The organism is Devosia sp. FJ2-5-3 (assembly GCF_029201545.1).
In the GTDB taxonomy this organism is placed as follows: domain Bacteria; phylum Pseudomonadota; class Alphaproteobacteria; order Rhizobiales; family Devosiaceae; genus Devosia.
In genome coordinates this window covers 2125302-2182815 of record NZ_CP104007.1, presented here as the reverse complement: position 1 = coordinate 2182815, position 57514 = coordinate 2125302, and the positions used below count along the sequence as shown (strand labels likewise).

Here is a 57514-nt window from a genome sequence, read left to right as displayed (position 1 = left end):
AATATCTCTCAGAAGCCCAGTTCCCGCGACACCATCAGGCGTCGATGGGTGAAAAATCATCAGCATAGATGCCAATTGAGATCTTGCCGTCGGCCGAAACCGCACCGCGATACATGCCTTCGGTATTGTGCGGCATGGCGATATTGCCCTTCGCGTCGACGGCAATGAGCCCTGCCCCGCATTTGTCGGCGCTGAGCTCGGCGATAGCCGCGGCCGTGGCCTCTTCCAGGCTTTCATTGCGGTATCGGATCCTGGCGGCGATATCATGCGATGTGCCGCGACGAATGAAATATTCGCCCAGTCCGGTACAGGACACGGCGACGACGCCATTGCGGGCATAAGTGCCAGCGCCAATGACGGGGGTGTCTCCCACACGCCCTGCCCGCTTGTAGGTATATCCGCCGGTGGAGGTGGCGGCGGCAAGGTTGCCCTTATCGTCACAGGCAACCGCGCCCACCGTCCCGTGCTTTTCCGCTTCGCTGCGCTCGCGCTTGAGAAGGCCGCGCCGTTCCTCGTCAGCGCGCGTCCAGTGCTCCCGGCGCAGCGCCGTTGTGAAGTATTCCTGCTCGACGATGTCCAACCCTTGCTCGCGTGCAAATGCATCTGCCCCGGCCCCGGACAAAAGAACGCAATCGCTCGCCTCCATGACGCGGCGCGCCGCGCGGATGGGATTGCGGATGGTGCGGGCCGAGGCGATTGCACCGGCCGCCCGATCGCGCCCGTCCATGATGGCGGCGTCGAGCTCATGGTATCCGGCGGCATTGAGGACGGCGCCATGGCCGGCATTGAAGCTCGGATGGTTTTCGAGCGCGACGACCGCCGCCTCCACGGCATCGACGGCCAAACCGCCAGCGGACAAGATGGCCCATCCTGACCTGAGGGCATCGGCGAGCCCATTTCGGGCGGCCTGGTAGCTCTCCGGCGTAAAATTGGCCCGCGGAATAGTGCCCGCGCCCCCATGGATTACCAGACTGGCCATTATGTCCCCGCCTCTCCCGACGCTTGCCAATCGCTGAAAACTGCGATCAACCTTGTTCTATTCGATTAGAACAACAGGCACCAAGGGAGCCAGATTGGCTGGGCATGTCAAGTAGGGACGGCAAGACCGACATCACGCCGCCCAACAGAGCCGGGCAGGCCATAGGAAATATAGATATCCTCGCCATGCTGGCGGCAGGACTCGATCGTGACTTGTCCGTGCCCCTTGGCGTCCAGCTCTCGGGGCTCATCCAATACGGCATCGCCCTTGGCGACCTGGCTGCCGGAACACGCCTTCCGCCGGTGCGCGAACTTGCGGAGCGGGCGGGGATAGCGCCGATGACCGTGGTCGGGGTCTACAACGAGCTCAAGCGCCAGCGGCTGATCGAAACGCGCGGCAGCGCCGGCACCTTCGTTGCCCCCAACGATCACCTTCCAGACCTGGCAGCCTTCGAAACGCTCCGGCCGGCCATAGATGTTCTGCTGCATCTGGGCAAGGACGCCGGGATGGGGCCGGCGGAACTGGCGACACTGCTCAACGCCCGCGCCAATCATCTGCGCTTCCAGAGTTCGGACGGCCTCAAAATTGTGCTCGTGGGGCATTTTCCGGACGCAAGTGCCGCTTATGCCGACCGTATCCGGCCGCATCTGCCACGGTCCGACGAGCTGAGCTCGACCACCATCGCCGCCCTCGAGGCAGGAGACCGGCCGCCACCGGCCGACATCGTCCTCACCCTGGCCAATCGCCGTGCCGAGGTGGAGGCGATATTCGGCCCCGATATTCCAGTCATGGGTATCAACTTCCTCCCGTCGGAGGAAACCCGGGTGCGGCTTGCCGGCCTCACTCGGCAGGCCAGCGTCGGCATTGTTTCGATCTTCCCCGAATTCATGGCGCTGATGAAACCCGGCGTCATGCGCTATGCCCCCCACATCGGACGCATCGAGGTCATCATGGCCGATGATGACGGGCTCGAAAGCTTCCTTACGCGAGCCGACGTCATCATCTACGCCACCGGGCTGGACTGGCTCGCCGATCGGACCCGGCCGGACCAGCAGGCGTTCGAATACCGGTATGCGCCGGATATCAATTTCATCAACCAGCATGTGCTGCCGCGGCTCGACGCCCTGCGGAAGACTGAAAATGCCAAGGAAAATCAATGAAGATTGCCCAGATGAACTGGTTCCAGGTCGAGGCCTATCTGAAAGCGGATGATCGCGCCATCGTCCCACTGGGCTCAACGGAGCAGCATGCCTATCTCAGCAATGCGGTGGACTCCATCCTCTCCGAAAGGATCGCGGAGGAGGCTTCCGGTCCCTCTGGCGTGCCGGTATTCCCTGCCCTTTCCTTCGGCATCACGCCCTATTTCGCGAACTATCCGGGCACCATCTCGCTGCGGATGGAGACCTATTCGCGAGTGATCACCGACATCCTCGACAGCCTGCACAAGACCGGGTTTCGGCGCATTCTCTTCGTCAACGGCCATGGCGGCAACAATCCCGGACAGACCGCTGCGCTGGAATGGCTCAACGCCCATGCCGACAGCCGGGTGCGCTGGCACAATTGGTGGAACGCCCCGAAAACCATGGCGAAAGTGCACGAGATCGACCCGGTCGCGTCCCACGCGTCCTGGATGGAGAACTTCCCTTGGACCCGACTGTCGAATATCGGCATGCCCGATTTCCAGAAGCCCATGGCCGACCTCGACAAGCTGAAGACCATCGGCGCTGCGGGCGTGAAGGATATGATCGGGGACGGCAATTTTGGCGGTTTCTACCAGCGGCCGGACGCGGAAATGCAGGCCATCTGGGATGTCGCCATCGCTGAAACGCGCGAGCTGATCGATGACGGTTGGGCATGAACGATACCTTCTGACCTGCTCGACCGAACTGCCACAAAAACGTGAGAAACTTCCGCTATGCAATTGAATTTTAAGGGTAAAACTGTCGTCGTCACCGGAGCTGCGCAGGGCATTGGTCGGACCATAGTTGCCGCGATGAGCCAGGCCGGGGCACGCGTTGCAGCGCTCGACATGGACGCCGATGGCCTGAAGCTGGCCGAGGCGGCGGGTGCCGAACTGACCCTTACCCTTGACCTCTCGGAGCGCCAAAGCGTCCTGGACGCCATGGAGAGTATAGCCCAACGTCTGGGGACGGTGGACATCCTCGTTACGGCTGCCGGAGGCGTTCGCGGGCAGGTTGCTCAACCCCTTGAAAATGTTTCCGAAAGCGCCTGGCACCAATTATTCGCGGCCAATGTCGACGGTGCCTTCTATTGCGCCCAGGCCGTCGCGCCGTTGATGAAGGCAAGGGGTTGGGGCCGTATCGTCACTATTGCCTCCGGGGCTGGGCTACGGCCGAGCCTCACCGGCATCCAGGCCTATAGCTCGGCCAAGCATGCGCTGGTGGGGCTTACCAAGCAATTGGCGCTCGAGCTTGGGCCACACGGGATCACGGTCAACAGCGTGGCGCCGGGCTTCGTCCTGTCCAATCCGGCGACGCAGCGACAGTGGGAAAGCTATGGTGCCGATGGCCAGAAACGACTTGTCGAGGGCATCCATATGCGCCGCTTGGGACAGCCGGAAGACATTGCAAATGCAGTGCTTTTCCTGGCCTCCGAGCAGGCAGGCTGGATCTCGGGGCAAATTCTCAGCGTCGATGGCGGCCGGGCCTAGCGATTGAGCAGCACGCGGCCGAGGATATCGATCTGCATTCCGTCAAACGCCGGCGTTACCTGCGCCGGCGTTTCGGCGTCGGTCCGGTGGTAGTCGAGATCGATATGCATATTGGTCAAAATGGCCTGCCGCGGCGAAAAACGCTCAATCAGATCGAGTGTTTCGGGAAGGCTGAGATGGCTCGGATGCGGGGTCGGGCGCAGCGCGTCGATGATCCAGAAATCGAGGTTCTGCACCGCCTCGGCGGAGTCTTCCGGCAGCTCCGAGAGATCACAGCTATAGGCTAAACCCTTGATTTTATAGCCCAAGGAATTGATGTCGCCGTGGATCTGGAGGAAGCTTGAAACCTCGATCGTCCCGCCGGGTCCTTCGACGGCAATCGTATCCCCGGCCGTAATTTCGTGCGCATTGAGAATCGGCGGGTAGCTGCTGCCCGGCGGCGTCGTGAAACAATAGCCAAATGCGCTCCGCAGCTTATCCCCGCACTCGGACGTGAAATAAACATCGACCCGGCGCCGATTGTGCAGCGCCAGGACGCGCAGATCGTCGATGCCGTGGGAGTGGTCGGCATGCTCGTGGGTGTAGAGCACCGCATCGACACGGTCGACATTGGCATCGAGCAACTGTTCGCGCAAATCTGCGCCGGTATCGATGAGGATCCGCGTTGGCTCAGCAATGCCCTCGCGCCAGCCCTCGACGAGGAGCGAGCAGCGGCGGCGGCGGTTGCGGGGCTCATGGGGATCGCAGGCACCCCAGACATTGCCGATGCGCGGCACGCCGCCGGACGAAGCACAACCCAGAATGGTGGCAACGATCCGGTTCGGCTCGACCATGGTCAACGCGCTGCCTTGGAAAAGAGACGGAAGAAGTTCTCGGTGCTTTCGCGACCGACCTGCTCGAGGCTGACCCCACGGATTTCCGCGACTTTTTCCGCCGTGTGGCGGACATAGGACGGCTCGTTGGGCTGGCCGCGATGCGGGATCGGCGCCAGATAGGGCGCGTCGGTCTCGACGAGGTACCGATCGGCCGGCACGATCTGGGCAACCTCCTGAATTTCCTTGGCATTCCGGAAGGTTATGATCCCGGAAAAGGAGATGTACCCGCCCAAGGCCAATGCCCGCTCGGCAAGGTTACGGCTGGCCGTGAAGCAGTGCAGGACGAAGGGGAACGCCCCCTGCTCGCTTTCCTCTTCGAGGATGGCGGCCATGTCGTCATCGGCCTGCCGGCTGTGGATAACCAGGGGAAGGCCGGTCAAACGGGCGGCAGCGATATGGCGGCGGAGCCCGGTTTCCTGCGCTTCACGCGGTGCGTTATCGTAGAAATAGTCCAGCCCTGCCTCGCCGATGGCAATGCAACGGGGATGGGCACTGAGCCGAACCAGATCCTCGGTCTGGATGTGCAATTCCTGGTCGGCATTGTGCGGATGGGTGCCGACCGAGCACCACACATTGGGATATTTCTCGGCCAGCGCCGCATATGTGGAAAAGTTATCCACACGTGTGGAAATCGTGACCATGCCGGTCACGCCAGCCGCCTCGGCACGGGCGAAAACCCCCTCCAGATCGGCGGAGAGGGACTCGAAATCGAGGTGGCAGTGACTATCGATCAGCATTTATTCGACCGGTTTTTCCAGACGCGCAAACACGCCTTGCGGTGCCGGCAGGTCAGAATTTGTTATCAATCCGTTAGCATTTGCGGCATCAGCAAGTGAACGCTGGTCATCCGGCACAGCCAGCTGCTCGAGCAGGCGCGCAGCCGATGCCGGAACGAAAGCCTGCATCGGAATGGCGAGGCGACGAACCGTATCAGCCGTAACGTAGAGGACGGTGGCCATGCGGACCGGATCGGTCTTCTTGAGCGCCCAGGGCTCCTGCGCGGCGAAATAGTTATTGGCCGAGCTGAGGGCCGAGATGATGGCGCCGGTGGCTTCGTGGACCAGCTGCTGGTCCATGGCCTTCTGGGCCGTCTCGAGCGCCTCGGTGACTTCGGCGATCATGGCGTTGTCGGCATCGGTCAATTCGCCAAGCGCGGGCACCCTGGCCTCGCAGTTCTTGTTGATCATCGACAGCGAACGCTGGGCGAGATTGCCAAGATTGTTGGCGAGGTCCGCATTGACGCGATTGACCAGCTTCTCGTTGGAATAGTCGCCGTCATTGCCGAAGGAGACTTCGCGCAGGAAGAAGTAGCGCACCGCGTCCTGGCCGAAGGTCTCAACCAGATGGAACGGGTCGATGACATTGCCCAGCGACTTGCTCATCTTCTGGCCGTCGACGGTGAGGAAGCCGTGGGCGAAGACGCGGTGCTGCACCTCGAGACCGGCGCTCATGAGGAATGCGGGCCAGTAGACGGTGTGGAAGCGAATGATGTCCTTGCCGATGACATGCAGATCCGCCGGCCAGAATTTCTTGAACAGCGCGCTCTGTTCGTCCGGGTAGCCGAGACCGGTGATGTAATTGGTCAGGGCATCGACCCAGACATACATTACATGGCCTTCGGCGCCCGGGACAGGAATGCCCCAATCGAAGGTGGTGCGGGAGATCGACAGGTCCTGGAGGCCGCTCTTCACGAACGAGATGATCTCGTTGCGACGCTCCTTGGGCGCGATGAAGTCCGGGTTGGCCTCGTAGAGGTCGAGCAGCTTCTGCTGATAGGCCGAGAGGCGGAAAAAGAAGGTGGGCTCTTCGACCCATTCGACTTCGGCGCCGGAAGGGGCAAAGCGCTTGCCATCCTTTTCGGTCAGCTCGCCCTCATCGAAATAGGCCTCGTCGCGCACCGAATACCAGCCGGCATAGGTGGACTGGAAAATGTCGCCATTGGAATTGGCAGCCATCTTCTTCCAGATAGCCTGCGACGCCTCGTGGTGGCGCGGCTCGGTGGTGCGGATGAAATCGTCATTGGAGAGGTTCAGCGCGGCGGCGAGACTCTTGAACGCGCCGGCATTGCGATCCGCCAGTTCCTTGACCGGAATGCCTTCCTTGGCCGCCGTCTGCACCATCTTGATGCCGTGCTCGTCGGTGCCGGTGAGGAAATAGACCTCACGGCCCTCCAGACGCTTCCAGCGGGCGATGGCGTCGGTTGCGATCATCTCATAGGCGTGCCCGATATGGGGGGCGCCATTGGGATAGGAAATCGCGGTCGTGACGTAAAAGGGCTTGGCGGTCATTCTTGCTCGATGGGAATGGCAGTGTTTGCTCGGTGCTTCCGGATGGCGTCAAACACCACGACAAGTGTCTGTTTCATGTCGAGATTGACGCTGTCGGCCTCCAAAAGAAGCGCGTGTGCCTTGTCCCATAGCTCGGTGGCTGAGGCAAGCCGCATCCGGCTTTGCCGGTCAAAGGCCGCGTTGCGGGCTTCGTCGGCGAGCCAGTCGGATAGGATTTCGCGCGCAAAGGACATGTCCGGCCCCTGCGGATCGGCGCCAAGAGCATCGGCAAGCTGCAGGGTCGCGCCATTCGGCATGTTTTCTGGGGCCTGCAGCCAGGCGATCAGCGCACCCACCGGCGAATTTTCGCCCAGCGCCAGGGTCTCGAAGGCGCGGCGCGGGCGGCCACCGGCCAGCTGCACGGCACGGTTGAGGGTCTCGGCGTCGATATCGGGCATGCCGGTGCGCACCACCTCTTCCACGAGCGCGGCCTCGAGCGGGCGGAGCGCAATGTTGTGGCAGCGCGATTTGATGGTGGGCAGCAATTGCCCCGGGCGATGGGAAACCAGCAGGAAGGTGGTATCGGCCGGGGGCTCCTCCAGCGTCTTGAGGAGCGCATTGGCGGCCGAGGGATTGCAGTCATCGATGCTGTCGAGAATGGCGATGCGATGGCCCGCGCGCCCCCGTGTGTGATGGAGGGCGTCGCGCAGCTCGCGCACATCCTCGACGCGGATGGCGGTATAATAGCCCTTGGCGTCCTTGAGGCGGCGGCGCAGCACGAAGAGATTGGGATAGGAGAGCGCCGCGACCTGCTCACGGACGCGCTCGGGGGCCTCATCGCCCGTGGCGGTGAGGATGGCGAGGGCCATCTCGAAGGCGAAGGTAGCCTTGCCGACGCCCTGGGGGCCGTGGAGCATGATCGCGCCGGGCAGGCGGCGCTGGTGCAATTGATCGAGAATGGCGGCGCGGGCAAGGTCATGGCCGATGGCCGCCTGGCGCGCCTCGGGGAGCGGCAGGCCTTCGAGCGCGTTCGGATCGCTCATGCGCCGGCTCCGGCCCCGAGTTCAGGGAAACGCTCGGTCACGACCCGCCAGATGTCCTCGGCGAGGTGTTCCTCGGGCTGCTCGGCCGAAAGGACGACGCAGCGATCGGGATTGTTGCGGGCGATATTGAGGAAGCCGTCACGCAGGCGCCTGTGCCAGTCGAGCTCTTCCTTCTCGAAGCGGTCTCCGGTGAGGGCCAGGCCATCCTCGACGGCGCGCATTTCCACGCGCTTGAAGGCGATGGCGGGATCCATGTCGAGCACGATGGTGAGATCGGGGACGTGGCCCTCGAGCGCCAGATCCTCGAGCGCATCGATGAGCTTTTCATCAACGCCACCGGTCAGCCCCTGATAGGCGCGGGTCGAATCGCAGAAGCGGTCGGAGATGACCCAGGTGCCCCGCGACAGATTGGGCGCGATGAGCTGGGTGACGTGGTCGTGGCGGGCAGAGGCGAAAAGGACTGCCTCGGCGCCCGGGCCCCAGCTCTCGGAGCGGCCCTGCAGGATATAGGAGCGGATGGCCTCCGCCTTGGGCGTGCCGCCGGGCTCGCGCGTGCGCACGGCGGTGACACCGCGCTGGCCCAGACTGGTCATGAGGCGCTTGACCTGGGTGGATTTGCCTACGCCTTCACCCCCTTCGAAGGTGATGAAGCGGGCCGGTTTGTCTTTCGGCGCGTCGAGCATGTGCCGCCTGGTTGGTTGGTTCGGTTTCTTTTAGGGCAAGCGGATGGCCGGGGGAAGGGTTTGGGGCGAGATGGGGGCTGTTGGAGGCGTGCACCAAGGCTTTGCCACTGGGGCGAGCGCTATTGGGGCTCCCTGCCCGCCATTCGAGCGTAGCTCTCATGGCCTCTGAACCTAAACTCGCTCCACTGGAGCGAATTTGCCTGCGGCATGGTTCAGAGCCAACCCAACGCGAGTTGTTTCAGGGCGTCGGTGGCACGGCGGACGAGGTCGCCCTGCCCGACCGTCTCCGCGGCGTAGAGCGGCGCGGTCTGCACCAGCTGGTCATTGCAGAACACCTGCAGCTCGGCGATTTGCGTGCCCTGCTGGATGGGCGGCATCAGCGGGCTGACGAAATTGACCGTCGCAGAGAGGCACTGGCGCGAGCCGCGCGGCAGATAAAGCGCGATCTCGCCATTGCCCACGAGCGCGACATTGCTCTTTTCACCGCCATATACATCGGCATAGGCGACGACCTTGCCCTCCGGATAGGCCGAGAAGCGCTCGAAGGCGCGCATGCCCCAGGTGAGGAGTTTGCGCCCCTCTTCGGCGCGTTCGCGCATCGAACCGAGACCGTGGACCACGGCAACGAGGCGGCGATCGCCCTGCGCCGTCGAGAGCACGACGCCATAGCCGGCAGCCTGGGTATGACCGGTCTTGAGGCCATCAACGCCAATGCCGACATCGATCAGCGAATTGCGGTTGGCCTGCTTGATGCCGTTCCACTCCATCTCCGGTTCGGAGAAATAGTGGTAATATTCGGGGAATTCGCGAATGAGGTAGCGGCCGAGATCGGCCAAATCCCGCGCGGTCGAATATTCGTCCGGGTCCGGCAGGCCGGTGGAATTGGTGAAATTGGAATCATCGAGCCCGATCTGACGGGCGAGTTCGTTCATCATCGCGGCAAAGCTGGCTTCGCTGCCGGCAATGCCTTCGGCAAGCACGATGGCCGCGTCATTGCCCGACTGGATGATGACGGAGCGGATGAGGTCTTCGACCCGGATCTGGGAATTGAGCTCGGCGAACATGGTCGAGCCGCCCGACGAGGCGCCGCCCGTCCGCCAGGCGTTTTCGGACACGAAGAATAGATCGTCCTTGGTGACGCGCCCCGCGCGCAATTCGTTGAACACCACAGCTAGCGTCATCAGCTTGGTCATGCTGGCCGGTTCGAGCCGGATGTCCGCATCCTTCTGAAAGATGACGGTGCCGGACTCGTAATCCGTCAGCACGGCGAACTTTGCCTTGGTCTCGAACTGGGCCTGGGCAAAGGCGGGTGACAGGGTGAAGGCGAGAGCGACGATGGCGAGGATCAGTCTCACAGGCAATCCCTTGCGGTCACTTCGGAACGGTCGCGAACAGCTCCGACTAATAGAGAATTATATCGCCGAGGCCAAGTTCCCGTGCCAGATCGAGCGCATCCTGACGCTCAACGCCGGGCTTCAAATGGGTGAGAGTGAGGCGGGTCGCCGGCTTGCCGCCGACAGTGACCGGCTCTTCGGCCACGGCGCCGAGGACGGCAAAACGCTCGGCGAGCGCGATGGCGTTGTCCTGATTGGCAAAGATGCCGAGCCCAAGCTTGATCGCACGGCTATCCGCATCGACGCTGGCAGCCCAGGCCTGCAGATCGGGCGACTGGCTTGCCATGGCGTTGACCGCCGCATGGGCGGTGCCGATGCCGGCGTCCACCTGCTCGGGCGTCGAATCCGCGTAACCGAACAGGCCGCTGATGAAATTGGTGGTCATGCCGACAAGGCTGCGATTGCTCTCGGCGGAGGCGACCTGGACATTGCCGCGCCCGCCGCCGAAATCGGCGGGGCCATTATAGCTGGCAACGAGCGTGCGGGTATCGTCGCCCTCGAGCGGCGCCTGGCCGACATATTCGACGGCGACACTGGCCGAGCCATTGTTCACATAGCCGAGCATGGACGCCGCTCGATGGGACAGATCGATAATGCGACCGGACACATAGGGACCGCGATCATTGACGCGGACAACGAGCGAGCGGCCATTATCCCGGTTGGTCACCCGGACATAGGACGGCAGCGGCAAGGTGGGATGGGCCGCCGTGATGGCGTTGGCCGAAAAGATCTCGCCATTGGCGGTGCGGCGGCCGTGGAAATCGGCGCCATACCACGAGGCCGTTCCGGACGCGGAATAGCTCGGATCGTGCTGGGGCACATAGGTCTTGCCGCGCACCGTATAGGGCTGGCCGATCTGATAGCGCCCGCCGCCGCGGGGCGGATTGGGATTGGTGGTGACGCGGGGCGACACCGAAACCCCATATTCCTTGGAGGTGAATGCACCGCGATTCACGGTGGGGCCAAGCCCCGCGCCGCCCATACAGGCAGCCATCGTCGGGGCGATCAGGGCAGCAAGGGTCATTGTGCGGACGGCTTTGCGCCAAGTGGTCGTCACGGTACTCTATACTCAACTCGCTTGGGACTATCGGCGCAGCATCCTAAGCTGGATGCAGACAATTTACCGCAAGTTCTCACTTTGCTGGTTTAGGAGGCCTTAACGCCAACACAAGCTTAGCCCGATAGGCGGCATTTTCCGCAATGGGCGGCGAATTGAGGCAGTGATGCCTTGGCGCTTGACTGATATAAAGATATCTTTATGTGATGCCTGCAGCGTTATCCACGCAGGCCCAAAACTGAAAGAGAGGACGGCATGAGCCCCTCGCCCGACCGGATCGACCAAAACCTTGCCCTGCCCGACTGGACCGAAGTGCGTTCTGCGCTCGCCGGGGCCATGCAGGAGCGTATCCTGATCCTCGACGGCGCCATGGGCACCATGATCCAGCGCCTCGGCCTGACCGAGGAGAATTTCCGCGGCGAGCGGTTCAAGGACTGGGGGCACCCGCTCAAGGGCAATAACGACCTGCTCGTCATCACCGAGCCGCAGATGATCGAGGATATCCACTACGCCTACTATATGGCGGGTGCGGATATCGTCGAGACCAACACGTTCTCGGCCACTTCGGTGGCGCAGGCGGACTATGCCTGCGAAAGTGCCGTCTACGACATCAATTATCAGGGCGTCGTGGTGGCGCGGCGCGCGGCCCTGCGGGCGCAGGAGACAGACGGTCGCCGTCGATTCGTGGCCGGCGCCATCGGGCCGACGACGAAAACCTCGTCCATGTCCACCGACGTCAACAATCCGGGCCATCGCGTCATTACATTCGATGATCTGGTCCAAGCCTATGGCGAGGCCATTCGCGGGCTGGTGGATGCCGGCGCGGATCTGCTGCTGTTCGAGACCATCACCGACACGCTCAACACCAAGGCCGGCATCTTTGCCGCCCAGCGCCTGTTCGAAGAGCGCGGCATCGACGTGCCGATCATGATTTCGGGCACGATCACCGACCTGTCCGGGCGCACGTTGTCGGGCCAGACGCCGACCGCGTTCTGGTATTCCATCCGCCATTCGAACCCGATCACCATCGGGCTCAACTGTGCGCTGGGCGCCGACCTCATGCGCGACCACATCGCCGAGCTTTCCGGCGTCGCCGATACGTTTGTCTGCGCCTATCCCAATGCCGGCCTGCCCAATGAAATGGGCGGCTATGACCAGACGCCCGAGCAGATGGCCGGTCAATTGCAGAGTTTTGCCAGCGATGGCCTGCTCAACATCGTCGGGGGCTGCTGCGGCTCGACGCCGGACCATATCCGCGCCGTGGCGCAGATGGCCGCGCAATACCAGCCGCGCAAGGTTCCCGAGATCGAGCGCAAGCTGCGTCTCGCGGGCCTTGAGCCCTTCACGCTGACCAAGGACATTCCCTTCGTCAATATCGGCGAGCGCACCAATGTCACCGGCTCGGCCCGGTTCCGCAAGCTGATCACGGCGGGCGACTACAACGCCGCCCTCGACGTGGCCCGCGACCAGGTCGCCAATGGCGCCCAGATCATCGACATCAACATGGATGAGGGCCTGATCGACAGCCAACAGGTGATGATCGATTACCTCAACCTCCTGGCGGCCGAACCCGATATCGCCAAGGTGCCGCTGATGATCGACAGTTCCAAATGGGACGTGATCGAGGCTGGTCTGAAGTGTGTGCAGGGCAAGGCGCTGGTCAACTCGATCTCGCTCAAGGAAGGCGAAGAAGCCTTCATCCATCACGCCAAGCTGGTGAAAGCCTATGGCGCCGCCGTGGTGGTGATGGCGTTCGACGAGACCGGACAGGCAGACACCAAGCAGCGCAAGGTGGAAATCTGTGCGCGAGCCTACAAGATCCTGACCGAAGTGGTCGGCTTCCCGCCCGAAGACATCATCTTCGACCCCAACGTCTTTGCGGTCGCGACGGGCATCGAAGAGCACAATAATTACGGCGTCGACTTCATCGAGGCGACCAAGGAGATCACCGAGAGCCTGCCGCATGTGCATATCTCGGGTGGCATTTCGAACCTCAGCTTCTCGTTCCGCGGCAATGAGCCGGTACGCGAGGCGATGCACGCCGTGTTCCTCTACTATGCCATCCAGAATGGCATGGACATGGGCATCGTCAATGCCGGCCAGCTGGCGGTTTATGAGAGCATCGACAAGGAACTGCGCGACGCCTGTGAGGATGTCATCCTCAATCGCCGCGCGGATTCGACCGATCGGATGCTTGAGCTGGCCGAGCGCTACAAGGGCCAGGGCGGCGGCGCCGGCAAGGCCAAGGATCTTTCCTGGCGCGAGCTGCCTGTGGGCGAGCGCATCACCCATGCGCTGGTCAACGGCATCACCGAATATATCGAGGCCGACACCGAGCTCGCCCGGCAGGAAGCGGCCCGTCCGCTCCACGTCATCGAAGGCCCGCTCATGGCCGGCATGAACGTCGTCGGTGACCTCTTCGGCTCGGGAAAGATGTTCCTGCCGCAGGTGGTCAAATCCGCCCGCGTGATGAAGCAGGCCGTGGCCTATCTCCTCCCCTTCATGGAGGAAGAGAAGAACGCCAATGGCGAGGCCGCCGGCCGACAGAGCGCCGGCAAGGTGCTGATGGCGACGGTCAAGGGCGACGTGCACGACATCGGCAAGAACATTGTCGGCGTGGTTCTGGCCTGCAACAATTACGAGATCGTCGATCTCGGCGTCATGGTGCCGACCCAGAAGATTCTCGAAACCGCGCGGGCGGAGAATGTCGATATCATCGGACTCTCCGGGCTCATCACCCCCTCGCTCGACGAGATGGTGCATGTGGCTGCCGAAATGGAGCGCGAGGGTTTTGACATTCCGCTGCTGATCGGTGGCGCGACCACCAGTCGTGTGCATACGGCGGTCAAAATCCATCCGCGCTATGCCCGTGGCCAGGCGGTCTATGTCAACGACGCCAGCCGCGCCGTGGGCGTGGTGTCCAATCTTCTGTCCCCGGACACGAAGGTCAGTTTCATCGAACAGGTGCGGGCCGAATATGCCAAGGCCGCCGCAGCCCATGAACGGGCCGAGCACGAAAAGAAGCGCCTGCCGCTGACCTCCGCGCGCGAAAACGCCTTCAAGCCCGACTGGACCGGCTACACGCCGCCCAAGCCTAGCTTTACCGGTATCAAGACCTTTACCGATTTCGATCTGGGTGAGCTGGCCCAATATATCGATTGGACCCCCTTCTTCCAGACCTGGGAGCTCAAGGGGCGTTATCCGGCCATTCTCGAAGACGAGCGGCAGGGCGAAGCTGCGCGGGCGCTCTGGGTCGACGCCCAGAAGATGCTCAAGCAGATCATCGAAGAGAACTGGTTCAAGCCCAAGGCGGTGGTCGGCTTCTGGCCGGCCAATGCGGTGGGCGACGACGTCAAGCTGTTCACCGGCGAGGATCGCACCGAAGAGCTCGAAACCCTGTTCACGCTGCGCCAGCAACTCTCCAAGCGCGACGGCAAGCCGAACATGGCGCTCTCCGACTTCGTCGCGCCGCTCGACAGCGGCAAGCCCGACTATCTCGGCGGCTTCGTGGTGACGGCCGGGCTCGAGGAAGTGGCGATCGCCGAGCGCTTCGAAAAGGCCAATGACGATTACTCGTCCATCCTGGTCAAGGCACTGGCGGACCGCTATGCGGAGACGCTGGCCGAGTTCATGCACATGAAAGTGCGCCGTGAACTCTGGGGCTATGCCGCCGACGAAACGCTGACGCCGGACGAGATAATCCTCGAAACCTATCGCGGCATCCGCCCGGCACCGGGCTATCCCGCCCAGCCGGACCATACCGAAAAGACGACGCTCTTCCGCCTGCTCGACGCCGAGAACACTGTTGGCGTATCGCTCACGGAGAGCTACGCCATGTGGCCGGGTTCTTCGGTCTCCGGGCTCTATTTCAGCCACCCCGACGCCTATTATTTCGGCGTTGCCAAGGTGGAGCGCGACCAGGTGCTCGACTACGCCCAGCGCAAGGGCATGGCGGTGGAAGAGGTCGAACGCTGGCTCGGGCCGATCCTCAACTACATGCCCAACAAGATTGCTGCGGAGTAGACATGGAGTGCGGTTGCAGCGCGTGTCGCCCTATCCCATCTCTCCCCGATCAAGGGGAGGGAGAAGTTCAGCACGGTGACACTTCAGGAACAGAAATGACCAGACCCGCCCCCATTCCCGTTTCTGTCGTGGGAATATCTCCAGCGCCCGGCTCGCTGGCTGACGACGTCGCTGTCGTGCAGCTGCCAGCCAGCACCGGGCACAATCATGCGGATGGTGAGAACTGTGTTGCCTGCGCGGGCCAGACCGATGTGCGCACCCAGCTTTTCAACCTGCTCGAAATGCACAAACTCGGCTTTTTGCCTGCATTTTCGAAGGTCGTGGTCGATGCCAGTCTGGTAACCGATATCGAACGCGTCCGGGCAGCACTGGCCGGAAAGCTCCCGGCGACGGCCTTGCGCGACCATGAAGTTGCGCGCCGGTTTGTGTTGGTGGAGGGGTAACGGCCCCACCATGTCATTCCCGCGAAAGCGGGAACTCGGTTTGCTTCTGGCCAGCGCTAACGGAGGTCCCCGCTTTCGCGGGGATGATCTTGTGAGCGTAGGGAGATCACTGCTCCACGCTCAGGGGTAGCGCACCAACTGCGTATCGCCCCGCAAATATAGCGGGTGTTTTGGCGAGCCGTCGGCGTTTGTGCCGAAGCACCAGAGCTCGACCCCGTCGCTGCGAAGCGCCTCGACCAGTTCGCGGCCGGCGGGGGCCAGCGCCTTGTTGAGCTTGCCGTGGCAGAGCACCACCCTGCCCGCTCCCGCGGCCGCCGCGCGGATGGCCGGGAGATTGGCGGCTGAGACCGCGACGACGCCGGGCGCGACCAGCATTTTCGGGTCGGTGGCGCGATAGTCGCCGACATTGCATTTCACCATGGCCGAAAACCCCTCGCGGCGCGCGAAAGTCCATTCGCGGGCGCAGGTCGGATCGTCCACGCTCGCGTCGGCGGTGGACGGGTTCATCCCGACAAAGAGGATGTAGTTCTCGGGGAAGGTCTCCCCGAGCCAGCGGCGCATGATCTGGCGATAGCGCCCGTCGGCGCTCATCACCGCGTCGCCGTGTACCCCTTCGGCAAGACGCAGGCGCACCTTGCCGCCGGGATCGTGCAAATCTGAACTCATGCCGTGAGATCGCTCGGCGGGGTGAGGCCATTGATGAGGCTGGCGGTGGTGATGGTGTTTGCGAGGAGGCAGGCAATGGTCATCGGACCGACGCCGCCCGGGACCGGGGTGATGGCGCCGGCATTTTCCGCCGCGGACGAGAACTCGACATCGCCCACGAGACGCGTCTTGCCCTCGCCCTTTTCCGGAGCGGGAACGCGATTTATGCCGACATCGATGACCACGGCGCCCGGCTTGATCCAGTCGCCCTTGATCATTTCCGGACGGCCGACGGCCGCCACGACGATATCGGCCTGACGGACGACATCGGCAAGGTTCTGGGTGCGCGAATGCGCGATTGTGACGGTGCAATTGTCACGCAACAGCAGCTGCATCATCGGCTTGCCGACAAGATTGGAGCGCCCGATGATGACGGCGTTCTTGCCCTCGAGCGAGCCGAGCTGGTCGCGCAGGAGCATTAGGCACCCGAGCGGAGTGCACGAGACGGGGCCCGGCAGCCCGATCTGCACCTTGCCGACATTGGCGGGGGTGAAGCAGTCCACGTCCTTGGCCGGATCGATGGCTTCGATGACCTTGTTGGGATCGATATGCTTGGGCACCGGCATCTGCACGAGAATGCCGTGCACGGCCGGATCGGCATTGAGCTTGTGCACCAGGGCCAGAAGGTCGGCCTCGGAGACATTTTCGGGCAATTCGTGCTTATACGAGTTCATGCCCACTTCGGCGGTCTGCTTGGCCTTGTTGGACACATAGACCTGGCTGGCAGGGTCATGACCGACAATGACGACGGCAAGGCCGGGCGTTATATTGTGGTCGCGCTTCAGGCGCGCGACATGACCGGCGATCGCTCTGCGAAGATTTTCAGCGAAAGCTTTGCCATCGATGATTTTTGCGGTCATATCGGCCTCGTTTTGCTTGCATGGAAGCGCGGGAAGGGTCCGGCGTTTTCGGGTTTCGACATAAGGGATGCTGGATGATCCGTCCATTGCTTTGGCTGCCGCTGGCAGCTGTTTTGCTGTCAGGTTCGGCTCTTGCGCAGGATGCGGCGCTGGAAAAGCAGGCACGCAAGTTGCACGCGCTGGCGGGCGGAGAGATGTGCAACGAGGATATCAGTGGCTGGGAAGACGAGGATTTCGCCTCCTGGGAGCTGACCTATCAGCCGAGCTACAGCGACGACGCACCTGCAGAGACCGTGACGCTGGTGCGGCTGTTCTGCTTTGCGGGCGCCTATAACATCACCCACAATTATTACATCCAGACCGAGTTCGAGGGGCTCCGCCCGCTGGCGCTCGCCGAGCCGGACTATGACGTAGAATACGAGAATGACGATTTCGAAGGCGCGGTAGAAGGCATCACCGTGACCGGAATGACGGCGACGCTTTCGTTGGTCAATTCCGATTTCGATCCGGACACCGCCACGCTCTCCTCCTATTCGAAATGGCGGGGAATAGGGGATGCGAGCTCGTCTGGCACCTGGGTGTTCGATGACGGACGCTTCGTGCTGGCGCGGTACGAGGTCGATGCGAGTTATGATGGCGAAGTGAACCCCGAGACCATCGTGGACTACGCCAAGCCCTAGGAGGGTAAAGTGGCCACCCAGAAGACCCGGCCGGATACCGGCACAGTCGAGGATTTCCTCGCGCAGTTGGACGACCCGGCAAAAATTGCGGACAGCCAGGCGCTGATCGGCCTGATGCAGGAAGTATCCGGGGAAGCGCCGGTTCTCTGGGGGACCATGATCGGCTTCGGCCACTATCATTACCGCTATGCCAGCGGCCATGAAGGGGATTCCATGTTGATCGGATTTGCCCCGCGCAAGGCCGAATTCAGCATCTATCTCATGGGTATTTACCTGCCGGAGGCTGAAACCCGGCGGGATGAATTGCTGTCCCGCCTGGGCAAGCACCGAATGGGCAAGGCCTGCCTCTATGTGAAGCGGATGAGCGACATCGACCTCGATATGCTTCGCGCGCTGGCGGAAATTTCGGTCGCGACCCTCCGGGCCACATATCCCCAAAAATAAAGGCCGCCCGACATCTCTGTCGGACGGCCTTTGGGTGGGATTCGGCCCGCCGCGCTGTTGAGGGCTTGGGGGACAAGCGGCGGACCGTAATCCCGCTCACCGGTGCATGGGTCGTTTGCGTATCCGATGAACTGGATATGAAGATGGGCGCAAATTGCGGCAACAAAAGTACGGCTCACCGAAGTGTGAAGCTCTGCTGACGCCTCGTTGGCGGTCGCGTTGAGAAGGCGTCATGGGCCCCCTATAGTGATGCGGAGCGCCGCTGCGATTCCAGCGGCAGGACCGGTGGTGCAACCGGCAGAAGAGGACGAGCATGACGATCATAAGCCCCCCGCGACTCGAGACGCAGTCCTTCACTGACCCCGAGGCCGCATGGGCCCATATCGCTCATATCTACCGCCGCAATTGCGATTTCATCCGCGGCCATCTGCAGGCGCTCGCACAGGGAGTGATCCCCGAGGGCCGGGTTCGTGCCTATTACCCGCAGGTGGAGGTGCGCTCGACCAGCTATTCGCGCCATGAAAGCACCCTGCCCTATGGGTATCTGCATACGCCGGGCATCTACCGCACGACGGTGACGGCGCCCGACCTGTTCCGCACATATTTTCAGGATCAGTTCGCCGTGCTGCTGAGCAATCATGGCGGCACGATCGATATCGGGGAGTCGGAAACGCCGATCCCACTGCACTTCGCCCTGCCCCCGCATGAACATGTGGATGGCGCCGCTCTCAACGCCCTGCACATTCCCCTGCGCGACGTGTTCGACGCACCGGATCTGGCGCACACGGACGACGAGATCGCCAATGGCACCTATGTGCCGCCGCGCGGCGGACCCTACCCGCTGTCCGCTTTCACCGCGCCCCGCGTCGACTACTCGCTGTTCCGGCTCGCGCACTATACCGGCACCGGAGCCGAGCATTTCCAGAATTTCGTGATCTTCACGAACTACCAGTTTTACATCGACGAATTCTGCCGCGTCGCCAAGCATTGGATGAGCGAAGGCCATCCACACTACAGCCGCTTCATCGAGCCGGGCAATGTGGCGACCGACAACATGCTGACCGGTGGTGGCACGACGGGCGAACCGCCGCCGCGCACACCGCAGATGCCGGCCTACCATCTGGTGGCTGAAAAGGGCCGCGGCATCACCATGGTCAATATCGGCGTGGGGCCGGCCAACGCCAAGACCATCACCGACCACATCGCCGTGCTGCGCCCCCATGCCTGGATCATGCTTGGCCATTGCGCAGGCCTCAGGAACAGCCAGGAGCTCGGCGACTATGTGTTGGCCCACGCCTATGTGCGCGAGGACCATGTGCTCGACGCCGATTTGCCGCTGACCGTGCCTGTGCCGGCGCTGGCCGAAGTGCAGGTGGCGCTCGAACAGGCGGTGGAGGAGATCACCCAGACCGAGGGGATCGAGACCAAGAAGATCATGCGTACCGGCACGGTCGCAACCTTCGACAACCGCAATTGGGAATTGCGCGACCAGACCGAGATCGTGCGCCAGCTGAGCCAATCCCGCGCGGTGGCACTGGACATGGAAAGCGCCACCATCGCTGCCAACGGTTTCAGGTTCCGCGTGCCCTACGGCACGCTTCTCTGCGTCTCCGACAAGCCGCTGCATGGCGAATTGAAACTGCCCGGCATGGCCTCGGACTTTTATCGTACCCAGGTCAATCGGCATCTGCAGATCGGGCTGCGGGCGATGGAAATCTTGCGCGACCAGCCGGCGGAGCGGCTGCACTCGCGCAAACTGCGCAGCTTTGCGGAGACGGCGTTCCAGTAACGCGTCCTCCCACTTCTCAGATATGGGCCGCAAGGGGCTTGCTTCAAGCCCCGCGGCCCCGTGTATGTAATGTGTCTCTTCAGCGAGGAAGGAGACATCATGTATGCACGCGAACAATCGCCCGATGCGGTTTTCTACCACGGGAGCAAGGCCGATCTGGCGGTCGGCGACTTGATGCTTCCCGGCTACAAATCCAATTTCGGCGCTCGCAAACCGGCCTCCTGGATCTATTTCACCGCGACGCTGGAGGCGGCCATCTGGGGCGCCGAACTGGCGGCCGGAGACGGAAGGGAGCGCATCTATATCGTCCGCCCCATGGGGCCGTTCGTCGATGATCCCAACCTCACAGACCAGAAGTTCCCGGGGAACCCGACACAGTCCTATCGGAGCCAGCAGCCGCTCGAAATCGTCGGCGAAGTAGAGAGCTGGACCGGCCACAATCCGGCTCAGCTGCAGGCGATGCGAGACAGTGTCGAGCGTTTGCGGCAGGCCGGCGTCGAGGCGATCGACTGATCGAGGGCCGCCTCGGCTGCGCTGACGACCTGGATTTCCGGCATAAAAAAACTCCGTTGGGGCCGAGCCCAACGGAGATCGCTTCGGCAGTGGGCCCATGCGAGCCAGGGCCGATCCGACTCAGTCGCGGCCGAGCAGCACCTTCCAGATGATGGCGCCCAGCGCAGCACCGGCGAGCGGGGCTGCGATAAAGACCCAGACCTGTCCCATGGCGCCGTTATCGGCAAAGATCGCCGCGGCGATGGAGCGGGCGGGATTGACCGAGGTATTGCTGACCGGGATCGAGATCAGATGGATCAGCGTCAGGCCGAGGCCGATGGCGATCGGCGCAAAGCCGACCGGAGCATTGCCGTGAGTCGAGCCGAGAATGATCATCATGAAGAATGCCGTCAGCACGATTTCGGCGACGATGACCGAAGTCAGGTTGAAGCCATGCGGAGAGAACTCCCCGAAGCCGTTGGAGGCAAAGCCACCCGGAGCGAAATCGGCAACGCCGGAGGCGATCAGGAAGAGGACGAGGCCACCGGCCGAACCGCCGATGATCTGGGCGGCGCTGTAGGGGATCACATCCTTGAAGTCGAAGCGGCCGGCGATGGCCATGCCCAGCGAAACGGCCGGATTGAAATGCCCGCCCGAAATGTGCCCAACGGCATAGGCCATGGTCAGGACGGTGAGGCCGAAGGCCAGAGAGACGCCGGCATAGCCAATGCCCAGCTCAGGAATGCCGGCAGCCAGCACCGCAGACCCGCAGCCGCCAAAAACCAGCCAGAATGTACCAAAAGCTTCTGCAGATAGACGCTTCATGACCCCGAAGACTCCTTAGGGTAATCGTTAACCTGCGTTAGCTATCACCAATTCTTGATCCGGAGTACAGGGCTGTCGGCGTCAATCCATAGGATTGGGCGCTTTGACGCGCCCCATGGCGATGAGCGCGCGCAACGATTCCTGCACCGCCTCAAGGCTGGTATAGCGCGGCGCATAGCCGAGACGCTGACGGCTCTTTTGGATCGAATGGCATGAACTGCGGATGACATGCCCCCGCGTGTTTTCGCGGGCATCCTCCGGCAGAGCGGCGAGCCATGCCTCGAGTGGCTGGTATCCGATGTCAGGCACCTGGCCAAACCAGCGATAAACGGCCTCCGCATAGCCGCGCAGGGTGACCGCCTGTTCGGACACGGTGTTGAAGACCTCGCCAAGCGACGGCGCCCTGTTCTCGATGGCACAGACGATCCACTGCGCCACATCGTCCGCGTGCACGTGATGAACGGTTTCGAGCCCATTATTGGGCAGCACCAGCCGCTCGCCGCGGGCAATGAGCGAAAAAGTCTCCGGGTCCGCATTGCCCTGCGGCGTGATGGGGTTCCAGCCCTCGCCAACGATATGGCCGGGACGGAAGCAGGTGGCAGGAAAACCGTTCACCCGCGCTTCGCGCATCAGAAAAGCCTCGCTATCGGCCTTGCCCTGGCCGTAGCTGTCGATGGGATTGGGCGGCTCGACTTCGGTCGACGGGATCGTCGTCAGCCGGCCATAAACCCAGATCGAACTGCAAAAGAGGTAGTGCTCGATCTTGCCGCGCAAGGCTTCGACGATGTGCCGCGTGCTGTCGAGATCAAAGGCGATCATGTCGACGACAATGTCGGGCTGCAGGTCGGCGATCCTCTGGCCGAACTGCCCGGCCTTCTCCTCGGCCACACGATCGAGCGCCACCTGCCCAATTCCGTCCCAGGCATGGTGCGGCCGATATGGCTTTGCTGCGCCGCGGCTGACATTGACGACCTCATGGCCCAGCGCAACCAGCCGTGGCACGAGATAACTGCCGACATGCCCGCTACCACCAATCACTACGATCCTGGACATGGAATTCCTCCTCCTCTTTCCCATCATGGCTAGCAGGATTCGGCACAAAAAAGCCCGGTGTCTCCACCGGGCCCTTTTTTCATATTGTCGGCGGGATCAGCGGCCCTTGACCACCGAGTAGCCGGCGTAGCGGGCCGAGGTGCCCAGCTGCTCTTCGATGCGGATCAGCTGGTTGTACTTGGCCATGCGATCCGAACGCGACAGCGAGCCGGTCTTGATCTGACCGCAGTTGAGCGCCACGGCGAGGTCGGCAATGGTCGAGTCCTCGGTTTCGCCCGAACGGTGCGACATGACCGAGGTGTAGCCGGCGCGGTGCGCGGTCTCGACGGCGTCGAGCGTCTCGGACAGCGAGCCGATCTGGTTGACCTTGACGAGGATCGAGTTGGCGACGCCCATCTTGATGCCCGATACGAGGCGCTGGGTGTTGGTGACGAAAAGATCGTCGCCCACGAGCTGCACGCGCTTGCCGATGGCTTCGGTCAGGGCCTTCCAGCCATCCCAGTCGTCCTCGGCCATGCCGTCTTCGATGGTGATGATCGGGTAGCGATTGGCCAGATCTTCGAGGAAGCGGACATTTTCGTCCGAGGAGAGCGACTTGCCTTCGCCGACCATCTCGTACTTGCCGTTCTTGTAATATTCGGTGGCGGCGCAGTCGAGGCCGAGGAACACGTCCTCGCCGGGCTTGTAGCCGGCCTTTTCGATCGAGCGCATGATGAAGCCGAGCGCTTCATCGGCCGAACCGAGATTGGGGGCAAAGCCGCCTTCGTCGCCGACATTGGTGTTGTGGCCTTCGGCGGAGAGACCCTTCTTGAGGGTGTGGAAGATTTCCGAGCCGATGCGGATGGCGTCGGCAATGGTTTCGGCGCCGGCGGGCAGGATCATGAATTCCTGCATGTCGATCGGGTTGTCGGCATGCTCGCCGCCATTGATGATGTTCATCATCGGCACCGGCAGGACATGGGCGTTCGGTCCGCCGATATAGCGGTAGAACGGCAGCTCGCTCGACTCGGCGGCGGCCTTGGCAACGGCCAGCGACACGCCGAGGATGGCGTTGGCGCCGAGACGGCTCTTGTTGGGGGTGCCGTCGAGTTCGATCATGGCGGCGTCGACTGCGAGCTGGTCGAGGCCATCAAGACCTTCGATTTCTTCGGCGATGACCGTGTTGACGTTCTCGACCGCCTCGGTGACGCCCTTGCCGTTATAGAGCTTGCCGCCGTCGCGCAGCTCTACCGCCTCGTGGGCGCCTGTGGACGCACCGGAGGGAACGGCCGCGCGGCCGAAGCTGCCATCGTCCAGAACGACATCGACTTCGACGGTGGGGTTGCCGCGGCTGTCATAGATCTGGCGACCCAAGACGTGAATGATAGACGACATAGAAAAAGCCCTTCCCAGCGATGTTTTGGACGGTGTGCGCCACTCCTAGACGGAGAGTATGACAAGGAAAAGAGGGCGCGTGAAATTTAATGGCCGTGGACCGGTTTCCCAGCAAGTTCCGGACCTGTAACGTTGCAAAAAACCGGAGGAATCAATATGCCGCTCGTAAAGCAAGTCGCCCATACCTGCATCTTTGCTCGTGACCTCGACGCCGTGGAGGCGTTTTACCGCGATGTCATCGGCGTGGCGCCCAAGTTCGACTTCAAGCGCGGCGAAAACCGCATCGGCTTCTATCTCGATTTCGGCAATCGGACCTTTGTGGAAGTGTTCCTCAAGGGCGAGAGCCGGTTCGACGAGACCAACCAGATCAATCACATCTGCTTTGAAACGGACGACCTCGACGGGTTCATCGCCCATGTGCGCAGCAAGGGCGTCGACATCACCGACAAGAAGCTGGGCGTCGACCACACCTGGCAGTCCTGGCTCGCCGACCCGAGCGGGGTCAAGCTCGAGATTTTCCAGTACACCGCGGACTCGATGCAGTTCGGACCCGACGGGGTGGAATGCCAGGTGAACTGGTAATCCGCGGAAATGCCGGACTGGCGCCTCTTTCCTGCGGGTCATTCCCGCGCACGCGGGAACCTCCGTTCAATCTCACCAAGATCAAACGGAGGTCCCCGCCTTCGCGGGGATGACATCGGGCAAAAACTGATCTGGCGCACTTTGTGTGACAGCCCCCGGTCCAAGCCGTCCCATCCAGGGGGCGGTTAGATAGGGGGATGTTGGCCATCGCATCTGCAAACAAAAAAGGCGGGGATCCCAAGGGATCTCCGCCTTTCACTTATGAGCGATTGGCGCCCGCTTATTCGGCGCTCTGGCGGATAAAGCCGAAGGCGACGAGCGTGATCACGGCCGCGATGATCATGTAGTAGCCGACCGTGTGCAGGCCATAGGTCGAAGCCAGCCAGGTGGCGATATAGGGCGCGAACGATGCGCCGAAGATGCCGCCGAGGTTGAAGGTCAGCGAGGCGCCGGTATAGCGCACCGCAGTCGGGAACGGTGCGGCGAGCGCCGTGCCGAGCGGGCCATAGGTCATGCCCATCAAGGCAAAGCCGATGCAGAGGAACCCCAGCACGCCGATGACATTGCCCGAGCCCAGCAGGGGCGAGAGGATGAGCCCGAAGATGGCGATGCTGATCGACACCCCCACCATGACGCGGCGCATGCCGAACTTGTCGGCGAGCACGGCTGCGATGGGAATAAAGATGCCGAAGAACACCACGCCCACCATCTGCAGCACGAGGAATTCCTCGCGGCCATAGCCCAGCGCACCCGTGCCATAGCTGAGCGAGAAGACGGTCATGATGTAGAACAGCACGAAGGTCGCCAGTGCCGCCATGGTCCCGAGCAGAAGGCTCATCTTGTGCGAGCGGAACACGTCCACAAAGGGCACCTCGACGCGCTCGGACTTCTCGATGGCCTTGGCGAATTCAGGCGTCTCGGTGATCTTGAGGCGGATGAACAGCCCGAAGATGACGAGGACCGCGCTGGCGAGGAACGGCACGCGCCAGCCCCAGCTCATGAACGCCTCATCACCAAGGAAATGGGCGAGGACAAGGAAGATGGTGGTGGCGAGGAAAAAGCCAACCGGCGCCCCCAGCTGCGGGAACATGCCATACCAGGCCTTCTTGCCCTCGGGCGCGTTTTCGGTGGCGAGCAGAACCGCCCCGCCCCATTCGCCGCCGAGGCCAAGCCCCTGCCCCAACCGGCAGAGCGCCAGGAGCAACGGCGCGAAAATGCCGATCTGCCCGTAAGTGGGCAGAACGCCGATGAGAACCGTGGAGATGCCCATGGTGAGCAATGCCGCCACAAGGGTCGCCTTGCGGCCAACCTTGTCGCCAAAATGGCCGAAGAAAGCTGCGCCGATCGGCCGGGCGAGGAAGGCAATGGCGAACGTTGCCAGCGAGCTCAACAGGGCCGAGTTCGTGTCCGTGGACGGAAAGAACAGCTGGGGGAAAACGATGACCGCCGCGGTCGCGTAGATGTAGAAATCGAAGAACTCGATCGTGGTGCCGATCATGCTGGCGGCGAGCACACGGCGCGCGGAATTGGCGGGCGGTGCCGAAGCAGGCGAAACTGTAGCGGTGCTCATGGTAATCCGGGGAACCTGACTATGGGCAGGCCAGCGCACCCCCATCCCGAAATACCGCGCCGTGCCTATAGCGGGCGGGAGTACCGCACGGTACGGCTGTGTGCAAGGCTTTTTGGCCCGCTTTCGAGCGCCCCAGACGAACGGATTGTTCAGTCCTCGCGCTTGTGCCCGTCGATATGTCTATCGGCCTTCGATTTTTCGGCTTCGAGCTTTTGGCGCTCTGCCTTGGTGCGCCCAAACTTTATGCGATTGGCCTCGGCGGTCGCGTCCTTCTCGGTACGCGCCTTGGCTTTCCGGGCTTTGGAGAGGGAGAGAATCTCGGCCATGCTGGTCTCGCTTTTGCCGTTCAGGCTGTTGGACCGATCATATCCCGGCCAAGGGGGAGATGAAATCGCCTGTAGTCGGGAAATGTCGCGACAGGAGTAAATCCCAGCCGACGCAGCAGGTTTTGGCTTGGTGTGTTCCCGTGGGTAACCCCGGCATAGATATCCGAGGCCACAAGGCCCGAGCGGGCGAACGCAATAACGGCCCGGAGGGAAGCGGACGCGTTGCCCTGCCCGGCGGCATGTTCGGACAGCCAGTAGCCGACGCTGTAGCGGGGCGGCTCCACGCCGATCAGGTCCACCCTGCCGATCAGCGAATGATCGAGAAAGATGCCGAAGCGCCATGTTCGGCCATCCCTCTTGGACAGCTCATCCGCCAGACTGTCGGCGGACATGTCTACCAGCTCTCGGTAATCGCCGTGGCGGGTCAAATGCCGGGAATTGCGCAGGACCAGCTCGCGCAGGACTGGCGCATCGGCGCCGGTCAGGAACCGGAGGCGGAGACCGGCTTTGGCAGTCTCAAGCGAGAGGGCCGAGTGCGGATCTTCGCTCCCCGGCCCTGCCCTTGTCATGGTCGCGGTCCCTTAGACCAGCCGGCTCTGGTCCATCGCGGCGGCGATGAAGCTGGTGAAGAGCGGATGCGGCTCGAACGGCTTGGACTTGAGTTCCGGGTGGAACTGCACGCCGATGAACCACGGGTGATCCGTGCGCTCGACGATTTCCGGCAGCTTGCCATCGGGCGACACGCCGGAGAACAGGAGGCCATTCTTCTCAAGCAGCTTGCGGTAATCCATGTTCACCTCATAGCGGTGACGATGGCGCTCGGTGATGCGGGTGGAGCCATAGATGTCGGCAACCCGCGAACCGCGCACCAGCTGGGCTGGATAGGCGCCGAGGCGCAGCGTGCCGCCGAGATTGCCTTCCGTTTCGCGCTTTTCGGTCTCGTTGCCCTTGACCCACTCGGTCATCATGCCAACGATCGGCTCCTTGGTCGGGCCGAATTCTGTGGAAGAAGCGTTCTTGATGCCGGCCGTGTTGCGGGCGGCCTCGATGCAGGCCATCTGCATGCCAAAGCAGATGCCGAAATAGGGCACGTCCTTGATGCGGGCGAAGCGGGCCGCCTCGATCTTGCCGGCCGAACCGCGCTCACCAAAGCCACCGGGCACGAGGATGCCATGGACATGCTCGAGATAGGGCGCCGGCTCGTCGCGCTCGAAGACTTCGGAATCGATCCACTGCAGATTGACCTTCACTTTGTTGGCGATGCCGCCATGGGTGAGCGCTTCCGACAGCGATTTGTAGGCGTCCTTGAGGCCGGTATATTTGCCCACGATGGCGATGTTCACTTCGCCTTCGGGGTTGTGGTAGCGGCGCGAGACTTCTTCCCAGGCGGTCAAATCGGGCGTCGGCGCATCGGTGATGCCGAAGGCGGCGAGGATTTCGCGATCCAGCCCTTCCTTGTGGTAGGCAACCGGCACGTCATAGATCGAAGCCACGTCGAGGCCCTGGATAACGGCGCTTTCGCGGACGTTGCAGAAGAGGCTGAGCTTCTTCTTTTCGCCATCCGGGATCGGACGGTCGCAGCGGACAAGCAGCACGTCGGGCGCGATGCCGATCGAGCGCAGTTCCTTGACCGAGTGCTGGGTTGGCTTGGTCTTCAATTCGCCGGCCGAGGGAATATACGGCATCAGCGTCAGATGGAGATAGGCCACCTGGCCACGCGGCAACTCGTTGCCGAGCTGGCGGATGGCTTCGAAGAACGGCAGTCCTTCGATATCGCCAACCGTGCCACCGATCTCGACGAGGACGAAATCAAAGTCCTCATTGCCGTCGAGCACGAACGCCTTGATGGCGTCGGTAACATGCGGGATCACCTGCACCGTCGCGCCCAAAAACTCGCCCTTGCGCTCTTTCGAGAGCAGGTCCGAATAGATGCGGCCCGAGGTGATATTGTCGCGCTTGTTGGCGGCACGACCCGTGAAGCGCTCATAGTGCCCCAGGTCGAGATCGGTCTCCGCACCGTCATCGGTGACGAAGACTTCGCCGTGCTGAGTCGGCGACATGGTGCCGGGATCGACATTGAGATAGGGGTCGAGCTTCCTCAGGCGGACTTTATAGCCGCGAGCCTGGAGCACAGCGCCAAGAGCCGCCGATGCCAGGCCTTTGCCAAGAGAGGAGACCACGCCTCCGGTGATGAAAACGTACCGAGCCATGGGCGATCACCATACATCAAAACAGATTCGATTCGCAGGGCGCGATTGCGCACTACACAAAAGAAGAAGGGGATGTTTCCATCCCCTTTTCGGCTTCGCCTTTCGGCGGGTTAGTTGCCGGGCGACGGGGCCGGCGTTTGATTTGTCGTCTCGGGCGCCGCCGCGGCAGGTGCTTCGGCCGGAGCCTCGGGAACCGGAAGATCGCCGGCGCCGGAGGCTGCGGGAGCAGCAGGGGTCGGCGGAGCGACGGGCAGCGGCAGGTCGGAAGTCGAATCGCCCTGCAGTGCGTTCAGTGCGTCGAGCACATTGCCCGGCGCGGCGCCGTCCTGCGTCGTCGTCGCCCGATCGAGAATGGATGTCGTGCTGCGATCGAGTTCACTCAGGATCGTCAGCCCGATTGCAGTCGCGAAGAAGAGGGTCGCCAGGATAGCGGTCGTGCGGGTGAGAAGGTTGGCAGATCCACGCGCCGTCACCAGGCCGCCGCCGCCGCCACCACCGATACCGAGCGCACCACCTTCGGAACGCTGGATCAGGATCACGGCAATCAGCGCCAAAACGATCAGCAGATAGGCAACAATCAGTACGTTCGCCATAGGTTTTCGTCTTCGCGTCAGTCAAGAGTTGGCGGCGTCATACACGCCTAAAACGGCAAATGCCAGACCGTTGCGGCGAAATTCGCCGCAACTGCGCCCTGCAATCGGCTCATACCGCGGAGATAATGGTGTAGAAGTCCTTTGCCAAGAGGCTGGCGCCCCCGACAAGCCCGCCATTGACGTTTTCTATCGAGAGGATGTCGCGGGCGTTCACGGGCTTGAGCGAACCACCATAAAGAATGCGAATCTGGGCGCCCCGCTCACCAAAACGCTCGACCAGGCGATCCCGGATCGCGGCGTGCATCTGGCGGATATCCTCATTGCTGGGCGTACGGCCCGTGCCGATGGCCCAGATGGGTTCATAGGCCACGATCACTTCGTGCTGACCGGCGGCTTCCGGCACGGACGCAGCCAATTGCGCTGCAACCACGCTCTCGGCCTGTCCCGCATCGCGCTCGGCCTCGGTTTCCCCAACGCAAATGATCGGCTTGAGCCCGGCGCCGATGGCCGCCTCGGCCTTGGCGCGCACGATATCGTCAGTCTCGTGATGATCGGCGCGGCGCTCGGAATGCCCCACGATGACAAACTGCGCGCCCACATCGGCCAGCATGCCGGCCGAAATTTCGCCCGTATGCGCACCCGAAGCTTCCACATGGCAATTTTGTCCGCCCGCCATGATGCCGCTGGACGCGCCCTGCGCGGCGACGGCGGCAAGCAATGTTGCAGGAGGACAAACCACGACAACCGCCCGCGGAGCCTCGCCCATGGTGAGCAGCTGGGCGAGCGCGGAAAGCTCCTCCAGCGAACTCGTAAGGCCGTTCATCTTCCAATTTCCGGCGATTAGCGGTGAGATGGTCGTCAATCTTGCTACTCCTGCCTCTTGCGCGCGGAAGGGCTTTGCCCTAACCCCGGCTGTCGAAAAGTCTTACTAGTCCGGGTGGTCCTGTGGGTAAAGCCCACGCCCCCATAAACTGGAACGTGTGAAATGCTCGATGGTTTGCGTGTCTTTGCAAAATCCTGGCCAGGAAAGATCATGGGCGCGTTCCTCCTGGTCGGCGTGGCCGGCTTCGGCATCAACAATGTGATCGCCGATCTGGGCAGCAATACCGTTGCCCGCGTCGGTGACGAAGAGATCACCTCGCGCCAGTTCCTGCGGGCCTATCAGAGCCAGATCAGCCGCTTCGCCAACCAGATCGGCCGCGTGCCGACCATGAGCGAAGCCGAATCCCTCGGCCTGCCCACTGCAGTGCTGCTGGGCCTGTCCGAGGGCGCGGCGATGGATCAGCTCGCCAGCCAGATGGGTCTTGGCGTGTCCGAGGACAAGCTGGGCCAGATGTTGCGCGCCGATCCGTCCTTCCAGGGCACACTCGGCAATTTCGACCCCTCCTCGTTCAAGCAGGTGCTGCAGGCCAGCGGCTGGACCGAGGCCGAATATTTCCAGGCGCGCGGCAATGAGGCCAAGCGCGAGCAATTGCTGCGCACCCTCTTCACCGAAGACGCCCTGCCCGAAGTGGCGGCCCAGCTGATCAACAATTACGGCGCCAGCCAGCGCTCGATCGAGTACATCACGCTAAGCGAGACCAATATCGAGACGCCTGCTGCGCCGACCGAGGCGGAACTGGCGGCCTATCTCGCCGAGCACCAGGCCGAATACCGCACCGTCGAAACCCGCCGCGTGCAGATGCTCGATCTGTCCATTCCCGCGCTCGCCGCCGCCAAGACGGTCGACGAAGCTGCCATTGTTGCCGAATATGAGCGCACCAAGGACAGCCTCACCACGCCCGAGCGCCGGACCATCCAGCAGGTCGTGCTGTCGACGCCCGAGCAGCAGGCCGCTTTTGACGCCGGTATCGCGGCCGGCACCGACTTTGCCACGCTCCTCGCCGACAATGGCCTGACCGCCACCACGATCGGCACGCTGACACGCGATCAGGTGACGGACAGCGTCCTCGCAAACAGCGCCTTTTCCTTGCCCGAGAATGGCATTGCCGTCATCGACGGTGTCGCCGGTCGCCGTGCCATCCATGTTTCCGCTATCGAACCGTCGGGGCAGCCAACCCTCGAGGAAGCGCGCGAGAACATCGCGGCGCGCCTCGCAGCAACCGAAGCTCGCAGCGAAATCAACGAGATACTCGACCAGGTTGAAGAGCTTCGTGCAGCCTTCCGTCCCCTTTCGGAGATCGCTGGCCGGTTCAAGCTCGACCTCTATGAGGCCGAAGTCACCTCCGGTGGCGTCGAACTCAGCATCCTGCCCAATCTGACGCCGGAAGATCGCCCGCGTGTCACCCAGGCCATTTTCCGTGCGACCGAAGGCCAGCTGACGCCGTCCCTGCCGATGGCCGGTAGTGCGCATCTGTTCTTCGAACTGCTTGCCATCGAGCCCGCCCGCGACCAGACATTGGACGAAGTGCGCGACATCATCACCGCTGCAATGGTCGAAGAACGCACCAACAATGCGATCCTGGCCGAGGCCGAGGCGATCGTTTCCCGCATCAAGGGCGGCGAGACCATTGCCGACGTAGCGACCTCGCTCAATCTCTTCCCGCAGATTTCGACGCCCTTCACCCGCTTTGGCTCGGAAGACGGCAGCATCGACAATGTGGTCGCCCAGGAGGCCTTTAACGGCGGTCCGGACCATGTCGGCTCGGTCGTCAGCGGCACGGGCGAGTTCTACGTCTTCCAGGTGGTAGACAACACGCCTGCTGGCGAAACCCTCGACGACGAGACGGTCGCGTCGCTTTCGAGTGAAGCGCGCGCCGGGCTTTACAGCGAATTCGTCTCCGCCATGCGGGACGATGTGGGCCTGCGCATCAACCAGCAGGCACTGACACAGCTGCTGACCCTCAATTACGGCCAGTAACACTCCTAAACTTAACCGGAACCAGACACGATGGGCGACGACTTTTCCAAGCGCTTTGCAGAGCAATACCAGGCCGGCAAATCGCAGATCGTCTGGCGTCGCATCGTGGCTGATCTGGAAACGCCCATCGGCACCTATCTCAAGCTCGCCCAGGGCCGGACGCATTCTTTCCTTCTGGAAAGCGTGCAGGACGGGACGACACGCGGGCGCTATTCGATCATCGGCCTCCTGCCCGACCTCATCCTCAAGGTGGAAGACGGCAAGGCCCTGATCAACCGGTCGGCCCAGATTGCGCCGGATGCCTTCGAGCAAGTCGATGCCATGCCGCTCGACGCGCTGCGCGCCCTGGTGGCGGAAAGCAAGATCGACATGCCCGAGGGGCTGCCGCCCCAGTCTGCAGGCATCTACGGCTATCTCGGCTACGAGATGGTGCGGTACATGGAAGTGCTGCCCACCGACAAGCCGGACGAGATGGGCACGCCCGAGGCGGTGCTCATGCGTCCCTCGCTTCTGGCCGTGTTCGACACGGTCAAGGACGAGCTCTATCTCACGGCGCCCGCCTATGTGCGGGACGGCGTCTCGGCCCGTCAGGCGCAGGAAGCGGCGGAAGCACGGATCGATGACGCCATCGCCCGGCTCGGCCAGGCTATGCCGGCAACGGCCGCCCTGCCCGATCTCGAGGCCATCAATGTTACCAGCAACACCAGCCGCGACGACTATTTCGGCATGGTGGCCAAGGCCAAGGACTACATCACCGCCGGCGATATTTTCCAGGTCGTCCTGAGCCAGCGCTTCTCGGCCGACTTCACCCTGCCGCCGACCGCGCTCTACCGCGCCCTGCGCCGGACCAACCCCAGCCCCTACATGTATTTCCTCGACTTCGGCGGCTTTGCCGTGGCGGGATCGAGCCCGGAAATCCTGGTGCGGGTGCAGGATGGCGACGTGACCATCCGTCCCATCGCCGGCACCCGCAAGCGCGGCGCGACGCCGACCCGCGACAAGGAACTGGCCGAGGAACTGCTCAGCGATCCCAAGGAACTGGCCGAACACCTCATGCTGCTCGATCTCGGGCGCAACGATGTCGGCCGTGTCGCCAAGACGGGGACCGTCAAAGTCACCGACAAGTTCTTCCTCGAATATTATTCGCACGTCATGCACATCGTTTCCAACGTGGTTGGTGTGCTCGATCCGCAATATGACTTCGTCGACGCGCTCTCGGCAGGCTTTCCGGCCGGCACCGTTTCGGGCGCCCCGAAGGTGCGGGCGATGGAGATCATCGACGAGCTCGAAAAGTCACGCCGCGGCATCTATGGCGGTTGCGTAGGCTATTTTGGCGCCGACGGGACGATGGACACCTGCATCGTGCTGCGCACCGGCATCGTCAAGGACGGCAAGCTCTATGTGCAGTCCGGCGCCGGCATCGTCGCCGACAGCGTGCCCGACCTCGAGCAGCTCGAATGCGAGAACAAGGCACGCGCCCTTTTCAGCGCCGCCGAAGAAGCGCTACGCTATGCTGGCGAGGCAGGAGTGGGGCAATGAGCGCTTTGAACACACACAATGTCATTCCCGCGAAAGCGGGGACCTCCGTTTTTCGATGGCGAGGTCAACTCTGAAACAGAGGTTCCCGCGTTCGCGGGAATGACCCCGTGGTTAGAAAACAGGCCAGAAATGACCAAGACCCTCGTCATCGATAATTACGACAGCTTTACCTACAATCTCGTCCACTTCTTGGGCGAGCTGGGCGCGGAAATGACCGTGCGCCGCAATGATAAGATCACCCTCGAAGAGATCGCCGCCATGGCGCCCGAGGCCATCGTCCTGTCGCCCGGCCCCTGCACGCCCAACGAGGCCGGCATCTGCCTTGCCGTGATCGACCGCTTCAAGGCCGAAATCCCGATCCTCGGCGTCTGCCTCGGCCATCAGGCCATCGGCCAGGCCCTGGGCGGCGACGTTATCCGCGCGCCGCATCTCGTGCATGGCAAGACCAGCAAGATCAACCACACCGGCAAGGGCCTCTTCCGCGGCCTCAACGCCGGCTTTGAAGCGACGCGCTACCACAGCCTCATCGTCAGACGCGAAACCCTGCCCGATACGCTCGAAGTGACGGCCACGACTGACGACGGCCTCATCATGGGCATGCAGCACAAGACCCTGCCAGTCCACGGCGTGCAGTTTCACCCTGAGAGCATCGCCAGCGAAAACGGCCACGCGCTTCTGCAGAATTTCCTCAACATCGCCCGCGACTTCACCGGAAAGAAGGCCGCCTGATGGATATCAAGCAAGCCCTCCACAAGATCTCCGAGCGCCGTGACCTAACCGGCGAGGAAATGCGCGGCGTCATGCGCATCATCATGTCCGGCGAGGCCACGCCCAGCCAGATCGGCGCCTTCCTCATGGGCATGCGTCTCAAGGGCGAAAGCGTCGGTGAAATCGCCGCTGCCGTCTCGATCATGCGCGAAAAGATGATCCCGGTCGACGCCCCCGAAGACGCTGTCGACATCGTCGGCACCGGCGGCGACGGCGTCGGTACGCTGAACATTTCGACGGCCGCCTCGATCCTCGTCGCCTCCATGGGCGTGCCCGTGGCCAAGCATGGCAACCGCGCGCTGTCGTCGAAATCCGGTTCGTCGCAGGCCCTCGAAGCCCTGGGCGTAAAACTCGACCTCGACCCGCCCGGTATCGCCAGGACGATCCGCGAGGCCAATATCGGCTTCATGTTCGCGCCCTCCCATCACCCGGCGATGAAATATGTCGGCCCCACGCGCACCGAACTGGGCGTGCGCACCATGTTCAATCTGCTCGGTCCACAGTCCAACCCGGCCAGCGTTCGCCGCTATGTGCTGGGCGTCTACGACCAGCAATGGGTGGAGCCGGTTGCCGCCGCGCTCCTCGCCAACCGGGCCATCAAGGCCTGGGTTGTGCACGGCAGCGATGGTCTCGACGAGCTCACCGTCACCGGCCCCAGCTTTGTCGCCCAGATCGCCAATGGCGACCTCCGCAGCTTCGAGGTAACCCCCGAAGAAGCCGGTCTAAAGCGTTATGAACTCAAGGACATTCTCGGCGGCACCCCCGAAGAGAACGCCCAGGCCATTCACGACCTCTTCGACGGCGCACCGGGCGGGTATCGCGACATCGTGCTGCTCAACGCCGCCGCGGCCCTCATCGTCGCCGAGCGCGCCACCTCTCTCAAGGAAGGCGCCGAAATGGCCGCTGCCGCGCTCGATAGCGGCGCCGCAAAGCACACCCTGGCCAAGTTGGTGGCCGTTTCCAACGGACAAACTTCATGACCGATATTCTCAAGCAGATCGAAGCCTATAAGCGCGAGGAAATCGCCGCCGCCAAGGCCGCCCGCCCATGGGCCGAAGTGGTGGCCGCCGCCCACGACCAGCCTGCCCCGCGCGGCTTTCTCAACGCCATCAAGGCCAAGCGCGCCGCTGGCGACTATGCCCTCATCGCCGAAGTGAAAAAGGCCAGCCCCTCCAAGGGCCTGATCCGCGCCGATTTCAACCCCGCCCAGATTGCCAGGGATTATGAGACCGCGGGCGCCGCCTGCCTCTCCGTCCTCACCGATCGCCCGAGCTTTCAGGGCTCGCCCGACTATCTCAAAGAGGCTCGCGCCGCCACCAATCTGCCGGCCCTGCGCAAGGATTTCCTCTTCGAGACCTATCAGGTCGCCGAGGCCCGCGCCTGGGGCGCCGACTGCATTCTTATCATTCTCGCCGCCGTCGATGACGAGATGGCCCGCTACCTTCTCGATTCCGCCAAGGAATGGGGCATGGATGCGCTGGTCGAAGTCCACGACCGCGAGGAAATGGACCGCGCCCTGGCACTGGATGCGGAATTCATCGGCATCAACAACCGCAATCTGCGCACCTTCGAAACTTCGCTGGACACCTCCATCGCGCTCGCCACCGGCCTGCCGGACCATGTTACCCTGGTCAGCGAGAGCGGGATCATGACCCACGAGCATGTCCGCATGCTGGAGGAGAAAGCCGGAATCGGCACCTTCCTCGTCGGCGAAAGCCTGATGCGCCAGGACGATGTTGTCGCGGCCACGCGTACCCTGCTCCACGGCGCCAGCGTGGCAGCCCTCTGATGAGCGACCAGCGCCTCACCCACCTCGATGCCAAGGGACAGGCCCATATCGTCGATATCGGCGAAAAGGCCGTCACCAGGCGTCGGGCCGTGGCGCAGGCGCGCCTCACCGGCGAGGCAGAAACCATCGCCACCATCATGGGCGGGAGCCTCCAAAAAGGCGACGCCCTCGCCGTCGCCCGCATTGCCGGGATCATGGCCGCCAAGAAAACCTCCGAACTGATCCCGCTCTGCCATCCCATTCCACTGACCAAGGTCAGCGTCGAGATCGAGCGCGATGGCGAAGCCACCATCTTCATTCTCGCCACGGCCGAAACCACTGGGCAGACCGGGGTGGAGATGGAAGCCCTCGTCGCCGCTTCGACCGCTGCGCTGACCCTTTACGACATGGCCAAGGCCATCGACCGGGCAATGGTCGTGACCGATATGTGCCTCGTCGAAAAATCCGGCGGAAAATCCGGCGATTTCCGGCGCGCGCCATGAGCCTGCTGCCGGTCGAAGACGCCCTCGCCGCCATTCTGGCCCGCGTGCCCGAGATCGTGCCCGAAACGGTCGACCTCTCGGCCGCCGCCGGACGCGTTCTCGCCGCCCCGATCATCGCCCAGCACGACCAACCACCCTTCGACGCCAGCGCCATGGACGGCTATGCCCTCCGCGCCGCCGATGTGGCGCCCGATCAATGGCTCGACGTCGTCGGCACCTCACAGGCCGGCGCCGGTTTTGCCGGGTCGGTTGGCCCCTGCCAGGCCATCCGCATCTTCACCGGCGCGCCCGTCCCGCCCGGCGCCGATATGGTCATCATGCAGGAAGAGGCCATCCGCGAAGGTGACAGGGTGCGCTTCACCGCCCCTGCCCGCCTCGGCCACTCCATTCGTCCCCGCGGCAATGATTTCACCACCGGCGACACCCTCGTCGAGCCCGGCACGCGCCTTCTGCCCATGCAGATCGCTGTCGCCGCTGCGGCCAATTGCGGCTCGCTTGCCGTCGCCCGCCGCCCGCGCATCGCGCTTCTCGCCACCGGCGATGAACTCGTCATCCCCGGCACGCCGCTTGGCCCGGACCAGATCGTCGCCTCCAACAGTTTTGGCCTTGCGCCGCTCTTCGCGCCCTATGCCGACCAGATAGCAAATCTCGGCATCGTGCCCGACCGGGTCGACCTGCTCCGCGGTACACTCGCCCTCGCCTTCGCTGACGAACCCGATATTCTCGTCACCACTGGCGGCGCCAGCGTCGGCGAGCATGATCTCGTGCAGGATGTCCTCAAAGATCTGGGCGTGACCCTCGATTTCTGGCGCATCAATATGCGCCCGGGCAAGCCGCTGATGTTCGGCACGCGCGGAAAAACCCTGGTTTTCGGCCTGCCCGGCAATCCCGTCTCGGCGATGGTCACGGCCATCGTCTTCATCCTCCCGGCCCTGCGCCGCTGGCTGGGCCAGGCGGAGCCGCACTTCTGGCGCCTGCCCCTCCTCGCGCCGACGCCGCCCAACAGCGCCCGCCGCCATTTCATGCGCGCCCATCTGGTGCACACGGAAACCGGCCCGGCTCTGATGCCGAGTGCCCAGACCGATAGCGGCCATACCTCGTCCCTCGCGCAGGCAGACATGTTGATCGTCCAGCCCGAACATGATCCCGGTCAGCCCATCGGCGCGCTGGTCGACGCCCTCCCCATAAACTAGAGCCACTTTTTAGGGACTCTTGCAGAACATAGACGGAACGCGTATGGTCGTTCCGTCTATGTTCCGATTCTGGGGTCAAGGGGCAAATGCTGACGCGCAAACAACACGAATTGCTGATGTTCATCCATGAGCGGATGAAGGAATCCGGCATTCCGCCCTCCTTTGACGAGATGAAGGACGCCCTTGATCTTGCTTCGAAATCGGGAATCCATCGGCTGATCACCGCCCTCGAAGAACGTGGTTTCATCCGGCGCCTGCCCAATCGGGCCCGTGCACTCGAAGTGGTGAAGCTGCCCGATTCGATGAACCCCTCGCTTGGCGGCCGGAAGGTGCGCTTCGAGCCCGAAGTCATCGAGGGCAATCTGGGCAAGGTCGCCTCGCCCCCCTCGCGCAGCACTGACGACTATGCTCGCCCGATTTCGATCCCGGTCATGGGCCGTATCGCCGCCGGTACGCCGATCGAGGCGATCCAGACCCACTCCCACACCATTGCCGTTCCACCTGAAATGCTCGGGCCCGGCGAGCACTACGCTCTCGAAGTGCGCGGCGATTCCATGATCGACGCCGGCATATTCGATGGAGACACCGTGCTCATCAAGAAGCAGGATGTTGCCTCGACCGGCGAGATCGTGGTTGCCCTGGTGGATGACGAGGAAGCGACCCTCAAGCGCCTCCGTCGCAAGGGCAATACGATAGCGCTCGAAGCCGCCAATCCGGCCTACGAAACCCGCATTTTCCCGCCCGACCGTGTGAAGGTCCAGGGCCGGCTCGTCGGCCTCTTGCGGAAATACTGATGTCCTCGGACCGCGCCTCACCGGAAACGGTGATGGCGCGCTATGCCGAGCTCATCAACCGGCACGACTTTTCCCTGCTCGTGCCGCTCATCGATCCCGACGCAACATTCTGGTTCAGCTCGGGCACCCACGCCGGCGTCGCCGCGGCACGCGCCGCGTTCGAAGCGACCTGGCGCAAGCTTGCCGACGAAACCTACTGGCTTGAGGATCTCAACTGGACTGCCATTGGCGACAAGGCTGCCAGTTGTACCTACACCTTCCGCTGGCGCGCCACGGTCGACGGCCAGCCCGCCCAAGGCAGCGGTCGCGGCACGACGGTCCTTGGCCGTGACCAGGACGGCTGGCGCATCCGCCACGAACACCTCAGCGCGTTCCCCAAAATCACATAGCCAAGGTAATCCCGGGGCGCGCGCTGGATCACCTATCCAGTTGTTTCCAACGCCCTATTTTCGGTGCCGCGACATGCCATCTTCCAGCGCACCACCATGTCATCCCCGCGAAAGCGGGGACCTCCGTTTTCCCTCCAGGCAAACCGGGGTTCCCGCTTTCGCGGGAATGACATTGTGGGGATCCCTCCCCTCCTGCGCCCCCTCGCCCCTTCGGGGAGAGGGCCGGGGTGAGGGGGCCCTCGCTATCGGCCAATCAGCTCGCTGCCTAGGCGTTGCGCGCCCTCGCTCCACCGTCATCGCCCGGCTCGTCCGGGCAATCCATTTCGCCCGAACACCACGTCTTCCAGCGCACCACCGCGTCATCCCCGCGAAAGCGGGGCCGCCGTTTCTCATCACTGAACACCCACCAACAGGGGTTCCCGCTTACGCGGGAATGACACCGCGGGGGTTGACAGCTCCTCCCCCAAGCCCATCCCCTCCTGCGCCCCCTCGCCCCTCCGGGGAGAGGGTTGGGGTGAGGGGCCTCTCCAAACCAAAAATATCCCGCTTATCCCCGTCCCCATTTTCCCGTGCCATCATTGCCCCGTTCCCGCCGATAACACGCGGCGCCGACGAAGCGTCGGGCGGGGAGACGGGCCGCACGGGGTCGCCTGGGCGGGGGCGTGGATGTCGACCACCGGCCGGTGCCGGTTCTGCCTTTCGGGGTCATGCCTCGACGCAGGACCCAGCACCACCCGCAAGGGGGCCGCTCAAGGCATGCGCCCAAAAAACCGGTCGTGGGAAGCGGCTTTCGCCTCTTCTATTTCTATCAATTCGGGGCGAAAGCCGCTTTTCACCGTGCCCGTAGGGCATCGCGACCGTGTCCACGCGACGCTCCCCTGGAGCCGGGCGGCGCTTCGGCATGCCCCATTGAGCGGCAAGCCCTTGGACGAGAGAGGCAATAAAAAACTCCCCCGCCATGCGGCGAGGGAGTGAGACGCAAAAAACCTTGTCAGTGGTTGTCGCGCGGAATGCCCTCGGTCTGCGCGATCCGCTGGTATTTTTCGGCCGGTTTGAGAATTGCACCGTTGCCGAGCTGGTCGACGAGGCCGCGCTGGATTTCCTGCCAGGGCGTCTGGTGCTTGGGGAATTTGTAGCCGCCATCAGCTTCAAGCGCGGCGCGACGGGTGGCGATTTCCTCATTCGAAATCAGGATATCGGCCTCGCCCTTGTTGAGGTCGATGCGCACCCGGTCCCCGGTCTTGAGGATAGCCAGATTTCCGCCCGCAGCCGCTTCCGGGGAAGCATTGAGGATGGAGGGCGAACCCGAAGTACCCGACTGGCGACCATCGCCGATACAGGCCAGCGAATGGATGCCCTTCTTGATGAGGTAATCGGGCGGACGCATGTTGACGACTTCCGCCGCACCCGGATAGCCGATCGGGCCCGCGCCACGCATGAACAGCAGCGTGTGCTCGTCGATATCGAGCGAGGGATCATCGATTCGGTGGTGATAGTCCTCCGGACCATCGAACACCACCGCCTTGCCCTCGAACATGCCCGGATGATCGGGATCGGAGAGATAGCGATCGCGGAATTCCGGTGAGATCACGCTGGTCTTCATGATGGCATTGTCGAAGAGATTGCCGCGCAGCACGAGGAAACCGGCTTCGGCCTTCAGCGGATTTTCGAAGGTCCGGATGACCTTGTCGTCCTCGATCACCGTGTTGCGGCAATTTTCGCCCATGGTCTTGCCGTTGACGGTCGGCGCGTTCTCATGAATGAGGCCGTGCTTCATCAACTCGTTGACCACCGCGGGAACGCCACCGGCGTGGTAATAATCCTCGCCCAGATATTCGCCCGCCGGCTGCATGTTCACCAGCAGCGGCACCTTGTGCCCATGCGCCTGCCATTCGTCGATATTGAGCTCGACGCCGATATGGCGGGCGATGGCATTGATATGGATCGGCGCATTGGTCGACCCGCCGATGGCGGAGTTGACCACGATGGCGTTGAGGAAGTTTTCCTTGGTCAGGATGTCGGAGGGCTTCAAATCCTCATGCACCATTTCCACGGCGCGCTTGCCGGTGCGATAGGCCATTTCCTGTCGGTCGCGATAGGGCGCCGGGATGGCCGCCGAACCGGGCAGCTGCATGCCCAGGGCTTCGGCCAGCGAGTTCATCGTCGAGGCTGTGCCCATTGTGTTGCAATAGCCGGTCGACGGGGCCGAGGAAGCCACCAGCTCGATGAATTTCGGATAGTCGATCTCGCCTGCGGCCAGCATCTGGCGGGCCTTCCAGACGATCGTGCCCGACCCCGTCCGCTCACCCTTGTGCCAGCCATTGAGCATGGGGCCCACGGAAAGCGCGATGGCCGGAATGTTGACGGTTGCTGCGCCCATCAGCATGGCGGGCGTGGTCTTGTCGCAGCCGATCGTCAGCACAACGCCGTCGAGCGGATAGCCATAGAGCACTTCGACGAGGCCGAGATAGGCCAAATTGCGGTCAAGGCCGGCCGTCGGACGCTTGCCCGTCTCCTGGATCGGATGGACCGGGAACTCGATGGCAATGCCGCCGGCCTCGCGGATGCCTTCGCGGACGCGCTCGGCCAGCACCATGTGGTGACGGTTGCAGGGGCTGAGGTCAGAGCCGGTCTGGGCGATACCGATGATCGGCTTGCCGGACTGCAGTTCCTCGCGCGACACGCCGTAATTCATGTAGCGCTCGAGATAGAGTGCGGTCATGTCCGGATTGTCTGGATTGTCGAACCACGCGCGCGAACGCAACTTGCGAGCGCGGTTGCCGCCATTCTCTGCAGTCATAGTGCTTGTTCCTTGAAGTGTCCGCCGAAGCGAACGCGGGCCTTGAGTTGCATCGTTCTATCACGCCAAACGGCGCTGTGAATGTGCAAGACGCAAAAAATCATACAATTTCGTCTCACGGAACGATATGGGAGAGACATCTGTCGGAACGCTGCAGAAATCTTACCAGGCGAGCGGACCGGGAGAGGCGTTTGAACTAGGCGGGAAGGGTGAGACCCGAATGAACTCAAATGGGGTTTCCGGGTTCGCTGAACTTGGATTAGGGTCCCGCCGAATTCAAAGGCGTGCTGGGGAGGTTCGGCAAGGTGAGTGAGTCTGTGGCCTGGATTGCCGTTGATTGGGGAACGTCCAATCTGCGGGCTTGGGGCATGAGCGAGAGCGGCGGTATCGTGTCCACCGCCAGTTCCGACCGGGGCATGGGCAAGCTCAAGCGCGAGGAATTCGCCGGCGCGCTGGGCGAGATCGTCGAGACACTGCAGGTGTCCGGACCGGTTGATGTCCTCATCTGCGGCATGGCCGGGGCCCGTCAGGGGTGGCTCGAAGCGCCCTATCTCGAAGCGCCCACCGATCTGCGCGGCCTCCACGACGGCGCCGTCCATCCCGATGCGGGCAATGACCGCTATACGGTCTCGATCCTTCCCGGCGTCTGCCAGCGCCATGGTGGCGAGAATGTCATGCGCGGAGAAGAGACCCAGCTGCTTGGCCTTGCCACGCTCATTCCCGACTATTCCGGCCTCGTCTGCCTGCCTGGAACGCACTCGAAATGGGCCCAACTGAATGGCACGCGCATTGAAGGGTTCACCACCGCAATGACGGGTGAAATCTTCGAAGTGCTCAAGACCCACTCCGTGCTCCGCCACTCCCTCACCGGGGACCTCGATGGCGGCGAACGCGATGCCGGTTTCGACGCCGGTGCGAGCGATGGTCTGGCAAGACCCGCCGATCTCCTCGGGCAGCTGTTCCGCGTGCGCGCTGCCGCGCTCCTGTCGGGGCGAGATCCGTCCTGGTGCGCCGGCTACCTCTCGGGCCTGCTCATCGGCACGGAAATCGCCGCCAATCGCGACCAGATCGGTAACACCCCTGTTCCCCTTATCGGCTCGGCGCGCCTCTGTGCGCTCTATGTCCGGGTGCTGGAAATGGCCGGCGCCTCGGGCCGCCTCGTCGATGCCACCGAGGTCGTCCTCGCCGGTCTCAAAACTGCCCGCGCCAACGCCTGAAGGATCCTGCTGTCATGTCCCATCGCCACATCATCGCCATCCTGCGCGGCATTACCCCCGACGAAGCCGTGCCCGTATGCACAGCGCTTGTTGAGGCCGGGATTACCCTCATCGAGGTTCCGCTCAATTCCCCCAACGCCACCGAGAGCATTTCCCGCGCCGCAGCGGCTTTGTCGGACAGGGCCGAGATCGGCGCCGGCACGGTGCTGACCGAGGAAGATGTGCACGCTGTGGCCCAGGCCGGGGGCACGTTCATCGTTTCGCCCGACACCAATGAACTGGTGATCTCCGAAACGGTTCGGCTGGGCCTCAAATCCTATCCGGGTGTGTTCAGCCCCACAGATGCGTTCAGGGCGATCCGGGCTGGTGCGACGGGTCTGAAATTCTTCCCGGCAGAGGTGCTGGGATCGAAGGGCATCAAGGCCATGAAGGCCGTGCTGCCGCCGGATTTGCCGCTCTATGCCGTAGGCGGAGCCAATCCCGACAATTTCGACGAGTTCTTTGGTGTCGGCTGCGCCGGCTTCGGCCTTGGAACTTATATTTATACCCCCGGCCGCAGCGCCGCCGAAGTCGGCCAGCGCGCCGCCATGGCGGTTGCCGCCTATGACAAGGGAGCCACGGCATGACCGAGACGGCACGCCTATTTATCGACAGCAAATGTTCACTCGGCGAAGGCCCGCTCTGGCATCCCGGCCGTCAGCAATTGTTCTTCTTCGACATCAACGAAGAGAGCCTGTTCGCAGCCAACACCGCTGGCGAAATCGTCGAGAGCTGGCTGTTCAATGAGAGCGTTGCGGCGGCCGGCATCGTCGATAACGACACGCTGGCCATCGTCACCGAAAACGGCCTCATCCGCTTCGATCTCACTGTTGGCGGCATCAACCGGCTCGAGGACATCGAGCGCGATATTCCCACCAATCGCGCCAATGACAGCCGCGTGCACCCCTCCGGCGCATTCTGGATCGGTACGATGGTCAAGGACGAGGGCCCCAAGGATGGGTCGGTCTATCACTATCGCGCCGGCACGCTGACGCGGATCATCGAGAACGCGGCAATCCCCAATGCCACCTGCTTTTCGCCAGACGGCCGCATCGCCTATTGGAGCGATACGCCGACACAGAAAATCATGAAATGCGCCACCGACCCGGAGACGGGTCTGCCGATCGGTGAATGGGAACTTTTCGCTGACGTATCCGGGCACCGGGGATACCCGGACGGGGCCGTCGTAGACAGCCAAGGTTATCTCTGGAACGCCCGCTGGGGCGGCAGCTGCGTCGTGCGCCATGCGCCGGACGGCTCGATCGACCGGATCATCGAGGTTCCGGTGAGCCAGGTCACCTGCCCCGCCTTCGGCGGCAAGGACCTCAAGACAATGTTCATTACCACGGCGTCCAAGGGCCTTTCGGAAGAACAGCTCGCGAAAGAAAAGCTCGCCGGCGGCGTCTTCGCCATCGAACTCGAAATCCCCGGCCTGCCCGAATCCACCGTCATCCTCTGAGCCCCGACATGACCATCAGCCCTGCCCTTGGCGTCTGCTATTATCCCGAACACTGGCCTGAAGCCTGGTGGGCTCGCGACGCCGAGCGCATGGCCGAGGTCGGCATCAAATATGTGCGCATCGGCGAATTCGCCTGGTCCCGCCTGGAGCCGAAACCGGGCAATCTGCAGCTCGACTGGATGATCCGCGCCATGGATGTGCTTGCGCAACATGGCCTAAAGGTCATTGTCGGCACCCCCACGGCCACGCCGCCGCGCTGGATGGTCGACAAGCATCCGGACATGCTGGCGGTCGATGCCCATGGCCGCCAGAAGGGATTTGGATCCCGCCGGCACTACGACTTCTCCCACCTGGGCTATCGGGAAGAATGCGCCCGCATCACAGAGATCCTTGCCGATGCCCTGAGCGATCACCCCGCGCTGGGTGGCTGGCAGACCGACAATGAATATGGCTGCCACGGCACGACATATTCCTATTCACCCGCAGCGCTGAGCGGTTTCCGCGACTGGCTCGGCAAACGTTACGGATCCGTCGAAGCGCTGAACGAGGCCTGGGGCAATGTGTTCTGGTCGATGGAATACAATTCGTTCGACCAGATCGAACTGCCGAACCTCCTCGTCTGTGAGCCCAACCCGATCCACGACCTCGACTTCCGGCGCTATTCCTCTGACCAGGTCTCGGCCTTCAACAAAGTCCAGTACGACATCCTCAAGGCCAAGCGCCCGGACCTCCCGGTCATCCACAATTTCATGAGCCGCTATAGCGAGTTCGACCATTATGATCTGGCCGAGACGCTGGATGTGGCCAGCTGGGACTCCTACCCCATAGGCCATCTGGCGGTCAGCAATGAGCCAGATGAAATCAAGCGCCAGTACATGCGCCAGGGCGACCCGGATAACGCAGCATTCCACCATGACCTCTACCGCACCGTCGGCCATGGCCGCTGGTGGATCATGGAACAGCAGCCGGGCCCGGTGAACTGGGCGCAGTTCAACCCCGATCCCCTGCCCGGCATGGCGCGTCTGTGGGCGTGGGAGGCCTTCGCCCATGGCGCCGAGGTCGTCTCCTATTTCCGCTGGCGCCAGGCGCCCTTTGCGCAGGAGCAGATGCATGCGGGCCTCCTGCGCCCGGATAGCGAACCGGCGCCTGCCTATGAGGAAGCCAGCCAGGTTGCCCGCGAACTGGCCGCCACCGGACTTGCCGGCACTTCCGGCAAAGCCCGTGTCGCCCTTGTCTTCGACTATGAGAGCGAATGGGCCTGGGACGTGCAGCCGCAGTCCAAGGGTTTCAACCACGGCGCCCATGTGCGCGAAATCTACGCAGCCTTCCGCAAGCATGGCGTCGACATCGACATCCTTTCCCCAAAGACGAAGAGCTTTGCGGGTTATGAGATCGTCGCCATTCCCGCCCTGTTCGCCTGGACCGATGAGCTGCGCGAGGCGATGGAAAGTTTCGATGGCTATCTGCTGATCGGCCCGCGCACCGGCTCCAAGACCCGGAATTTTTCCATACCCGCCCGGCTGGGCCCGGACCTGTCGCCAAATCTGCTGGATGCCCGCGTCATGCGCGTGGACAGCGTGCCGGGTCATGTGTCCGTGACCGTCAAGGGTGGCGGCTCGACCAGGCTCTGGCGCGAAAAGGTCGAAACGCGTGGCGAGATCGTCATGGAGGACAATGAGGGCGTGCCGGTGCTGATTTCGCAGGGCAAGCTCTTCTATCTCACGGCGAGCGGGGACCGTGCCCTTGTCCAGCGTGTCGCTGACTATCTCATCGCCGAAGCCGACCTTCCGGTGCTCAACCTTCCGGCCGGCGTGCGCGCTCGCAGCCGGGGCGGCTTCCGCATCTATGTCAATTATTCTGCGGGCCCGGCGCAGCTGAACCCATCTGGCGATGAAGATGGCTATGTCGTTGGCAGCGCCGAAATGCCGGCCGCGGGCGTCACTGTCGCCAGACTCGCCACGGGCGGTTGATATGCTCGATCGCCGGGCGGACGTCAAAGCGCCCGGCGGTCTCGTTCCAGGCTAACCAGTGGACGCCATGGCGTTCCAATTGCCATGGCCCGATAAGAATCCCGTCCCCTGCGCACCACGCCGGCGTGGGAATCCGGCTGATTACCAGATCGCTGCCGAAGCAATCCTCGGCAAAGGCCGCCGCATTGCGCACAATGGCAACGCGATAATCCTCGGTCCTGACAATGCAGCCAAGTCCGTCGCATGTCGCACCCGAATGGGTTTGCATTATCTCTGCCTGATAGTGACGGCTCCAGACGTCGACGGCAAAGCTGCCGGTCCTGCCGCTGGCCAGGGCCAGATGATCGCCGTCCCGAATGGCGACGGCCTGCGTGCTGTCGGCGATCAGCACATCCGGCCGCTGCGCAAACCCGAACAGAAGAACAATCGGCACCGCCACTGCCGGCGCGAGGAAGCGCCAACGCCCATCCAGGAAGGCGAACCAGGCCAAGGCCATGAGCCCTACCAGCAGCGCCGCATGGGTCAGCAGCGGGTTACCGGTAAACCCAGCGCTCCAGCCGGCCACAAGCTCCGCAACGTCGACCATGCGATCGATATTCCAGCCCATGAGTTTGAGAAAGGGACCATCTAGCCCAAACGGCATGGCGACGACGGCAAGCACGCCGAACCACATGATGAAGCTGACAAAGGGCAATGCGAGAACATTGCCGAGGACGCCAAGCGGGGCCGTCTGCTGGAAGTGGTAGGCCGAAAACAGCAGCGTCGCCAGCCCTGCAATGAAGCTTGTGGCGGCGGTGGCGAGCACGAAGCGGACGAAGCGTTCGAGCGATCCGGACCTCCCCGCGCCGCCGCGCCGCGGCAGCTCGTAGACGCCAATCAGGGCAACCACTGCAGCAAAGGACAGCTGGAAACTGGGCCGGAACACGCTGGTCGGCTCCATGAGGATAATGACCAGCGCGGCGATGGCCACATTGCGCATGGTGAGCGCCCTGCGCCCCATCAAAGCCGCGCCGAAGATAAGCGCCAGCATCAGGGTGGAGCGAAAGGCCGGCACATTGTCCGGGCCTCCCGCGAGAAGCAGATATCCAAAGGCGGCGAGAAGCCCCGCAACGGCGGCGATCTTCTTGCTGGGCCAGGCAACCAGGCTGGGCATCGACGCCAGAGCCAGCCGCACCAGCCAGAATATGCCGCCCGCGACAATGGAGAGGTGCAGGCCGGAAATGGAATAGACATGGGCAAGGCCGGACGCGGCCATGACGTCGCGGATACCATCGGTGATGGAACTCTGGTCGCCCACCATCATGGCTTTGCCGATGGCCGCGCTCGCCGGGTCCAGAGCGAGATCAACACGGCCGCCAATATGGTTCCGCAAGGCCTGCACGCGGCGGTTGAAGTCGTTCTCATCTCCCCGAGAGATCACTTCGAGGCCACTGGTGACGCCGCCGAACGCGCCTATGCCGGAGAAATAGGCGTGGAACTGGCCATCGTGCGTGCCCGGCAGGATCGGGCCAGGCACTGGCGCCAGCCGCAGATTGGCGCGAATATGATCGCCGGGCTCGAGGACTGGCTCAAGCGGCACGAGGAGACGCGCTCGCCGGATCGGGACGGGCCTCGCACCCTCCAGCGGCTCGATATCGGAAACGACGATCCGGCGCCCGGCCTCATCGGCCGATAACACCTCATCGATCAGCACCGCATAGCTCCCGTAAGTGGGAAACTTCAGCATCACCGTACCAGAGGCCAAAGCGTGGAGAGGCAAGAGACAAAAGCCGACCCAGAGACCCGCGAGTTGGATGGCGAGGCGAAGCCCGTCGAGCGACTGCCGGACCATTGCCTGAAGCACCAGGGCGGATACGAAAATTGTTCCGACAGCGAAGACAGTCACGCTGGGTTCATCGGGAAGTGCTGCGTAAAGTGTCAGGCCCAAGACGAGGCCGAAGGGCAGCAGGACAAATAACCGGCGTTGACGACACGCTTCGGAAAGCCCTTTCCGTAACGAAAAGGCTACACGAACAACGACTGAATGGTCGGCGTCCTGCACGGGCCAGAGCACTGCTGGCGCTGCAATCGCGCCGCTCCGGTGTTGTCCTGCCGTCCCCTGCCCAGACACGCCGCGCACCCCCGCCCTTGCGCTCAAGCCCGCCTATGCTACACACGGCCTCAAATTGATCAAATCCTTCCGGTTATCATGTCCCAGGTTGTCACTCGCTTCGCCCCTTCCCCCACCGGGTATCTGCACATTGGCGGCGCCCGCACGGCGCTGTTCAATTGGGCTTTCGCTCGGAACCAGGGCGGCAAGATGCTGTTGCGCATCGAGGACACCGACCGCGAACGCTCGACAGAAGCTGCCGTGGTGGCGCTTATCGACGGGTTGAAGTGGCTCGGTCTAGACTGGGAGGGCGAGCCGATCAGCCAGTTCGAGCGTGCGCCACGCCATGCGGAGGTCGCCCACGAGCTGGTGAAGATGGGGCATGCCTATTATTGTTATTGCTCGCCCGAAGAACTCGACAAGATGCGCGAAGATGCGCGCGCCGCCGGCAAGCCGCCGCGCTACAACGGTTTCTGGCGCGATCGTGACCCGTCCGAGGCCCCCGAGGGCGTCAAGCCGGTGGTCCGCATCAAGGCTCCGCTGAGCGGTGAGATCGTCGTGCACGACCACGTGCAGGGCGAAGTCGTGTTCAAGACCGAGAACCTCGATGACTTCATCATCCTGCGGTCCGACGGCACCCCGACCTATATGCATGCCGTGGTGGTCGACGACCATGACATGGGCGTCACCCACATCATCCGCGGCGACGATCACCTGACCAATGCCGCCCGTCAGATCATCATCTACAACGCCATGGGCTGGACCGTTCCGGAGATGTCGCACATCCCGCTGATCCATGGACCGGATGGCGCAAAGCTCTCCAAGCGTCATGGTGCGCTGGGCGTCGAGGCCTATCGCCAGATGGGCTACCTGCCCGCGGCGCTGCGCAACTATCTGGCCCGCCTCGGCTGGAGCCATGGTGACGACGAAATCTTCTCGACCGAGCAAATGGTGGGATGGTTCTCGCTGGAGGCGCTCAACAAGGGCGCCGCCCGCTTTGACTTCGTCAAGCTCGAGAACATCAACGGCCACTATATTCGCGAGTCTCAGCCTGCCGACCTCTATGACATCATGCTGGCGACTGCCCAGGAAGTCGGTCGCGATACCGACTTCGCCGGCCTCGATGCGAACAAGGAGACGGTGCTGGCCGCCATACCGGAATTGCAGCCGCGCGCAAAGACGGTCCTGGAGCTCATCGATCTCGCCCAGTTCATCTATGCGACCCGCCCAATCGCACCGGACGCTGCGGCTGCGGCCCTGCTCACGCCCGACGCGCGTGGCGTGCTTTCGAGTATTGCCGAAACGTTAGGGGGGCTTAACGAATGGTCAGTACCCGCTATCGACGCAGCCATGCGCAGGCTGGCTGAGGAGAAGGGTTTGAAGTTGGGTAAACTGGCCCAGCCCCTGCGTGCAGCCCTTACGGGCCGTACTGTTTCGCCGGGTATATTCGAAGTTATGGTGCTGATCGGCCGCGACGAATCCATGGCCCGTCTGAACGACCAGATCACCGCATAACCGGGCACGGCAGGGGGCAAGGCGAGCCTACCTATCGGTTGCCTGCACAGGGGGAAAGCTGATACCTCTGCGCCAGCAATTGGCACCGTATCAGGTGCCTGCCCTGCCCCATCCTAAAACTGTTTTTCCGGGGCCGCGGCATAGCGAGGAGAGCTCAATGACCGAAAAAGTCGCCAAACTCGTCATCGGAGATGAAAGCTACGAATTCCCGATACTGAGTGGATCGGTGGGGCCGGATGTCGTCGATATCCGGTCGCTCTACGCCAAGACGGGCATGTTCACCTACGACCCGGGCTTCACCTCTACCGCGGCCTGCGACAGCGCCATCACCTATATCGACGGCGACAAGGGCGAACTGCTCTACCGCGGTTATCCCATCGAACAATTGGCCGACAAATCCAACTATCTCGAAGTCTGCTATTTGCTCCTTTACGGTGAGCTCCCGAGCAAGACCCAGTTTGCCGAATTCGAAGAGCTAGTGACGCGCCACACCATGGTGCATGAGCAGATGCACTATTTCTATCGCGGCTTCCGTCGCGACGCGCATCCGATGGCCATCATGACCGGCGTCGTCGGCGCCATGGCTGCCTTCTACCATGACTCGACGGACATCAACGATCCGCAGCAGCGCGAGATCGCTTCCATCCGCATGATCGCCAAGATCCCGACGCTTGCGGCAATGGCCTACAAATATTCGGTTGGCCAACCATTCGTTTATCCGCGCAACGATCTCGGCTATGCGGCGAACTTCCTGCACATGTGCTTCTCGGTCCCGGCTGAAGAGTACAAGGTGGATCCCAAGATCGCCCGCGCCATGGATCTTATCTTCACCCTGCACGCCGACCATGAGCAGAACGCGTCGACCTCGACCGTGCGCTTGTCGGGCTCGTCCGATGCCAACCCCTTCGCCTGTATCGCGGCCGGCGTGGCCTGCCTCTGGGGCCCCGCCCATGGCGGCGCCAACGAAGCCTGCCTCAATATGCTGCGCGAAATCGGCACCGTTGACCGGATCCCCGAGTTCATCGCACGCGCCAAGGACAAGAACGACCCGTTCCGCCTGATGGGCTTCGGTCACCGCGTCTACAAGAATTTCGACCCGCGCGCGACGGTCATGCAGAAGACGGCCAAGGAAGTTCTGGCCATCCTCGGCGTCGAGAACAACCCGACCCTGCAGGTTGCCCAGGAACTAGAGCGCATTGCGCTGGAAGACCCCTACTTCATCGACCGCAAGCTCTATCCGAACGTCGATTTCTATTCCGGCGTGATCCTGGATGCCATCGGCTTCCCGACGTCCATGTTCACGGTGCTCTTCGCCGTTGCCCGTACCGTTGGCTGGATCAGCCAGTGGAAGGAAATGATCGGCGATCCGCAAAAGAAAATCGGCCGCCCGCGCCAGCTCTACAACGGCGCAGGCGAACGCGACTATAGCCCGATCAGCAGCCGCTGATCCGGTCGAAAGAATTGGCCCCGCTTTCGAGCGGGGCCTTTTTATTTGTTCGGATAGTAGCGCAGGATGCGCTCGGCAGGGTCGACGCGCGGTTCCCCCTCCGCGCCGTTTTCCATGAGGTCGCGGATCCGCGAAAAACCAGCGAGCTGCGCCGCCACGACATCGGGCGCATCGAGGAGGCTCTTCACCTCGGCCACCAGTGCTGCAGGATCGGGCTCCAGCTGCAGCACTTCGGAGACGAGGTCCCTGTCGAGTATGGCATTGGGCAGCGAGGCGTATTTCACCTTGTATCGTACCCAGCGCTTGGCCTGCCCCTTGTCGGCGACATAAGTTGTGACCATCGGAACGCCGGCCAGCGCGAGCTCCAGCGTCACCGTTCCGGTAACAGCGACTGCACCAATCGAGGCCGCCAGTGCCTCTCCCCTTCGCTCGTCGCCGGTGATGACCTCAACCGGCACCGGCCAGGTGCTGGTCTCTCGCTCAACCCGGCCCTTGAGACGGCGCGGTGTGGGGAGGACGAAACCGGTAACGCGCGGATGACCGACAAGCGCTGTCGCCACGTCGCGCATCAGCGGCAGGTGGCGGCGCAATTCCCCTTCACGGCTCCCCGGCAACAGCATCAACGGGCCGGTATCAGGCACTTCAGCGCGCTGGGTAAAAGCGTCCGTCGCGGGATGCCCAATATAGCTTGTTTCCGGCCCGCCGGCGCCTCGCATGAAAGCTGGCTCAAACGGCAGAACGGCGAGGATTTCACGGAATTTCGGTGAGAGCGCCTTGGCCCGTTCAGGTTTCCAGGCCCAGACAGCCGGCGCGACGCAGAGCACGACCGGAATTTCAGACGCGCGCTTGTGGACCTGCTTGGCCACGATGGCATTGAAAACCTGAGAGTCCACGAGGACCGCAACATCCGGTTTTGCCGCGATGATGGCCCGTGCCACCTGCCGTGCCCGCCACAACAGCTTCGGTAGACGTGGCAGGACATCTGCCCACCCCATGACCGAGAGCTCATTCATGTCGAAAAATGACTTCAGGCCCAGGGCAGCGAGCGCATCGCCCCCTACCCCGGCAAACTGAAGCGGAACGCGCGCCTGCAATCGCGACACAAGATCTGCGGCAATCCGGTCGCCGGATGGCTCGCCAGCCAGGATGAACAGGCGGAGCGGCTTTTCGGCCTGCCCGGTCACGTCCTAACTGTCGTCCTGGGCGTTGAGCGGCAGGCACAACTGGCGTCCCTTGGACGCCTCGATGAAACTGACGACGTTCTCGACCAGCGGTTCACCCTTATGGGTGAGTGCGGCCTGCTCGACGCGTGCACGCAAAGTCCCGTCGCCGAGGAAAATCTCGCGATAGGCGGCCCGAAGGGAGTTGATCGCCTCCGGCCCAAAGCCGCGACGCTTGAGACCGACGAGGTTAAGCCGGAGATGGGCCCGGTTGCCGACTGCCAATCCATAGGGAATGACGTCGGCGTCGATCATGCTGTGCGCGCCAATGAAGGCGTATGAACCAATGCGCACGAACTGACGCACGGCGCACATGCCGCCGAAACCGACATAGTCGCCGATGATCGAATGGCCGGCGATGCCGACGTAATTGGCGAGGATGACGTTGTTGCCGACCTGGCAATCATGCGCCACATGCGAACACGCCATCAGCAGGCAGTCATTGCCGATCTTTGTCAGCATGCCGCCGCCTTCGGTGCCCGGATTGATCGTCACGGACTCCCGGATGGTGCAGCGCTCGCCGATTTCAATCCGCGATTCCTCGCCGTGATATTTCAGATCCTGCGGCTGGTGGCCGATGGACGCGAAGGGAAATATCCGCGTCCCGGCACCGATCGTGGTCCGGCCGGTGACCACAGCATGTGACACCAGCTCCACATTGTCGCCGAGGGTTACATTGGCCCCAACCATGCTGAACGGGCCGATGCGCACGCCTGCCCCCAGGCGTGCACCGCTCTCGACGATGGCCGTCGGGTGAATCTGAGCGTCAGTCAACGCCGGCCTCAGAAATCATTGCGGTGATCTCTGCCTCCGCAACGATGACGCCGTTGACCTTGGCTTCCGCCCGATAGCGACCGACATTGCGACGACGCTGGATCTTGGAAACATGATATTCAAGTGTATCGCCAGGGCCGGCCGGACGCCGGAACCGCGCCTTGTCCACGCCGAGCAGCATCACGATGCTCTTCTTGTCGTCACGCGAATCGTGACGGATCGCGATGGCTCCGCAGACCTGCGCCATGCCTTCGATGATGAGGACGCCGGGGAAGATAGGCGTACCCGGAAAATGGCCCTGGAAAGCAGGCTCGTTGACCGTGACGTTCTTGATGCCGATCGCCGAATCGTCGCCGTCGATCTCGATAATCCGGTCAATCATGAGCATCGGATATCGGTGCGGCAGCGTGCTGAGGATGTCCGTGATGCTCATCGCATCCAATTCGGTGGCCTCGTTTACGGTGTCGGTCATACCCGCTTGTCCCCTTTAGACAATTTCCTCATGGCGGCCATTTCCCGCCAGAAGTCTCTTATATCTTGCGCCGGCGCTCCGGCAAGCTTCGAGCCTGCCGGCCAGTCCTTGGTCACGGCAGCCCTGCCGTGGACAACCGAGCCAGCGCCGATCCGCAAATGTCCCGATGTGCCGACCCCGCCGCCCATGAGGACGCCATCCTCGACTATGGTGGAGCCTGACAGCCCGCTCATGGCAGCGATAAGGCAATTCCGCCCAATCCGGCAATTGTGGCCGATCTGCACAAGATTATCGATCTTGGTGCCATCACCAATGACCGTGTCCCCCAGCGCTCCGCGGTCGATCGTGCTGTTCGCGCCGATCTCGACGCGATCCTGGACGATAACCCGGCCCAATTGCGGGATCTTCTTGTTCCCGGACCCATGGTCCAGCCAGCCAAAGCCTTCCGTACCAACCCGGACGCCCGAATGAAGCACAACGTCGTTGCCGATATGAGCGCAATCGATCGTGCAATTGCTGGCAATGGTGCAGTTTCGACCAATCGTGACGCCAGGCCCGATTACACTATTGGCCCCGATGACAGTACCACGCCCGATCTCGACACCAGCGCCGACGACGACATTGGAGCCGATCGTCACGTCACGCTCGAACACTGGCGCGCCCAAATCGTCCCGGTGCCCCAGAATCACTGCGCGCGTACTCGAGGGATAAAGGCGCTCGAGAATGTCGGCAAAAAGATTGTGAGTCTTGGCAGTGACAATAGCCAGCGTGCCTGCCGGCACATCGTCAACGAGGCCAGGGCTGATCAGGGCCAGCCCGGCCTGACTGCGGCGCAAATCTGCCGCATAGCTCGGGTGCGCCGCGAGGACCAAATCCCCCGGCCCGGCAAGATCCAGTTCATTCACGCCGGTTACGACCCGATCCGGGTCGGCCAGATTTGCGACGAGATCCTGGCGACCAAGTTCGGCCAGCAATGCCCCGATCGTAATGGAGCCTGCAAATCGATGAAAACGCGTGTCAACCATGACGTCACTTCAAAAGAAAGAGCCGCGGCGCTACCGCCCCGCGGCTCAATGAATTCTTCCAGAACGTCTCGACTACAGAAGGGTCGAAAGTGTGACCTGGAAGACCTGGGTACGGTCGGCAGTCGACTTGTTCAGCACGTGGGCGAAATCGCCACGCAGCGGACCAAACGGCGAATCCCAGATCAGCGAAGCGCCGATCGAAGTACGCCACGGCGAATCCTGGCTGGCAGCATCGACCGGGACGGCACCGATATTGGGCAGACCGTCGATCCAGGCCGCGTCAGCCCACACAGCACCGCTCAAACCGTAGCTTTCGGGCAGAGCCGGGATCGGGAACTCGATCTCGGCAGATACGCCAGCATACATGGTGGCGCCAAGATACTCGCCGCTCGTCAGGCGCGGACCGATGCCACGTCCCTGGAAGCCACGGATCAGGTTCGGACCCGGCATGAAGGCCTCGACCGAGTGCACGCCGCTATTGTCGAGGCTGTTGATGACGCCAGCCTGGCCACGAACGCTGGCAACAATGCCTGTGTCCTGCATGACCGGGATGAAGTAGCGGCCGCGAGCCTCAGACTTCAGCAGATTATGATCCCAGCCGATATATTGCTGGGTGAAGGTGGCGTAGAGCCCCTCGGTGGGCTTCTTGGTGTCGTCGAGCCCATTCCAGGTCAACGAATACCCAACGAAGGCCTTGTTGAATTCCTGGTTGTGAGTGACCAGCGACGACTGGAACTGCGGATTATCCTTCTCGTCCGAAATCACCCGACGCTCGTAACCGCCAAACAGCGAGGCCGTGAGAGCACTGGTAACCGGCACGCCGAAGCGCAGCTGGCCGCCGGTGATCTGCGAACCATAGAACGTCGTGGTCGTCTCGTCGTAGATGCGGTGATAAGCATCGACGCCGGCGGCAACCTTGAGGCCCATGAACCGCGGCTCGGTGAACGAGAAGTCGAAGGTCCGACCGGCCTGCGTGGCGCCAACGGCCGCACGAAGGTACTGACCACGACCGAGGAAGTTGCGTTCGGTCAGCGAGATTTCGCCGAGAATGCCGTCCGTGGTCGAGTAACCGGCGGTCGCGCCGTACTCACCAGTCGAGGTCTCCGTCACATTGACGTTCAGCACCACCTTGTCCGGCGCGGAGCCAGGACCGGTGGAAACTTCAACGTTCGAGAAGAAACCAAGAGATTCGATATTGTTGCGGCCGCGAATGACCATGGAGCGATTGAAGGGGTCGCCTTCACCAAACTCCAGCTCGCGACGGATAACGAAGTCGCGTGTCTTGGTATTGCCGGTGATGTTGATGCGCTCGACATAGATGCGCGCGCCCTCATCCACCAGATAGGTGATATTGAAGGTATTGGTCGCGATATCACGATCGAGACGTGCACGAACGTCTGCGAAGGAATAACCCTGCGCGGTCGCTTCGTATGCCATCTCCTCGATCGACTTCTGCAAGTCGGTAATCGAGTACTGCCCACCCTTGCCGGTGCGCACGGTGCCGCGCAGCGCGTCAGTGTTCAGACCATTGATGCTGGTCTCGATACCGACATTGCCGAACTGATAGCGCTGGCCTTCGTTGATCGTGAAATTGATGAAGTAGGCATTCTTGGCCGCGTCGTATTCGGCAACCGAATTGACCTGCGCATCGGGATAACCACGATTTGCGTAGTACAGGCGAATGCGCTCGCGATCGACGGCCAGCTTCTGCTCGTCATAGGTGTCATCACGCAGGAGCCAGCTCAGAAGGCCGGTCTCCTTGGTGAGCATGGCGCCCTTGAGATTTCCGCCGCCGATAGCGTTGTTGCCAGTGAAGTTGATCGCAGCGATACCCGCGCGCTCACCCTCGTTGATCTGGAACAGCACGCGGACGCGACCATCGTTGGTCGGCTCAGTGCGAGCCGTCACGCCGACGCCAAGGAACCCATCGCGATCGTAAGCCTGACGGATGCTTTCGATATCGGAGGCCAGTCGCTGCTGGGTGTAAATACCGGATGCAGACACATCCACCATTGCCAGGAGCTGAGAGTCGGAGAAACGCCGGTTGCCCTCGAAGAGGACGGAACCAACCAACTGTTCCTGAGCCTGCGCGGCGACAACGCCCAGCACCGGAAGTCCGGCACCAATCATAGGGCTTGCCCCCATGATTGCGATCGCGGAAACCGCGCCACGCATAAGCTTGGTGGGGTTAATCATATTGTTATTGCCTTCTGCGACCGGCCCGGAGAATCGACATACGCACGCTCCCCCAAGCTAACTCCATTGACCTGTTTTACTGTTTTTTTAACCACGGACAAGCCGGAAGCCGTGACGAGGTTAGCAATTCATTGGCGCGCTGGCATTCGTGCAACACCTTGCCAACCAAGGTTAACCAAGGGTTAGCGCAGAATCCCGAAATGGTGGAAGACTGTGTCATTGAACAGAGTGAACACCATCAGACAAAGCACCAGAGCGAATCCGAAGCGAAAACCCATCTCCTGCACTCGCATGCTGAGGGGGCGTCCGCGGACGGCCTCGATGAGATAATACATGAGATGGCCGCCGTCGAGCATCGGAATAGGCAAAAGGTTGAATATCCCAATATTGAGCGACAGCAGGGCCATAAGGTTGATGAGCGCAATGATGCCGAGCGTCGCCACTTCGCCCGAGACCTTGGCTACCTTTACAGGACCGCTCAGCTGCTCGACGTCCCCCCGACCGACAAAGAAATCGCCGAGGAACTGGCCGGTTCGCTG

Annotated in this window: 52 protein-coding genes (1 of these 52 running past the window's edge); 25 read left to right on the top strand and 27 right to left on the bottom strand. The window is 62.5% G+C overall.

Features of this window, described 5'->3' with window-relative positions; translation table 11 throughout:
• Nucleotides 1–34: 34 nt before the first annotated feature.
• Entirely contained in the window at nt 35–979 is a 945-nt protein-coding gene (locus N0P34_RS10605; RefSeq protein WP_275603218.1) for an isoaspartyl peptidase/L-asparaginase, read from the bottom strand.
• Nucleotides 980–1083: 104 nt separating this feature from the next.
• On the opposite strand from N0P34_RS10605, the gene N0P34_RS10600 reads away from it, so the two are divergent.
• Genes N0P34_RS10600 through N0P34_RS10590 form a run of 3 tightly spaced genes read left to right on the top strand, consistent with a single transcriptional unit; the run spans nt 1084 to nt 3650 of the window.
• The gene (locus tag N0P34_RS10600) at nt 1084–2139 is read left to right on the top strand and encodes a GntR family transcriptional regulator (protein WP_275603217.1); all 1056 of its coding nucleotides are present in this window, start codon (nt 1084–1086) and stop codon (nt 2137–2139) included.
• On the top strand, nt 2136–2837 hold the full coding sequence (locus tag N0P34_RS10595; RefSeq protein ID WP_275603216.1) for a creatininase family protein: 702 nt from the start codon (nt 2136–2138) through the stop codon (nt 2835–2837). Before N0P34_RS10600 ends, N0P34_RS10595 begins: the two co-directional genes overlap by 4 nt.
• A 57-nt stretch (nt 2838–2894) precedes the next feature.
• Complete coding sequence (locus tag N0P34_RS10590) at nt 2895–3650, top strand: SDR family NAD(P)-dependent oxidoreductase (protein ID WP_275603215.1); 756 nt, start codon at nt 2895–2897, stop codon at nt 3648–3650.
• Here the strand turns inward: N0P34_RS10590 and N0P34_RS10585 are convergent.
• The 7 genes from N0P34_RS10585 to N0P34_RS10555 form a co-directional block, all read right to left on the bottom strand.
• Nucleotides 3647–4483 carry an MBL fold metallo-hydrolase gene (locus tag N0P34_RS10585; RefSeq protein ID WP_275606959.1) on the bottom strand — a complete coding sequence of 279 codons (837 nt, stop codon included), beginning with the start codon at nt 4481–4483 and terminating at the stop codon, nt 3647–3649. The two genes, N0P34_RS10590 and N0P34_RS10585, sit on opposite strands and share 4 nt — an antisense overlap.
• 2 nt (nt 4484–4485) lie before the next feature.
• The gene (locus N0P34_RS10580) at nt 4486–5262 is read right to left on the bottom strand and encodes a TatD family hydrolase (RefSeq protein ID WP_275603214.1); all 777 of its coding nucleotides are present in this window, start codon (nt 5260–5262) and stop codon (nt 4486–4488) included.
• Nucleotides 5263–6813 (bottom strand): methionine--tRNA ligase, encoded by a 1551-nt coding sequence (metG, locus tag N0P34_RS10575; protein WP_275603213.1) that lies wholly within the window; start codon nt 6811–6813, stop codon nt 5263–5265.
• Complete coding sequence (locus N0P34_RS10570; protein WP_275603212.1) at nt 6810–7835, bottom strand: AAA family ATPase; 1026 nt, start codon at nt 7833–7835, stop codon at nt 6810–6812. The genes metG and N0P34_RS10570 overlap by 4 nt, the downstream gene beginning before the upstream one ends.
• On the bottom strand, nt 7832–8518 hold the full coding sequence (gene tmk / locus N0P34_RS10565) for a dTMP kinase (RefSeq protein ID WP_275603211.1): 687 nt from the start codon (nt 8516–8518) through the stop codon (nt 7832–7834). Before tmk ends, N0P34_RS10570 begins: the two co-directional genes overlap by 4 nt.
• 212 nt (nt 8519–8730) lie before the next feature.
• Entirely contained in the window at nt 8731–9873 is a 1143-nt protein-coding gene (locus N0P34_RS10560) for a D-alanyl-D-alanine carboxypeptidase family protein (RefSeq protein WP_275603210.1), read from the bottom strand.
• 46 nt (nt 9874–9919) lie between these two features.
• Nucleotides 9920–10936 (bottom strand): septal ring lytic transglycosylase RlpA family protein, encoded by a 1017-nt coding sequence (locus N0P34_RS10555; RefSeq protein ID WP_345774421.1) that lies wholly within the window; start codon nt 10934–10936, stop codon nt 9920–9922.
• Between the two features lie 288 nt (nt 10937–11224).
• Between N0P34_RS10555 and metH the strand changes: the two genes are divergently transcribed.
• Both metH and N0P34_RS10545 read left to right on the top strand, forming a co-directional pair.
• A complete protein-coding gene (gene metH / locus N0P34_RS10550) occupies nt 11225–14992 on the top strand; it encodes a methionine synthase (protein WP_275603209.1) in 3768 nt (1255 codons plus the stop codon).
• A gap of 95 nt (nt 14993–15087) precedes the next feature.
• The gene (locus N0P34_RS10545) at nt 15088–15435 is read left to right on the top strand and encodes a hypothetical protein (protein WP_275603208.1); all 348 of its coding nucleotides are present in this window, start codon (nt 15088–15090) and stop codon (nt 15433–15435) included.
• 120 nt (nt 15436–15555) lie between these two features.
• On the opposite strand, the gene N0P34_RS10540 is transcribed toward N0P34_RS10545, so the two are convergent.
• The gene (locus N0P34_RS10540; protein ID WP_275603207.1) at nt 15556–16101 is read right to left on the bottom strand and encodes a DUF1643 domain-containing protein; all 546 of its coding nucleotides are present in this window, start codon (nt 16099–16101) and stop codon (nt 15556–15558) included.
• Nucleotides 16098–17000, bottom strand: coding sequence for a bifunctional methylenetetrahydrofolate dehydrogenase/methenyltetrahydrofolate cyclohydrolase FolD (gene folD, locus N0P34_RS10535; protein ID WP_275603206.1), 903 nt, complete (start codon nt 16998–17000; stop codon nt 16098–16100). Before folD ends, N0P34_RS10540 begins: the two co-directional genes overlap by 4 nt.
• Before the next feature lie 74 nt (nt 17001–17074).
• Here folD and N0P34_RS10530 point away from each other — a divergent pair, with 74 nt between their 5' ends.
• The 4 genes from N0P34_RS10530 (at nt 17075) to arr (ending at nt 20426) form a co-directional block, all read left to right on the top strand.
• Entirely contained in the window at nt 17075–17680 is a 606-nt protein-coding gene (locus N0P34_RS10530; RefSeq protein WP_275603205.1) for a DUF1176 domain-containing protein, read from the top strand.
• A 9-nt stretch (nt 17681–17689) separates the two neighbouring features.
• Nucleotides 17690–18124 carry a DUF1801 domain-containing protein gene (locus N0P34_RS10525; protein ID WP_275603204.1) on the top strand — a complete coding sequence of 145 codons (435 nt, stop codon included), beginning with the start codon at nt 17690–17692 and terminating at the stop codon, nt 18122–18124.
• 313 nt (nt 18125–18437) lie between these two features.
• Nucleotides 18438–19913, top strand: coding sequence for an AMP nucleosidase (locus N0P34_RS10520; RefSeq protein WP_275603203.1), 1476 nt, complete (start codon nt 18438–18440; stop codon nt 19911–19913).
• Between the two features lie 99 nt (nt 19914–20012).
• Nucleotides 20013–20426, top strand: coding sequence for an NAD(+)--rifampin ADP-ribosyltransferase (gene arr, locus N0P34_RS10515; RefSeq protein WP_275603202.1), 414 nt, complete (start codon nt 20013–20015; stop codon nt 20424–20426).
• Between the two features lie 120 nt (nt 20427–20546).
• Here the strand turns inward: arr and aqpZ are convergent, their stop codons facing one another.
• The 3 genes from aqpZ to eno all read right to left on the bottom strand — a co-directional run bounded on the left by aqpZ (nt 20547) and on the right by eno (nt 23657).
• Nucleotides 20547–21230 carry an aquaporin Z gene (aqpZ, locus tag N0P34_RS10510; RefSeq protein ID WP_275603201.1) on the bottom strand — a complete coding sequence of 228 codons (684 nt, stop codon included), beginning with the start codon at nt 21228–21230 and terminating at the stop codon, nt 20547–20549.
• Nucleotides 21231–21311: 81 nt separating this feature from the next.
• On the bottom strand, nt 21312–22283 hold the full coding sequence (locus N0P34_RS10505) for an NAD-dependent epimerase/dehydratase family protein (RefSeq protein ID WP_275603200.1): 972 nt from the start codon (nt 22281–22283) through the stop codon (nt 21312–21314).
• Between the two features lie 96 nt (nt 22284–22379).
• On the bottom strand, nt 22380–23657 hold the full coding sequence (eno, locus tag N0P34_RS10500; RefSeq protein ID WP_275603199.1) for a phosphopyruvate hydratase: 1278 nt from the start codon (nt 23655–23657) through the stop codon (nt 22380–22382).
• A 156-nt stretch (nt 23658–23813) separates the two neighbouring features.
• Between eno and N0P34_RS10495 the strand changes: the two genes are divergently transcribed.
• Nucleotides 23814–24239, top strand: a complete 426-nt coding sequence (locus N0P34_RS10495) for a VOC family protein (RefSeq protein ID WP_275603198.1) — start codon at nt 23814–23816, stop codon at nt 24237–24239.
• Nucleotides 24240–24519: 280 nt separating this feature from the next.
• Here the strand turns inward: N0P34_RS10495 and N0P34_RS10490 are convergent, their stop codons facing one another.
• From N0P34_RS10490 to tpiA, 6 genes are all read right to left on the bottom strand, one after another.
• Complete coding sequence (locus tag N0P34_RS10490) at nt 24520–25809, bottom strand: MFS transporter (RefSeq protein WP_275603197.1); 1290 nt, start codon at nt 25807–25809, stop codon at nt 24520–24522.
• A gap of 149 nt (nt 25810–25958) precedes the next feature.
• Entirely contained in the window at nt 25959–26135 is a 177-nt protein-coding gene (locus N0P34_RS10485) for a DUF4169 family protein (RefSeq protein WP_275603196.1), read from the bottom strand.
• A 20-nt stretch (nt 26136–26155) separates the two neighbouring features.
• A complete protein-coding gene (locus tag N0P34_RS10480) occupies nt 26156–26704 on the bottom strand; it encodes a GNAT family N-acetyltransferase (RefSeq protein WP_275603195.1) in 549 nt (182 codons plus the stop codon).
• A 12-nt stretch (nt 26705–26716) separates the two neighbouring features.
• Nucleotides 26717–28345 (bottom strand): CTP synthase, encoded by a 1629-nt coding sequence (locus N0P34_RS10475; RefSeq protein ID WP_275603194.1) that lies wholly within the window; start codon nt 28343–28345, stop codon nt 26717–26719.
• A 110-nt stretch (nt 28346–28455) separates the two neighbouring features.
• The gene (secG, locus tag N0P34_RS10470) at nt 28456–28938 is read right to left on the bottom strand and encodes a preprotein translocase subunit SecG (RefSeq protein WP_275603193.1); all 483 of its coding nucleotides are present in this window, start codon (nt 28936–28938) and stop codon (nt 28456–28458) included.
• Nucleotides 28939–29047: 109 nt separating this feature from the next.
• Nucleotides 29048–29800 (bottom strand): triose-phosphate isomerase, encoded by a 753-nt coding sequence (gene tpiA / locus N0P34_RS10465; RefSeq protein WP_275603192.1) that lies wholly within the window; start codon nt 29798–29800, stop codon nt 29048–29050.
• Nucleotides 29801–29923: 123 nt separating this feature from the next.
• On the opposite strand from tpiA, the gene N0P34_RS10460 reads away from it, so the two are divergent.
• The 9 genes from N0P34_RS10460 to N0P34_RS10420 all read left to right on the top strand — a co-directional run bounded on the left by N0P34_RS10460 (nt 29924) and on the right by N0P34_RS10420 (nt 38752).
• Nucleotides 29924–31798, top strand: coding sequence for a peptidylprolyl isomerase (locus N0P34_RS10460; RefSeq protein ID WP_275603191.1), 1875 nt, complete (start codon nt 29924–29926; stop codon nt 31796–31798).
• Nucleotides 31799–31828: 30 nt separating this feature from the next.
• Nucleotides 31829–33337: an anthranilate synthase component I gene (gene trpE, locus N0P34_RS10455; RefSeq protein WP_275603190.1), complete on the top strand. Its 1509-nt coding sequence runs from the start codon at nt 31829–31831 to the stop codon at nt 33335–33337.
• Between the two features lie 129 nt (nt 33338–33466).
• Nucleotides 33467–34066 carry an aminodeoxychorismate/anthranilate synthase component II gene (locus tag N0P34_RS10450; RefSeq protein WP_275603189.1) on the top strand — a complete coding sequence of 200 codons (600 nt, stop codon included), beginning with the start codon at nt 33467–33469 and terminating at the stop codon, nt 34064–34066.
• Complete coding sequence (trpD, locus tag N0P34_RS10445) at nt 34066–35085, top strand: anthranilate phosphoribosyltransferase (protein ID WP_275603188.1); 1020 nt, start codon at nt 34066–34068, stop codon at nt 35083–35085. The genes N0P34_RS10450 and trpD overlap by 1 nt, the downstream gene beginning before the upstream one ends.
• Nucleotides 35082–35894, top strand: coding sequence for an indole-3-glycerol phosphate synthase TrpC (gene trpC, locus N0P34_RS10440; protein WP_275603187.1), 813 nt, complete (start codon nt 35082–35084; stop codon nt 35892–35894). The genes trpD and trpC overlap by 4 nt, the downstream gene beginning before the upstream one ends.
• A complete protein-coding gene (gene moaC, locus N0P34_RS10435) occupies nt 35894–36376 on the top strand; it encodes a cyclic pyranopterin monophosphate synthase MoaC (RefSeq protein WP_275603186.1) in 483 nt (160 codons plus the stop codon). The genes trpC and moaC overlap by 1 nt, the downstream gene beginning before the upstream one ends.
• The gene (glp, locus tag N0P34_RS10430; RefSeq protein WP_275603185.1) at nt 36373–37569 is read left to right on the top strand and encodes a gephyrin-like molybdotransferase Glp; all 1197 of its coding nucleotides are present in this window, start codon (nt 36373–36375) and stop codon (nt 37567–37569) included. Before moaC ends, glp begins: the two co-directional genes overlap by 4 nt.
• A gap of 86 nt (nt 37570–37655) precedes the next feature.
• Nucleotides 37656–38363: a transcriptional repressor LexA gene (lexA, locus tag N0P34_RS10425; protein WP_275603184.1), complete on the top strand. Its 708-nt coding sequence runs from the start codon at nt 37656–37658 to the stop codon at nt 38361–38363.
• Entirely contained in the window at nt 38363–38752 is a 390-nt protein-coding gene (locus N0P34_RS10420; protein WP_275603183.1) for a nuclear transport factor 2 family protein, read from the top strand. The genes lexA and N0P34_RS10420 overlap by 1 nt, the downstream gene beginning before the upstream one ends.
• 991 nt (nt 38753–39743) lie before the next feature.
• Here N0P34_RS10420 and N0P34_RS10415 read toward each other — a convergent pair.
• A complete protein-coding gene (locus N0P34_RS10415; RefSeq protein WP_275603182.1) occupies nt 39744–41552 on the bottom strand; it encodes an IlvD/Edd family dehydratase in 1809 nt (602 codons plus the stop codon).
• A gap of 305 nt (nt 41553–41857) precedes the next feature.
• Here N0P34_RS10415 and N0P34_RS10410 point away from each other — a divergent pair, with 305 nt between their 5' ends.
• The 4 genes from N0P34_RS10410 to N0P34_RS10395 are packed head-to-tail and all read left to right on the top strand — an operon-like array spanning nt 41858 to nt 46237.
• Nucleotides 41858–42769, top strand: coding sequence for a 2-dehydro-3-deoxygalactonokinase (locus tag N0P34_RS10410; RefSeq protein ID WP_275603181.1), 912 nt, complete (start codon nt 41858–41860; stop codon nt 42767–42769).
• Nucleotides 42770–42783: 14 nt separating this feature from the next.
• Entirely contained in the window at nt 42784–43395 is a 612-nt protein-coding gene (locus N0P34_RS10405; protein WP_275603180.1) for a 2-dehydro-3-deoxy-6-phosphogalactonate aldolase, read from the top strand.
• Nucleotides 43392–44267 carry an SMP-30/gluconolactonase/LRE family protein gene (locus tag N0P34_RS10400; protein ID WP_275603179.1) on the top strand — a complete coding sequence of 292 codons (876 nt, stop codon included), beginning with the start codon at nt 43392–43394 and terminating at the stop codon, nt 44265–44267. The genes N0P34_RS10405 and N0P34_RS10400 overlap by 4 nt, the downstream gene beginning before the upstream one ends.
• Before the next feature lie 8 nt (nt 44268–44275).
• Nucleotides 44276–46237, top strand: coding sequence for a beta-galactosidase (locus N0P34_RS10395; protein WP_275603178.1), 1962 nt, complete (start codon nt 44276–44278; stop codon nt 46235–46237).
• Here N0P34_RS10395 and N0P34_RS10390 read toward each other — a convergent pair.
• Nucleotides 46206–48122 carry a ComEC/Rec2 family competence protein gene (locus tag N0P34_RS10390; protein WP_275603177.1) on the bottom strand — a complete coding sequence of 639 codons (1917 nt, stop codon included), beginning with the start codon at nt 48120–48122 and terminating at the stop codon, nt 46206–46208. The two genes, N0P34_RS10395 and N0P34_RS10390, sit on opposite strands and share 32 nt — an antisense overlap.
• Before the next feature lie 300 nt (nt 48123–48422).
• On the opposite strand from N0P34_RS10390, the gene gltX reads away from it, so the two are divergent.
• Entirely contained in the window at nt 48423–49841 is a 1419-nt protein-coding gene (gltX, locus tag N0P34_RS10385) for a glutamate--tRNA ligase (RefSeq protein WP_275606957.1), read from the top strand.
• 157 nt (nt 49842–49998) lie between these two features.
• Entirely contained in the window at nt 49999–51288 is a 1290-nt protein-coding gene (gene gltA, locus N0P34_RS10380) for a citrate synthase (protein ID WP_275603176.1), read from the top strand.
• A gap of 41 nt (nt 51289–51329) precedes the next feature.
• On the opposite strand, the gene N0P34_RS10375 is transcribed toward gltA, so the two are convergent.
• The 6 genes from N0P34_RS10375 to rseP all read right to left on the bottom strand — a co-directional run.
• Complete coding sequence (locus tag N0P34_RS10375; RefSeq protein ID WP_275603175.1) at nt 51330–52472, bottom strand: lipid-A-disaccharide synthase; 1143 nt, start codon at nt 52470–52472, stop codon at nt 51330–51332.
• A 3-nt stretch (nt 52473–52475) separates the two neighbouring features.
• Nucleotides 52476–53282 carry an acyl-ACP--UDP-N-acetylglucosamine O-acyltransferase gene (gene lpxA / locus N0P34_RS10370; protein ID WP_275603174.1) on the bottom strand — a complete coding sequence of 269 codons (807 nt, stop codon included), beginning with the start codon at nt 53280–53282 and terminating at the stop codon, nt 52476–52478.
• Complete coding sequence (fabZ, locus tag N0P34_RS10365) at nt 53275–53754, bottom strand: 3-hydroxyacyl-ACP dehydratase FabZ (RefSeq protein WP_275603173.1); 480 nt, start codon at nt 53752–53754, stop codon at nt 53275–53277. Before fabZ ends, lpxA begins: the two co-directional genes overlap by 8 nt.
• On the bottom strand, nt 53751–54779 hold the full coding sequence (gene lpxD / locus N0P34_RS10360; protein WP_275603172.1) for a UDP-3-O-(3-hydroxymyristoyl)glucosamine N-acyltransferase: 1029 nt from the start codon (nt 54777–54779) through the stop codon (nt 53751–53753). The genes fabZ and lpxD overlap by 4 nt, the downstream gene beginning before the upstream one ends.
• Nucleotides 54780–54851: 72 nt before the next feature.
• Nucleotides 54852–56975, bottom strand: a complete 2124-nt coding sequence (gene bamA, locus N0P34_RS10355) for an outer membrane protein assembly factor BamA (protein ID WP_275603171.1) — start codon at nt 56973–56975, stop codon at nt 54852–54854.
• Nucleotides 56976–57157: 182 nt separating this feature from the next.
• Nucleotides 57158–57514: the 3' end of an RIP metalloprotease RseP gene (gene rseP, locus N0P34_RS10350; RefSeq protein WP_275603170.1), read on the bottom strand. It continues 780 nt past the right edge of the window; 357 of the gene's 1137 nt are visible here — the last part of the coding sequence; the start codon falls outside the window, past its right edge; the stop codon is at nt 57158–57160.

Bases quoted from the DNA above. Each gene is read 5' to 3' on its own strand.
- N0P34_RS10605 (WP_275603218.1), bottom strand. From the start codon at position 979: ATGGCCAGTCTGGTAATCCATGGGGGCGCGGGCACTATTCCGCGGGCC.
- N0P34_RS10600 (WP_275603217.1), top strand. From the start codon at position 1,084: ATGTCAAGTAGGGACGGCAAGACCGACATCACGCCGCCCAACAGAGCC.
- N0P34_RS10595 (WP_275603216.1), top strand. From the start codon at position 2,136: ATGAAGATTGCCCAGATGAACTGGTTCCAGGTCGAGGCCTATCTGAAA.
- N0P34_RS10590 (WP_275603215.1), top strand. From the start codon at position 2,895: ATGCAATTGAATTTTAAGGGTAAAACTGTCGTCGTCACCGGAGCTGCG.
- N0P34_RS10585 (WP_275606959.1), bottom strand. From the start codon at position 4,483: ATGGTCGAGCCGAACCGGATCGTTGCCACCATTCTGGGTTGTGCTTCG.
- N0P34_RS10580 (WP_275603214.1), bottom strand. From the start codon at position 5,262: ATGCTGATCGATAGTCACTGCCACCTCGATTTCGAGTCCCTCTCCGCC.
- metG (WP_275603213.1), bottom strand. From the start codon at position 6,813: ATGACCGCCAAGCCCTTTTACGTCACGACCGCGATTTCCTATCCCAAT.
- N0P34_RS10570 (WP_275603212.1), bottom strand. From the start codon at position 7,835: ATGAGCGATCCGAACGCGCTCGAAGGCCTGCCGCTCCCCGAGGCGCGC.
- tmk (WP_275603211.1), bottom strand. From the start codon at position 8,518: ATGCTCGACGCGCCGAAAGACAAACCGGCCCGCTTCATCACCTTCGAA.
- N0P34_RS10555 (WP_345774421.1), bottom strand. From the start codon at position 10,936: ATGACCCTTGCTGCCCTGATCGCCCCGACGATGGCTGCCTGTATGGGC.
- metH (WP_275603209.1), top strand. From the start codon at position 11,225: ATGAGCCCCTCGCCCGACCGGATCGACCAAAACCTTGCCCTGCCCGAC.
- N0P34_RS10545 (WP_275603208.1), top strand. From the start codon at position 15,088: ATGACCAGACCCGCCCCCATTCCCGTTTCTGTCGTGGGAATATCTCCA.
- N0P34_RS10540 (WP_275603207.1), bottom strand. From the start codon at position 16,101: ATGAGTTCAGATTTGCACGATCCCGGCGGCAAGGTGCGCCTGCGTCTT.
- folD (WP_275603206.1), bottom strand. From the start codon at position 17,000: ATGACCGCAAAAATCATCGATGGCAAAGCTTTCGCTGAAAATCTTCGC.
- N0P34_RS10530 (WP_275603205.1), top strand. From the start codon at position 17,075: ATGATCCGTCCATTGCTTTGGCTGCCGCTGGCAGCTGTTTTGCTGTCA.
- N0P34_RS10520 (WP_275603203.1), top strand. From the start codon at position 18,438: ATGACGATCATAAGCCCCCCGCGACTCGAGACGCAGTCCTTCACTGAC.
- arr (WP_275603202.1), top strand. From the start codon at position 20,013: ATGTATGCACGCGAACAATCGCCCGATGCGGTTTTCTACCACGGGAGC.
- aqpZ (WP_275603201.1), bottom strand. From the start codon at position 21,230: ATGAAGCGTCTATCTGCAGAAGCTTTTGGTACATTCTGGCTGGTTTTT.
- N0P34_RS10505 (WP_275603200.1), bottom strand. From the start codon at position 22,283: ATGTCCAGGATCGTAGTGATTGGTGGTAGCGGGCATGTCGGCAGTTAT.
- eno (WP_275603199.1), bottom strand. From the start codon at position 23,657: ATGTCGTCTATCATTCACGTCTTGGGTCGCCAGATCTATGACAGCCGC.
- N0P34_RS10495 (WP_275603198.1), top strand. From the start codon at position 23,814: ATGCCGCTCGTAAAGCAAGTCGCCCATACCTGCATCTTTGCTCGTGAC.
- N0P34_RS10490 (WP_275603197.1), bottom strand. From the start codon at position 25,809: ATGAGCACCGCTACAGTTTCGCCTGCTTCGGCACCGCCCGCCAATTCC.
- N0P34_RS10485 (WP_275603196.1), bottom strand. From the start codon at position 26,135: ATGGCCGAGATTCTCTCCCTCTCCAAAGCCCGGAAAGCCAAGGCGCGT.
- N0P34_RS10480 (WP_275603195.1), bottom strand. From the start codon at position 26,704: ATGACAAGGGCAGGGCCGGGGAGCGAAGATCCGCACTCGGCCCTCTCG.
- N0P34_RS10475 (WP_275603194.1), bottom strand. From the start codon at position 28,345: ATGGCTCGGTACGTTTTCATCACCGGAGGCGTGGTCTCCTCTCTTGGC.
- secG (WP_275603193.1), bottom strand. From the start codon at position 28,938: ATGGCGAACGTACTGATTGTTGCCTATCTGCTGATCGTTTTGGCGCTG.
- N0P34_RS10460 (WP_275603191.1), top strand. From the start codon at position 29,924: ATGCTCGATGGTTTGCGTGTCTTTGCAAAATCCTGGCCAGGAAAGATC.
- trpE (WP_275603190.1), top strand. From the start codon at position 31,829: ATGGGCGACGACTTTTCCAAGCGCTTTGCAGAGCAATACCAGGCCGGC.
- N0P34_RS10450 (WP_275603189.1), top strand. From the start codon at position 33,467: ATGACCAAGACCCTCGTCATCGATAATTACGACAGCTTTACCTACAAT.
- trpD (WP_275603188.1), top strand. From the start codon at position 34,066: ATGGATATCAAGCAAGCCCTCCACAAGATCTCCGAGCGCCGTGACCTA.
- trpC (WP_275603187.1), top strand. From the start codon at position 35,082: ATGACCGATATTCTCAAGCAGATCGAAGCCTATAAGCGCGAGGAAATC.
- moaC (WP_275603186.1), top strand. From the start codon at position 35,894: ATGAGCGACCAGCGCCTCACCCACCTCGATGCCAAGGGACAGGCCCAT.
- glp (WP_275603185.1), top strand. From the start codon at position 36,373: ATGAGCCTGCTGCCGGTCGAAGACGCCCTCGCCGCCATTCTGGCCCGC.
- lexA (WP_275603184.1), top strand. From the start codon at position 37,656: ATGCTGACGCGCAAACAACACGAATTGCTGATGTTCATCCATGAGCGG.
- N0P34_RS10420 (WP_275603183.1), top strand. From the start codon at position 38,363: ATGTCCTCGGACCGCGCCTCACCGGAAACGGTGATGGCGCGCTATGCC.
- N0P34_RS10415 (WP_275603182.1), bottom strand. From the start codon at position 41,552: ATGACTGCAGAGAATGGCGGCAACCGCGCTCGCAAGTTGCGTTCGCGC.
- N0P34_RS10405 (WP_275603180.1), top strand. From the start codon at position 42,784: ATGTCCCATCGCCACATCATCGCCATCCTGCGCGGCATTACCCCCGAC.
- N0P34_RS10400 (WP_275603179.1), top strand. From the start codon at position 43,392: ATGACCGAGACGGCACGCCTATTTATCGACAGCAAATGTTCACTCGGC.
- N0P34_RS10395 (WP_275603178.1), top strand. From the start codon at position 44,276: ATGACCATCAGCCCTGCCCTTGGCGTCTGCTATTATCCCGAACACTGG.
- gltA (WP_275603176.1), top strand. From the start codon at position 49,999: ATGACCGAAAAAGTCGCCAAACTCGTCATCGGAGATGAAAGCTACGAA.
- fabZ (WP_275603173.1), bottom strand. From the start codon at position 53,754: ATGACCGACACCGTAAACGAGGCCACCGAATTGGATGCGATGAGCATC.
- lpxD (WP_275603172.1), bottom strand. From the start codon at position 54,779: ATGGTTGACACGCGTTTTCATCGATTTGCAGGCTCCATTACGATCGGG.
- bamA (WP_275603171.1), bottom strand. From the start codon at position 56,975: ATGATTAACCCCACCAAGCTTATGCGTGGCGCGGTTTCCGCGATCGCA.